The following is a 57359-nucleotide window of genomic DNA, read 5'->3' on the forward strand; positions in this document are numbered from 1 at the left end:
GAAACACGCTGTGTACCGCATTGCCCAGGAAGCCACCCACAACGCTGTAAAGCACGCCAGAGCCACCGAGATGTCGATGGTGCTGCGCCAGACCGACCTCGGCTGGGAGATGGACATTCAGGACAACGGCAAGGGCTTTGACCTCGCAGAAATCGCCGGAGGCACCCTCGGACTCAAGAGCATGCGTGAACGGGCTGAATTTCTGGCCGGATCGATCACGGTCTCCAGCCACCCCGGACAGGGCACCCGCATTCACCTCGAATTCCCCCACTGATCCTCAAGGAGCAACCCCATGAAACAGATTTCAGACCAGACCCCAATGCCACAAGGCCAGAAAACCCCTTCCCAGGGACCCGATCCCCGCGTGACCCGTGTGCTCCTCAGCCTGCTCCTGATTGTGGGCGGCCTGGCCCTCCTCAGAGGCACCCTGGGTGTGCCCGTGATCAGCAACGAGAAGGCAGAGGGCACCTATGTGGAACGCGACCTCGTTGAACCCCTCAACCGGGCGAGTGAAGCCACCCTGAGCTTCAGGACTGCGAGCACCGACATCATTCTGGAAGACAACACCACCCCCGAACTCGTGGAAGGCACCTACACCGGCCCGAAAGGGGCCAGCATGGAACGCTCAGGGTCCAACTCGGGACGGACCGCAGACCTGAACTTCCACGAGCAGTACCCCAGAGGGTACCGGGGCCCCCTGGTCCTCTTCGGAGGGACGGCCCCCAGGCTGCGCCTGAACATCAACAATGAAGTGCCTGTGCAACTGAATTTCTCCACCGCATCGGGTGAGATGAACCTGGACGCCTCCCACCTGCAACTGCTGGGCCTGAAAAGCACCTCCGCTTCAGGAGACCTGCGGGTGGTTCTCCCAGAAAAGGCCGAAATGAATGTCTCCCTGAGGACCGTCAGCGGCGAACTGCGGGTGCGCAGCGAGAACCAGGACTCAAAACAGGTGAACGACGATGCCCGATTTGAAGCCTCCACCGTCAGTGGAGACCAGGACATCGAACTTGACCAGACCCGTTTTGAGCGGGTTTCGGTGACCGGAAACTCTGGAGAACTTAGCCTGACCCTGCCGCCCGTGAATGACCTCACCGCAGAAACCCGCACTGTTTCAGGGGACCAGCGCATCCGCATCCCCGATGGTGCATCGGGCACCCTCACCATCCAGAGCACCAGTGGAGAGGTGATTGTGGAGCTTCCCAGCGACCTTGATGCACGCATCACCACCAGCAGTGTTTCCGGTGAAATCATCACGGACGGCTTCACACAGCGTGGCAACAACACCTACGAGAGTGGAAATGGCACTGCAGACCTCACCATCCAGGTGAAAACCGTCTCCGGAGACATTTTCCTGAACCGCAATGGAGGACTTTGAAGTGGTCAGGGTGCTGCTGGTCGATGACCATGATGTGGTCCGCATGGGCCTGAAGATGTATTTTTCCCTCGACAGTGAAATCGAGGTGGTCGCAGAGGCCAGCAATGGCATGGAAGCCCTGGAAAGGATTCCTGAGTGTCAGCCGGATGTGGTGATCATGGACCTGATGATGCCCGTGATGGACGGAGTGAAAGCCACACGTGAACTGCGCAAGCTGCACCCCGGAATCGAAGTCCTGGCCCTCACCAGTGCTCTGGAAGAACACCGCATCCACGCTGCGATTGAAGCCGGAGCCATTGGGTACATGCTCAAAGACGCCAGTGCCGAAACCCTGCTGGAAGCCATTCATGCAGCGGCCAGGGGAGAGGTGAGGTTGCACCCGGAAGCCGCAAAACGTCTGGTCCGTGAATTCCGCAGTCCCCAGATGCGTGAGAACCTCACCAACAAAGAAACCCTGATCCTGCAGATGATCGCACGGGGCCTCACCAACAAGAACATTGCAGAGGAGCTTCAGGTCAGTGAGACCACCATCAAGACGCACGTCTCAAGTTTGCTCAGCAAACTGAACCTCAACTCCCGCACCCAGGCGGCGCTCTATGCCCTCAAAAACAACATTGCCACGCTGGAATGAATCCACCAGATTTTTGAAGGACAGCTCCGGCTGTCCTTTTTTCATCCCAGCACGGTTTTCACCACTGCCCGCACCTTCTCTTCCGAGGTGACCCAGTGCTCTTCAGAAACCCCGAATTTCAGGCGTTCCTGCACGTGCACCGGATGGCTCGCAGCCCCGGATCTGGCACTGAAATGCACCTCACGGACCTGCGTGGCCTGCAAGAGCGGGATCACATTCTGTGGGTTCACCCCACTTCCAGCAAGCACCACCAGACGGTCTCTGGCCTGACGGACCAGAGCAGCGATCAGTTGCCTGCCCTCAAAAGCAGTGGGCTGCTGCCCGGAGGTGAGGAGGCGTTTGACCCCCAGTTCAATGAGCTGCTCCAGTGCCCGCACAGGCGTTCTGCACACATCAAAAGCCCGGTGGAACGTGACAGGCAGTCGTTTGGCTGCCTGCATGAGTTTCCCCATGGCCTGCAGGTCCACCTCGCCCTGGCTGTCCAGCACACCAAACACCAGACCATCCACCTCGGCAAAATGGCAGAACTCGATGTCCGAGAGCATCACCTCAAGTTCATGCGGGGTGTGCAGAAAATCGCCACTGCGTGGTCGAACCATCACATGCACCGGCAGGGGACAGTGCCTTTTCACTTCACGAATGAGTCCCGCACTCGGGGTCAGGCCCCCTTCAATCAGGCTGGAGCACAGCTCAAGGCGGGTGGCTCCTCCCCGGTACGCCGCCATTGCACCTTCCAGGCTTTCCACGCAGACTTCAAATTGCATGGAATCAACATAGCAGAAGGTGAGACACGCAGACGTTCAGGGCTCTGGTGGTTTGAGGTCACGCCAGAAAGTATGGGGTTGAGGACCACGGATTTCACCGAGAATCCCGATTCACAGCCCAATCACGCTTCAATCATGCTGCTCAAACTACAGTGATGTCCAAGAGGATACCCATGAACCATCTCAATGCCCGCATCATCCGAGCCGACCAGGGAAAAACCATCAATGGAGCCCTGGAAGACGTGCAACTCAAACTCACCGGGATCGACACCGACGGCAGCTACACCCTGGGTCTGGTGACCACCCAGGTCGGAGGCAGCATCCCCCCGCACCTTCACCACCGGGAGGATGAACTGCTGATCCTGCTGTATGGTGAACTTGAATGCCTGACCAGCGAAGGCTGGCAGACCGCTCACCCTGGAGATGTGGTGTTTTTCCCCTCAGGGGTCATGCATGCCTACCGAAACACCGGAACCGTGGCCGCCAAGCACTGGGTGATTGCCAACCCTGCCGGGGTAGAGGCGTTTTACCAGCAACTTGCCCCCCTGCTGAACCCGAGCCCCAGCCTGAACCACATTTCCACCCTCAGCCGCAATTACGGCATTGAGTTCATGGGCGTTCTGGAGGACAAATGAGCCGTCCAAAAGTCCTGTCTCGCCTGATGTTTCTGGTGCTCCTGGTTTCGTCCTGGTACACCGTGTACCAGCAAGTCCTGCGCTGAACGTCAAATCGCCCCGATCACGGCGCACTCCCTGAAGTGGGCCTCTCCGGGCACCACCTCAGTGTGAGAGAACCCAGCCTTCCGCATCAGGGCTGCCACCTCCTCTGCGGAGAACACATGACAGGTCGCCCCCTGGCCTTCATTGGGCCAGCGGTTTCTGGGCATGAAGGTGAGGATGAGCCGTCCCCGGGGTTTCAGGACCCGCAGGCATTCAGAGAGGACCTTTTCAGGGTCCGGCCAGAAGTACAGGGAGTGCACACTGACGATCTCATCAAAGTGCTGGTCTTTGAAGGGCAGGCTCATGGCGTTGCCCTGCAGCACGTTGACCCGCCTGCGTGAAACATGCCTCAGGTTTCTTGCCCATGCCATCTGCACCATGCTGTGGGACAGGTCCAGTCCGGTCACCTGTCCAGAAGTGAGTTTTTCTGCGATGCTCCCGAGCAGTGCGCCTGCCCCAGGGCCAATTTCCAGCACCTGACTGTCCGGTTTCAGTTGCATCAATGAAAGGGTCCAGAGGGTTTCTGGGCTGTGCTGCTTCATCATGTCTCCGCCAATGAAAAACCCAGTGAGGCCCCTGGGGAGTCGGTACTGCTCATGGGTCGGGACTTTCCCGAGGGTGAGGCGGTCCAGGGTTCCGGCGAGTTTGCGTGCAAAAGTGTGCATGGGGTCCTCTCTTTCAACTGTGCAGCTCCCATCAGGGCTGTCTGGTGTCCCATGATGGTAAACCCTGAACTTCCATAGAACAATCCAGAATCAACTGACCTTTACATAGAAAACATCTATGATTAACGCATGGACATGGACCAGCTCAGGGCTTTCGATGAGATCGTCAGGCAGGGCAGCTTCAGCAGGGCGGCAGAACGGCTGTCCATCACCCAGCCTTCCATCAGCGTGCGGATTCAGCGCCTTGAAGACCAGCTTGGCGGAGCCCTGTTCCAGCGCAGCAGCAGGAGAATGGAATTGACTGAACTCGGGCAGCGGTTTCTGCCTTATGCCAGACAGGCCCTTGAAGTCATGGCTTCAGGGCTGCAGATGGCAAAGCTGACCCGCAGTGGGGAACAGGGCAGGCTCACCCTGGGGGTGCTCCCCACCCTGACCACCGGACGCCTTCCGGTGGCCATACAGCGCCTGCAACGCCAGCATCCTGCCCTCAGCTTCACCGTGCACACCGGGCACAACCCACAGGTGCAGGAGATGCTCAGGGGAGGTTTTGTTCAGCTGGGACTGCTCAACCTTCCCGCAGATGGCCCTCACTTCAGGGTGCTGCAAAGGTTCGAGGACCCGCTGGTGTTGGTTGCTTCCAGAGGCCACCCTGCAGCCAGCCTGGCCCGTTTGACCCCTGAGGACCTGCAAGACCTCCTCACTCCTTTTTTGCGCATCGACTGGAGCTGGGATGTGCGGAACTGGCAATCGGCCCATGTGCCCGTGCAGCCCGGGGATCTGGAGGTCCCTCCCATGCTGGCCCTGGACCTGCTCAGGCAGACCTCCTGTGTGGCCCTGATGCCGGAACCCTGGGTGAGGTCTGACCTGAGGGCCGGGCATCTGGTACAACTGCACGTGCGGGACCTGATGCTGCCCACCTGGGTGTGGGGGGTCTGCGTTCTGCAACATCAGAACCTGACCCTCTGGCAGGAGCATTTTGTGGAGCTGATGCAAGACCTGTAAGGAAAAAGTACGCAGAATGGCCTAATGTGCACAAAACCGTGAACGCTTAAGGCCGCCGTCACCTCGCAGCAAGACGCTCTTTGCTAGCATGAAAACGATTCCCATGACTGCTCTCACCTGGCATTGCACACTCTTCGGCGTTCCGACCCTTCGCTCGAGCGAACACACCCAGATCCTGGAGCGCAAGACGGCAGCCCTGCTGGCCTACCTTGCTCAGGAGGGACCCACCTCCCGATCGCATCTGATCGGCCTGCTGTGGCCGGACACCCGGGAGGCCGCAGCCCGCAACAACCTCGTGCACCTGCTGCGCAAACTGAAAACGCTCACCGGCACCGAACTCGTCACCGGTCAGGAGGTGCTCTCCCTCGCTGCAGAACTGCGCACCGATGTGGAAGGGTGCAGGGAGATGTTCACCAAGGGGGACTTTGCCCGCTTCAACAACGCCATGGGGGAATTCCTCTCCAGTCTCGTCTACGACGACTGCCCCGACCTTGAAGACTGGATTGCCGCCGAACGGGAACAGTGGAACGAATGGCGCTCCCAGGCCCTCCTCGCAGATGCCAACCAGCTTGAGCAGTCCGGTGAGTACCTGGAGGCTGTGGCACGCATTCGGGAACTCCTCACCCTTGATCCCCTCAATGAAGAAGGCCACCGCAGACTGATGCGCCTGCAGTACCTGCTGGGGAACCGCCACCATGCCCTGGAAACCTTCCGCAAGCTCACCACACTGCTGCGAGAAGAACTGGACGTGGAACCCCTCCCCGAAACGCTGGAGCTCGCCCGCTGGATTGAACGGGCCACCCTGCCCATCCCGGCGCAGCCCAGAAACCGCCCCGGGCTTCCCCTCACCGTGCTGCGTCCACCTGCCCTGGTGGGCCGCGAACGTGAATGGGCCCTGATGGAAAAAGCCTGGGAAAAAGGCCAGATCATCTTCCTGCGTGGAGAGCCCGGTGTGGGCAAATCCCGTCTGGCCAGAGATTTCGCTGCATCCAGAGGAAGCTACCTTGTGCTGGAGGCGCGCCCTGGCGACATGCAGACCCCTTACGCTTCTTCTGCCCGAAATGTGCGGACGATTCTGGCCCAGAATCCCGACCTGCAGCTTGAACCCTGGATCAGGCAGGAACTCTCCCGCATTCTGCCTGAACTCTCCGGTCCCACCCCCCCACCTCCCCTGAACGGCCAGGAGGACGTGCTGCGCTTCAATGAAGCCGTGCGTCAGACGGTGATCGCAGGGGGGGCAAACCTCGCTTGCTGCGTTCTTGATGACTGGCAGTACTACGATGAACTCTCCAACCAGCAGGGCGGTTACATGATCTCGGCCTCCTTTCCCCTGGAGAAAAGCGGCTTTCCCCGCTTCATTGAGTGCTTCCGCAAAGACGAGCTGTCCCCGGAAGCCGAAGAGATGCTGATCAAGCACCTCGTGGAGCCCGGACTGGCCGTCCTGATCGACGTGAACCCCCTCCCTGCGGATGAAACCCTGAAACTCCTCGCGGACCTCGGGGTGACGGTGCATCCAGGCATGCGTGAAAGGCTCAGCCAGTACTCGGGCGGCAATCCCCTCTTTCTGCTGGAAACCGTGCGCCACCTGCTGGAATCCAACCAGCTCGCCGAGGACAGCGAACTGACCATGCCCGAAAAGGTCGGGCAGATCATCGAGAAGCGCCTGCAGCGCCTTTCCAACCCCGCCCTGCAGGCTGCACGCGCAGCCGCAGTCCTGCAAACGGATTTTGATCTGGAGCTTGTCGCCGAATTGCTCAATGCCCCCCTGCTGGATTTCATCGGCACCTGGGATGAACTTGAGGCCGCACAGGTGGTCAAAGATGGCAAATTCAGCCACGACCTGATTTTTGAGACGGTGGTCCGGGCGACGCCAAAAGCCATTCAGCAACTCCTGCACCGCAGTGCTGCCCGGGTCCTCACCCAGCGTGGAGCCCCTGTGGCCCGTGTCGCAAGGCACTACCAGCAAGGGGGAGACTTCAAGCAGGCCGCCCCCCTGTACCTGCAGGCCGCCAGGAATGCCCAGCAGAGCTTCGGGGTGAAGGAATCCACCCGCTACTACCTGCTGGCTGCAGAGTGCTTCCAGGAGGCCGGAAAACCCAGAGAGGCATTCCGTGCTCTGGTGGACCGGGCGGTGGCTTTCGGTCACCTGAATGAGCGTGCCCCCCGCGAAGAGGCCCTGAAGATGCTTTTCGATCATGCCCACACCCCCATGGAAAAAGCCCTGGCCCACTTCGAGCAGGCCGAGTACCACTCCACCTACCATGAGGGGCCAGAAACCGAAGCTGCTGCACGCAAGGCCATCGAGATCATCCAGCATGAACCCAAAATCACCATTGAGGAGCAGACCCTGTGGGCCAACCTGCACGCCTCGGTGGCGGTGGCCCTGTGGATTCAGCAGCAGATCCCTGAGGCCACAGAAGCCATGCGGCGTGCTGTGGACGCCCTGGAGCCCCTCGGGGAAAGCACCAGCCTGGCCGCCAACTACTCCAACCTCGCTGTGATGCTCGACCACAACGACCGTCACAACGAGGCCATCCAGTACCACATCCGGGCCTGCGCCATCCACGAGAAACTGGGTGACCTGCCCCCTCTGGCCACCACCCTGCACAACCTCGCCGTGTCCTACTCCGAGCAGGGCCGCATGCAAGAAAGCCTGGAGATGGTCCTGCGGGCCCGCCACCTCGAACAGCAGGCCGACGACGAGCACCGGGGCCTCGCCCTCGGATTTGCTGCAACCGGACAGGCCTACTACGAACTCGGCAACTTCGGCCTGTGCCTGGAGAACTACAATCGGGCCATCGAAAACGCCCTGGAGGACACCTGGCACCGGGGCATGTTTGACGGGCTCAAAGGGGAACTCTACATGCAGATCGGGGCGTACGATCTGGCCCACGACCACCTGAAGATCAGCGCAGAGTACCCCCGCATTCCCCCGCAGTACCGCAGCCGCACCCTGATCAACCTGGGCACCCTTCATCACCTGCAGGGACTCAACCCCAACCCTTTTTTCGAGGAGGCCAGTGAACTCCTCAGCTCCTCCCCGCGCATGATCTCAAGGGCCAGACTTTGGATCGCAAAAGCAGACACCGTGGTTCCAGAAGAGGCCCTGGAACTGGGCCAGAAGGTGCTGGCCCTTGCCCTGGAAAAAGACCTCGGAGGCACGGAGATCTCAGGTCGCACCCGTGTTGCGCAGGCCCACTTCCGCATGGGGAACCACGCTGAGGCGCTGGAGCAGATCGAAAAAGCCTGCAGCTGGCTCACCAACTTCGAGCCTGCCCGCCTTGCCCGTGGAGAGGTGCTCTACACCCGCTGGCGCATCCGTGAAGCGCTGGGGCACCCGGGCACCCGTGAAGCCTGGCAGGCCGTTTCCGACTGGTTGCAGATGGTCCTCAGGAACCTCCCCGAGCCCTTCCATGCCAACTTCAAAGCCCGCAATCCGGTGGCAAAAGGGTTCTACCAGCACGCAGAACATGTCTGATCTCATGCAAATGAAAGCACCCCCACGCAGGGGGTGCTTTTTCTTTCTGGCCGTCAGGAGCGGGCTTCGGTCTTCACAGGCCGGATGCTCTGGGCAAAGGTGAAGAAGTTCTCTGGATCGTACTTTGCCTTCACCTCCTGCAATTTGCGGTAATTCTGGCCGTAATACATGTCACCGAAGTCTTCCACGTCCACATCCGGGTAATTCACATAGGCCCCTTTTGTATACGGCAGCATGTCCTTGCGGAAAGCATTCACCCAGTCGAGGTGTTCCTTTTCTGCAGCGTCATCGTCCCAGTAGGCCTGGTACTGCAGGCTGAACTGCGCTGCCCGGTGCGGGAAGGCGGTGGCCTCCACAGGGAGCCTGGACACCGCCCCTCCCAGTGTTTCAAACTGCACCAGGTTGTCCGGGGCCGGAGATTTTTCAAGGTGCTTCACAATCGTTGCAATGGCCTCATCGGAAAGGAGTTCGTAGGCGAAGGCAGAGGTGTTCTTGAACTTGCGGTGTGAACCGTGCCAGTAGGCCATCCAGTCTGGTTCAGGGTCTCCGGTGAAGAACTTCAGGCCTTCAAGGTACGGAAGGCTGTTGACTTTCATCTCTTTGGGTTTCACCTGCAAGAGGGGTTCCAGCATCTGGTGCAGGTCCTCCTCGGAGCCCACAAAGAGCCCGGAGGCCACCGCTGAACCGGGCTCTTTCTTTTCCGGTCCGTGCAGCATGATGATCGAGGTGAGCCTGGGGTCCAGCGTCTGGCCCCAGTTCTGCCAGGTGCGGATCACTTCGGGCAATTTCTCCCAGTCCCAGGACGCCTGGAAAATCGACACCTGATCGATCTTGTGGATCTGGAATTTGAAGCGGGTGATCACCCCGAAATTGCCCCCTCCGCCCCCACGGCAGGCCCAGAAGAGGTCCGGGTTCTGCTCAGCATTGGCCACCACGATGTTTCCTCTGGCATCGACCATTTCCAACTCCAGCAGGCTGTCACACGTCATGCCCAGGTAACGGGTCAGCAGGCCAATTCCACCCCCCAGGGTCAGCCCGGAGATCCCCACGGTGGGGCAGATGCCTCCCGGAAAGCCGTACCCCTGCTGGGACACCTTGGTGTAGATTTCGATCAGCTGGGTGCCTGAGCCGATGTCCACGGTGTGGTTTTCATGGTCGATGTGCAGGGTGGTCATGTCACTGACGTCAATGATGATGCCATCATCAATCAGCGAGAAGCACTCGTAATTGTGGCGGCCACAGCGGATGGCCACAGGCAACTGGTGGGCCCGGGCGTATTTGACGGCATTCTGCACGTCCTCGCGGTTCTGGCAGAACACCACCATGCTGGGCTGGCGTTCGATGCGTTCATTGAAATTCTTGCGGGCTTCTTCGAAACCCGAATCCGTTTTTCTGATGATCCGGCCGGTGAGTTCCGTCATGCTTCCTCCTGTCCCTCGGGATCAATGTGGTCGGTTTGGTCTCAGAGCTGGGCCTCATGGTGTCCTGCCTCACAGGGGTCAGCAGAATTTCACCAGACAGACGCTCTCGCTCCAAAGGATGGGGGGATTTTCATGGGGGCACAGTGCGAATTCACACATGAAAAAGGCACACCAGCTTGTAAGATATACACTTGACTCAGGTGAATTACAGTCTGATTTGATGGTTTTCATTTGAATGCAGTTCACATTTAAAAAGCATTTACGCTCACAGACCACAGGTCAGATACAGCTCCCCATTAGAACTTTATCATTCTGCAACCATAAAATGTGAACACCAGCATGTGCTGGTTGTTTTATGGAAGTGTGACATTTCTTTATTTGTAAAGCGCTTCCATTTTGTAGGTTTGAACAACCTGACACTCTCATGAGAGCGTCAGAAATGTAAACCCACATGGTCTGAACGTCTGCATTTCCTTCATCCCTGCTGCATTTCAGCATCCACAGGAGACACCCATGCCTGAACCCACCCGAGTGAAGTACGTCATCATGGTGCATGGCGGGGCCAAACCCGTCCCAGAAGAAAAAGAGCAGGCCAACCTCGATGGTGTGGCCCGTGCCCTCGAAGCCGGACACCAGATCCTGCGTGACGGGGGAAGTGCGCTTGATGCTGCAGAAGCCGCACTGCGCGTTCTGGAACATGATCCTGCTTTCAATTGTGGATACGGTTCCAGCCTCAACGAGAAAGGTGAAGTGCAGATGGACTCCGCCATGATGAACGGCGAAGACCTGCAAATTGGAGCAGTGGGCTTCGTGCAAGGGGTGAAGCACCCGGTGTCCATTGCCCGCACCATCCTGAAAAAAGAATCCACCCTGATCACAGGACTTGGGGCCCACAAGTACGCTGAGGAACACGGGCTTGAACTCTGTGACAATGACATCCTGATCACCGAGGAACAGGTGAAAAAGCTGGAGAAAAAGCAGAAGGAAAAGAACACCGTGGGCTGCGTGGCCCTTGACCAGAAAGGAAACCTCGTTGCTGCCACCTCCACAGGTGGCCTCACCGGCACCCCTGAAGGTCGCGTTGGCGACTCTCCACTTTCCGGCTGTGGCTTTTATGCAGAAAACGGGACAGGTGCAGTGGCCATCTCCGGAGACGGGGAGGAAATCATGCGTTACCGTCTGGCGAGCCGCACCATGGAAAAACTGCCCACAGTGGGACCCGAAATTGCGGTCACCAGCCTGATCAAAGAAATGCATGAACGCATCGGAGGAGAGGCTGGAGGTCTGGTCCTCTCTCCCCAGGGGGATTACGGCTGGTTCCACAACAGCAGCCACTTCCCCTGCGCTTTCGTGACTTCTGAAATGTCAGAACCGAAAGTCTACCTCAAAAAAGACGAGGAACCCCAGAAGGTGGTGAAGGAAAATGCCCGACCATAAAAGACGCAAGGAAGACAGGGTTGGTACCCTGATCATCATTGGGGGCCATGAGGACAAGGAAGGGGACCGTGAGATTCTCCAGGAGGTCGCCCGAAGGGTTGGCAAAGGCAAACTGGTGGTCACCACTGTCGCCTCCCATGAACCCGAAGGCTACTTTGACACCTACCGGAAAGTCTTCAAGGACCTGGGCCTGAAAAATGTGATGGGTCTTGATGTCAACGAGCGTGCCGATGCCGTCACCGAAGAGACCGGGAAACTCCTTGAAGACGCCAGGGGCATTTTTTTCACCGGAGGGGACCAGCTCAGAATCACCAGCCAGATCGGGGACACCCAGATGGAAGCCCGCATCCGGGAGATCTTTGCATCCGGTGGGGTCATCTGCGGCACCAGTGCCGGGGCCTCGGTGATGTGCGAAACCATGATGATTGAAGGCAAAGGGGGCGAATCCCACCGCATCGGGGATTTGCGCATGGCCCCGGGCCTCGGCCTGATCCGCGACGCCATCATCGACCAGCACTTCGCCGAACGGGGCCGCATGGGCCGCCTGCTTGGCGCTGTTGCCCAGAACCCCCGGGTGCTCGGCATCGGCATCGATGAGGACACCACCATTGTGGTGGAAGAACTCAGGTACTTTACGGTGCTGGGCAGTGGAGCAGTCTACGTGGTGGACGGGAGTTGCGTCACCCACTCCAACATCGCCGAGGGGGGAGAAGACCAGATCCTCTCCATCTACGACGTGAAACTGCATGTGCTCAGCAAAGGGGACGCCTTTGACCTGCAAGAACGCAGGCCCCTGGATGCCTGCAAACTCGACCCCGGCTCAAAAGCCCAGGATTCCAGCCCCATTCCCGAAATCGAAAACCCCAGAGCCGCTTCTGCAGCCAGCGATTGAACTGCACCCATCCCACAGGAGGTGGTGACCCATGACCGGAACCGCTGAACGCACCCGCAAACCAGCGCCTTACTCCTCAGAGCAGGCCGTCCACCTCTACCACGACGGCACCGAGCACTTCCTGCAGATCGAAGAGGACATCGCCCACGTCTACCTCGAAGCCCCACCTGAAATGGAAGAGGGCCAGGTGATGAGTTTCCGGCATGGAGACGCCCAGTTCGATGACCTCACCAGAGAAGAAGATGGCCGCTGGAAAGCCACCATCCCCCTGCAGAAACACCAGAACACCCAGTACCGCTTCAAGGTGCAGGTCTCAGGACGCACCTACTGGCTCAGTCAGGCCGGAGTGAGTCCCGGACCGACCCCCTTCATGCAGGACTTCAAGATCTCCCGTTTCACCCCACCCCAGTGGGTGCACGACCGGGTGTTCTACCAGATCTTCCCGGACCGCTTCAAGAACGGAGACCCCTCCATCAACCTGAAAAGCGGCGAGTACAAATACGAGGACAGGGCGGTGGTGAGCCGCAAGTGGTACATGGACCCCAACACCAGCATGGGGGCCAACGAGTACTTCGGCGGCGACCTTGAAGGCATCCGCATCAGCATGGATTACTTCCATGACCTCGGGGTGAACGCCCTGTACCTGAATCCCATCTTCCAGAGCCCCTCGGTGCACGCCTACGACACCCAGGATTACTTCAGAATCGACGAGCACTTCGGCACCAACGAAGGCTTTGCGAAGCTGGTCGAGGAACTCCACCAGAACGACATCCGCATCCTGCTGGACGGGGTGTTCAACCACACCGGAAGCTGGCACAAATGGATGAACCGTGAACGCATCTACAGCGAACCCGGTGCCTTCCAGGGCGGTCCAACCCGCGAATATTACACCTACCTCAGCGATGAACCTGAGGCCTACATGGCCTGGTTTGGATTCCCCACCCTCCCCAAACTCAATTACGCCAACAAGGACGTGATGGAGCAGATGATCACGGGCAAGAACTCGGTGGTCCGCCACTGGCTGAAAGCACCGTACAACATCGATGGCTGGAGGCTCGATGCTGCTCCTGTGATTGGCAAGCATGGCACCGACGAAGGCAACCACGAGGTCATCCAGGCCATCTGGAAGAGTGCCCGCGAAGAAAACCCAGAAGCCTACATCATCGGAGAGCACTTCGGGGACGCACTGGCCTGGTTGCAGGGAGGCGAGGAAGATGGGGCCATGAACTACTACGGCTTCACCATCCCCACCTGGGCTTTCCTGGGTGGCGAAGACGAAAGTGGCAAACTCGTCTACATGGACGCCGCCGAGTACGCCCGCAACGTCATGCATTACCTGAGTTTCATCCCCTTCCAGAATCAACTGGCCCTCTTCAACAGCCTGTGCTCCCACGACACCAAGCGCTTTTCTTCCATCTGCCAGGACCTGGAGCACCGAAAACTCGGGGCCACCATGCTCTTTGCCCACATTGGTGTGCCCTGCATCTACTACGGAGATGAAATTGGCCTGGAAGGCGAAGGAGACCCCCTCTCCCGCCGCACCATGCCCTGGGACTGGAAGGAACTCTGGGAAACGGGACTGTACGACCACTACAAACAACTTGCCCGCATCCGCAAACAGGAAAAGGCCTTGCAGAAAGGCAGTTACGCCATCCTGGACGCTGAGGGTGACGCCCTGGTGATCCAGCGCCGCCATGGCAACGAATTTGTTCGTGTGGTGCTCACCCGTGGAGCCCCTTTCACCCACACGCTGGATGGCCGCTGGACCAACCTGCTGGACGGCAGTGAAGTGCAGGGAGAAGTGCACCTACATGGCACCGGAGCCCTGATCCTCAAGAAGCAATAAGCAGAAAGAGTAAGCCGGGCAGCAGTCCATTCCCATTGGTAGAACCCTTTACAGTGCCTGACCCACCTGCCGTGTCACAGTGGCAACGTGAAGTCAGGCACTCCCCCTGAATCTGCTGGAGGCCCAACATGACCGACCCTCAACTCTGGGACACCCTGATCATTGGCGGAGGACCCGCCGGACTCGCCGCCGCCCTGCACCTCGCCTTTCACCACAGGAGCGTGCTGGTGGTGGACCGGGGGTCAGGTCCCCTCCACCACATCCGCACGCCCATCTTCAATTTGCCGGGCTTCACTGGCAAGAGTGGCCAGGAGATCCTGCAGGGCCTCGAACAGGAAGCCCTGAAAGCCGGAGCCCGACTCACCCGGGACAGCATCGAGCAGATTGAAGGTTCAGCAGGACACTTCATCCTCAAAGGCAAGGAGCACACCTACCACGCCCGGACCCTGCTGATCGCCACAGGCATTACCAGGCACCACCCTCTGATCGATGGGGATTACCGCACCTGGCTTCCCTACGCAGGCAAAGGCAACACCTTCTACTGCCCCGATTGTGAAGCCCCGGCACTGCTCGGGAAGCATGTGGTGGTCATTGAGTCGGTCAAACTCAAAGCTGCCCTGTCCACCGCAAAGCGCATCATGGAATTTGCTGCCACCGTGCGGGTCCTGCTCACCGACGGAGCAGATGCCGCACACCCAGAAACCTACCTGGACGATTCCTGCGAGGTCATCCAGGGCAACATCACTGCTGTGGAAGGGGAGAACGGGGTTGTGGAAGCGCTGGTGCTGGAAAGTGGCACCCGCATCACCGCCGACGCCTATTACGTCTCCAACCGCAAACTGCCCCGCAACCAGCTGGTGCAAACCCTGGGAGGGGACCTGGATGAAAGGGGCCACCCCCGCACAGGCCCAAGAGGGCAACTGATCCGCCAGGATGGGGGAGAGGAGGATTACATTGAAGGCATCTGGGTGGCAGGCGACCTGCTCCCGCAGACCCAGCAGACCACCATCGCCATGGGATCAGGCAACAAATCTGCGGTGATGATCGACCAGTACCTGACCCAGCAGCACATCCGGCAACTGGGCAAAGCTCAGGATGCAGATAACGCTCTGAAAACCTGACAGAACACCTCACAAACCTGGGCTGAGGGTCAGAAAATGCTGGTCGTGGATCTTTGTTTGAAAAATGAGAAGAATAATAAATTCACAAATTAATTAACATACCAATTTTTGCACAATCCTTTCCAAACTCCAACACAAGACCAAACCAAACCCAGCCCAAAAGCCCTGTGGGCTCAGACAGGGGAGATGCCAGCCTTTAACTCCATCTCCTTCCTTGGTGTTTTGCTGTCGCTGGTCAGGAGATGCAAATGTAAGACGTCTTGTTCTGGGTCAAAAAGAAATCTGGGTCTTGCAAGTCGGTATAAATCTCAACGGTAGTCGTGGGATTCACCTGAACCGCTGGATGTGTGGGCCTGTCGGGGCGCACATCATAAATGATGTCTCCCACCCAGAGCATCCCCTCTGGAACGGTCAGGTTCACTGTGGCCAGGTGGGTGTATGTGCCCTGGAAGCACCCTGATCTGGACTTGTAGAAACGCAGGGTCTTCTGGGTCTCTTCGCCCAACTCAAGTGTCAGGGTGTGTTCACCACGGGTCATGATCCATGGGGTTCCGTCTGGCAACAGGACCACCTCTTTGAAGTCGTGGTCTCCGTGTTCTCTGGCTGCTGTGATCCAGAATCCATAGGCGTACTCGAAGGGCTCTGCCTGAATCTCAAACAGCATTGTTGGCTGGTCCATGCGTTCTCCTTGTTGTAGTTTGAGCTGCCCTGCTGGCCCCTGCAAGTCCTCTGGTGGTTTTTCTGTGGCGTTGGTGTATGTGATCGACTGCAGGCTTTAAACGTTTCAAACGTGTCTCTAAACTGATTTTATGCCTGATCCCCTGGAGGCATTCCGTGCTGGCATTCTGCTGGTCCAGTATCCTTTTCATGCCCGGGATTACTTTTCGCATGGGTGGCCCAGAGAAAGGTTTCATTTTGATGGGGTGGTGTGTGCCCGGTATGCTTTCGAAATCCAGGTGCTGCGGGAGGTTTACCCTGAGCTTTCCCACTGGCGGGACGATGAGCTGGTGGCGGTGTGGGAGGACTGGTCGCAGTTGTGTGGGTCTTCCTGGCTGGGGTCTTTCGCAGAGCGGGACGTGTTTTTTTTGAGCATGGTGTTCATGCGTTGTGAGCGGCGTGGGGTGTGGCCGCCGGAGTGGTCGAGTGTGCATCATTATGCCCAAGGTGGATGGCGGGAGGATGTGCGGATGCTGGAGCAGTTCGGGGTGGTGGACTGTGAGTATCGCAACCTGAGTCTGCCTGCGTCCTGAAGGTCACCCTGGTTACTTCGTGGCTGCTGGTCCTGTGGTGGAATGGCTCATGCCTGATTCGTCTTCTTTTGCCGGTCAGCGGGCTGCGACGCTGGGCCTGATCATTGGGGTTTTTCTGGCGGCCCTGGAGTCTTCGGTGGTGGCGACGGCCATGCCGACGGTGATCCGTGAGCTTGGGGGGCAGCAGCTTTATGCGCTTCCTTTTGCGGTGTATTTGCTGGTGAGCACGGTGTCGAATCCCCTGTGGGGTCGGGCTTCGGATTTGCGGAGCCGCAAGGGGCTGTATCTGGTGGGGATTCTGGTTTTTCTGCTGGGTTCGGTGTTGTGTGGTGCCTCGACATCGATGGTGTTTCTGATTGTCGCGCGTGCCGTGCAGGGGGTGGGTGCGGGGGCGGTCTTGCCGATCACCCTCACCATCATTGGGTCGATGTACTCCGGGCGGGACCGGGCGAGGGTGCAGGCGTTCATTTCGAGCGTGTGGGGGATCAGTGGTCTGCTGGGTCCGTTGCTCGGGGGCCTGATGGTGGATCACCTGTCCTGGCGGTGGGTGTTTTATTTGTGTGTGCCGTTTGGTGTGCTGGCGTTTTTTCTGGTGTGGCGGAACCTGCGGGAGGCGTCGGAGGTGCGTTCAGGTGAACTGGACTGGACGGGGGGGTTGCTGTTCATGCTGGGGAGTGGCCTGATGGTGTGGGGTCTGGAGTTTCATTTGTGGTGGATGGTGGGTCTGAGTGTGGGGGTGCTGTTTCTGGCCCTGATGGTGGAGCGGAACCATCCGAGTCCTCTTCTGCCCATGCGGAGCCTCAGGGAGCATGAACCCAGGGTGGGGGTCATCAGCAACCTGCTGGCAGGGGTGGCTTATTTTGGCCTGACCTCTTACATTCCGCTTTTTGCGCAGGCTTCGGGTGGACAGACTGCCACCGGGTCGGGGGCGCTTCTGACCCCCCTGATTGTGGGCTGGACGCTGGGGAGCCTGGTGGGTGGGCGTTTGATGCAGCGCATTTCCATGGCTTCCCTGACCCGTTTCGGTTTTGCCCTGCTGACCGTGGGCCTCGCGGGTTTTGCGTATCTGATTGAGTCGTCTCTGGTGGTGGTGGCCCTGATGGGAGGATTGATGGGCCTGGGGATGGGTTTTGCAATGTTCAGTTTGCTGCTCAGCATCCAGCAGAATGCAGAGAAGCAGGAGCTCGGGGCGATCACCAGTGCGATTCTGTTTGCGAGGAGCATGGGGGGTGCCATTGGGGTGGCGGTGATGGGCCTGATCATCGGGCAGCAGGCGATTGGACGGGGTGGGCACGATCTGGTGCTCGGATTGCAGAGGGCTTTTGGCTTTTCGCTGTTTCTGGTGGTGGTGGCTTTCGTCCTGAGTTTCACCCTGAAACGGGTGCGTCCAGCAGAAAGCCCTCCACATTGATGTGGAGGGCCTGAAGGTTTGCTGGGTTTATTCCTGGGGGAGTTTCACTTCAATGAAGAGCTCTTCGAGTTGCCTCTGGTCCACTTCACCGGGCGCGTCCACCATCAGGTCGACACCACGGTTGTTTTTGGGGAAGGCGATGACTTCACGGATGCTCTCGGTGCGGGCCATCAGCATCACAAGGCGGTCCAGACCCCAGGCAATGCCTCCGTGGGGTGGGGTACCGTACTCGAGGGCTTCCAGGAAGAAGCCGAATTTGCTCTGGGCTTCTTCGCGGCTGAGTCCAATCGCCTCGAACATCTTGCGCTGGGTTTCCGGGTCATGGATGCGGATGGAGCCCCCGCCCACCTCGAAGCCGTTGAGCACCAGATCGTAGGCCTGCGCGCGGATCTTGCCCTGGCCTTCGGTGCCGAACAGGTGCACGTCTGCGGGGTTCGGGCTGGTGAAGGGGTGGTGCATGTACGTCCAGGTGCCGCTCTCCTCGTCGAAGTCGAGCTGGGGGAAGTCGGTGACCCAGGCGAAGTTGAAGGTCTCGTTGCCCTTCACCCATCCGAACATGTCGCGCAGCGCAAGACGCACGGCCCCGAGGGCACTGACGGCGTGCTTGAAGGGTCCTGCGCCGAAAAGCAGGGTGCTGCCCTCGTACATGTATCCGGTGAGGATGTCGGATTGTTCGGCGGTGATGAACTTGCTGATCCCTCCGGTGAGGCGGCCCTGCTCGAGGCGCACCCAGGCGAGACCTTTCGCTCCGTTCTGTTTCGCCACCCGTTCGAGTTCCTCGATCTGCTTGCGGGTCAGTTCGGGGGCCACCAGGAATTTCACCACGCCCCCTTCGGCAAGGGCGGTGGAGAACGCTTTGAATTCAGTGTTCTGGAAGACGTGGCTGGCCTCAATGATCTCGCAGCCGAAACGCAGGTCCGGCTTGTCGGAGCCGTACTTGCTCATGGCTTCCTCGTAGGTGAGGCGCTCGAAGGGCACCGGGATGCTCATGCCCATCACCGTCTGGAAGATGTAATCCATCAGGCGCTCACAGAGGGTGAGGATGTCTTCCTGGTCCACGAAGCTCATCTCGATGTCGAGCTGCGTGAAGTCCGGCTGGCGGTCACTCCTCAGGGCCTCATCCCGGAAGCAGCGGGCGATCTGGAAGTAACGGTCGAGGTTGGACACCATCAGGAGCTGCTTGAAGAGCTGCGGGCTCTGGGGCAGGGCGTAGAAGGTGCCAGGGTTGAGGCGGCTGGGCACCAGGAAGTCCCGGGCCCCTTCCGGGGTGCTCTTGGTCAGGAAGGGGGTTTCGACGCTGATGAAGCCCTCGCTGTCCAGGAACTTGTAGATGGCGGTGGTGATCTTGTGGCGCAGCCTGAGGTTGTTCTGCATGTCGCTGCGCCGCAAATCGAGGTAACGGTACTTGAGGCGCAGGTCCTCTTTGACGTTGTCGTCAACGATGCCGTCCACCTGGAAGGGGAGGGTGCGGGCCTCGTTGAGGATGGTGACCTGATCGGCCCACAGTTCAAAGTCGGCGGTTCCCCCTTTGCGCTGGTTTTCGGGGCGGTACTTGAGGACCCCCTCCACCTGCACCACGTACTCACTTCTGAGTTTCTCGGCGGTCTCGAAGGCCTCACTGTCCGGTGGGACCTGCACCTGCAGCATCCCTTCGCGGTCCCGGAGGTCAAAGAAGATCAGGCCGCCGAGGGGACGGCTGCGGTTCACCCAGCCTTGCAGGGTGATGCGCTGTTCGACGTATGAAGCGTTGACTTTTCCAACGTAACAGGTTCTTTTCATGGGGTTCCTTGCAGGTTTGAAAGCAGTTCGGTCTGCTGAATGGTGCGCTGTTCACCGGACTGCAGGTTCTTGAGGGTCACGGTGCCCGCCTCGGCTTCACTGGACCCGATGAGGGCCACATACCGGGCGTTTTTCTTCAGGGCGTCCCCGATGTGCTTGCCGGGCGCTTTGGGCCGGTAGCTGAATTCGGCTTTGCCGTTCTGTCGGGCCTCAAAAGCCAGTTTTGCGGCCACACCGAGGGTGCTTTCATCCAGAGCGGCCACGTAGAGCAGCAGGCCTTCAGGCTCTGGCAAGGTCACCCCTTCAGCCTCCATGGCGATCAGCAGGCGTTCAATGCCGAAAGCCCAGCCGATGCCGGGGGTGTGCGGTCCTCCGAGGAGTTCCGCGAGACCGTCGTAGCGGCCTCCACCTCCAAGGGCACTTTTGGCCCCGACCCCTTCGTGGTGGATTTCCCACGCGGTGCGGCGGTAGTAATCCAGACCACGCACAATGGACGGATCAATGGTGTAGGGGATGCCCCAGGTGCTGAGGTGCTCACACACCTGCTTGAAGTGTGCGCTGGCCGCCTCACCGAGGTGATCCAGCATCATTCTGGGTTGCAGCTCTGCAATCAGGTCCTGATCGCTCTGGCTCTTTGAGTCCAGAATGCGCATGGGGTTCAGGACCAGACGGGCCTTGCTGTCCTCACTGAGGCGCTCTTCATGGGGGCTGAACAGGTCACGCAGGTACTGGTTGTACCCCTGGCGGTCCTCGGGGTCCCCAACCGAACCGAGTTTCAGTTCAATCTTCTTGACGCCCAGGCGGTCAATCACCTGCATCATCAGGGCGATGGCCTCGGCATCAATGAGGGGATCATCGCTGCCGAGCACCTCGTAATCGAGCTGGTGGAACTGCCGGTAACGGCCCTTCTGGGGGCGCTCTGCACGGAACATCGCTCCGTACGTCCAGAGTTTTGCAGGAGCGGGCAGTTGCTTGAGGCCGTTTTCAACGAACGCCCTGACAATTGGGGCGGTGCCTTCCGGGCGGAGGATGAACTCATCCCCCTGGGCACGGGCCGTAAACATCTCCTTGCGGACGATGTCGGTGCTGTCACCCACCCCGCGCTTGATGACCTCCACCATTTCGAACATGGGGGTTTGAATGTACTGGGCTCCGGCATTCTCCAGGACTTTCGCAGCAAGCTCCACGAGATGGCGGTGCCCGCGCGCAGAGAACTCTGCTTTGAGCTGTGGGCTGCCATCCGGGAGGAGATCCTGTGTGCCTTTGGGCCTTCTGATTCCTGACATTCCAGAATTATATCGTTTTGCCTCAGGACAGCAATCCCTGAAACGACTTAAAGGGCAGAAGGCAGAAGGCAGAAGGCAGAAGGCAGAAGGCAGAAGGCAGAAGGCAGAAGGCAGAAGTAGGGGTGGGCCGCTGGCTCACCCTCATAAAAAACAACCCCGGCACAGGGCCGGGGCTGGGTTGAACAGGTGGATTCAGCGGCTGAATGAGAAGGAGAAGGCCCAGGAACGCTTGCCCGCCACTTCCACAATGATGAAGCTTCCGCCGGGAGTGATGTTGGCGGGAACATTGAAGACGATTTTGTTTTCATCCCAGGAAACGATGTTCTCTTTGGGGACCACGGTTCCGCCTTCGCCCTGGTCGTTGGCTCCGATGCGGATCACGCCGCTGTCTTTCGAACCGAGGTAGCGTCCCTGCAGGGTGAATTGCTGTTGGTTGCTTTCGACGGGTGAGACCTGGTAGATCTGCGGGTAGATGGTGACCCCGGTTTCGGCAGCTTTCGGAGCGCAGGCACCAAGGATCAGGGTGAGCAGGCTCAGGGCAATAACTCGCTTCATCAATTCCTCCGTTATGGCCTAGTTTAAAAGAATTGGAACTGTAAAGCAAACCCTTACAAAACAGAGACATTTTCGGACCCGGTGCACTTTTTTGCTTTCCACGGGTGGAGGTCAGGGCCTGCCAGACTGGTGTTGCCTGCCTGCTGCATAATTCCTCTGCTGCAGGCATTTTTATGAAGACTTTCTGTCTCTCTTTGCACAGGGGGAGAAGTTTCGGTTAGCATGTAAAGAAACAGTTACATTCCAGATCCACAAGGAGCACAGCATGATCGGTAAACTCCGGGCCCTGCTGGGGTGGTTTTCGTTGTCGTCAAAACCCACCACACCCAACCTGATGGAACGCCTCAGGCAGAACACCCCCACCCTCCCCGAACAGCACCCGGAAGAACTTCCGGTGCCCCGCTGGGAAGGGCGCACCCTGAGGGGGCATGTGATCCTGGATCTTGTGCAGCAGGCTGCGGGAACCTCGGGCCGCAACACCCTTTTTGGGGCAGAGGTGATCACCTCCTCCGGAAAGCGGTACACCCTGGTCTTCATGCACACCCTGCCCGAAGTGCCCCTGGTGGTCGGCTGGAACATCCAGTTTCTGAACCCGGAAGGAAAGAAGCTCAAGGTGGGTCGTCTGACCCGCATCTTGCGTCTGGAGCCGGATGGCGGGGTGTACGTCAACCTGATGCGCCCCACCCCTGAATCGTACCTGGAGGCCGTGCAGACAGGTCCCTCTGCTGTTCACCCGTACATCCGTGCCCTGCACTGGGAACCCATCTAGATGACCCTCCGGTTTGCAGGGCGTCTGTAAGCCATTTGGCCGGATCTGGCCTTGCAGGCATCTGTTACGGTAAAGTCATGGTTTTACCGCACCCCCGTGACCTCCGTGACATCGCCCGCATCGCCGTTCCCGTCAGCCTGGAAGCCGTCAGCCAGTTGCTTCTGGGTTTCATCGACCAGATCATCGTCGGGGTGCTCGGGGCTCTTGCCATTGCTGCCGTGGGGCTTGCGAACAGCACCACCTTCATTTTCATCCTCACCCTCGCCGCACTCGGGAACAGTTGCGCCATCCTGATTGCCCGGGCTTTTGGAGCAAAAAATGCAGCCTCCCTGTCCCAGTCGCTCAGCGTCGGACTTGTTCTGGGCCTGGCGATGTCCATTGCCGTGGTGATCCCTCTGTGGCTGTGGGCGGAACCCCTGATGGCTTTTGCAGGAGGGAACCCGCAACTCGTGAAGCCCGCCAGTGACTTCCTGAAGATCGTGATTCTGGGCCTCCCCCTGATCGTGCTGGGTTCGGTCGCCACCGGAGCCCTCAGGTCCATGGGAGACGCCCAGACCCCCATGAAGGCCACCATGCTGAGCATGCTGCTCAACACCCTGCTCGCCTATGTGCTGGTCACGCACTTCAACATGGGGGTGGTGGGTGCAGCCTTCGGGACCCTGATCGCCAACCTCATCAAAACCCTCTGGCTCCTGCACACTGTCTACCGCCACCAGGACGTGCATTTTGTGACCCCGCACTGGAAGGCCATCCGGGAAACCACCCGTGAACTCCTCCCACTGAGTGCCCCCATGATGGTCACCGAACTCTTCTGGACTTCCAGTGTGTTCATCTACAACATCCTGTTCGGCAAGATCAGCACCGAGGCCCTCGCCGCCAACCAGATCGTGCACACCCTGGAAACCGTGTTTGTGGTGGCTTCCTTCGGGCTGGCTTCCGCTGCCACCACCCTGCTCGGGCAGGCCGTCGGGCAGGGCGACACCCAGCTTGCCCACGCCCGCAGCCGGGCCATCTTGCAGCTCGGTCTGATCACGGGGGTGGTCACAGGCCTCCTGTACCTCACCACCGCCTACCTGCTCCCGGTGGTCTTCCCGAAAGTGGAAGAAACGGTCCTGCAGATCGCCTTTCTGGGTGTGGTGCTGAACGCTCTGTTCCAGGCGGTGAAGGTGCACAACATGATCCAGGGCATCGGCATCCTCCCGAGCGGAGGAGACCCCAGAGGGGTGCTGATTGGAGATGTGGTCGCAGCTTTCGTGGTCGGGCTGCCCCTCGCTGTCCTTTTCGGGTTTGGTTTCGGATGGGGCGCAGTGGGGATCTTCAGTGCAAGACTGGTTGAGGAGGCTGTGAAACTGGTGATCTTTTACGGCAGGTACCGCAAAATCAACTGGCATGCCCTGAAGGGGCAGGTCGCCGCAGCCCACTGAACGTCTTGCTCACCAGAAAACGCCTCCAGCACCGGAGGCGTTCTTTTTTATGGCTTTTCCTTTTCAGGCCACGACCACTGCACCCTGGGCCGGACCGCAAAATCCCTGGCCCCGAACCTCCACAGCACAACCAGCACGCACACCCAGCTCAGCACAATCAGCACCGGATCATTGCGCTCCACACTGAAGATGTTCAGGCCGACATTCATGGAAGCGTGGACCAGCAAGGCCACCAGCATGTGCCCGCCAGAACTGTTGAAGAGAAAACCCATCAACAGAGCGTTTGCCAAAATCAGCAACATGTACGGTCCGAAAGCATCCCCATACGCAATCACCAGAGGCAGGTGCCACACCCCCCAGAGCACACCCAGGATCAGGTTTGCAACCAGGGCACCAAAACGCACCTGCAAATGGGGCAGGGCAAACCCCCTCCAGCCGAACTCCTCCATGAGTGGGCTTGAAAACACCTGCGACAGGAGCACCATCGGGAAGGTCAGCAGCACTCCAGTCCAGCCAATGTCTCTCAGCATGGGTTTCAAGGGTGCATCATCAGGCATCACGTAGGCAGGATCAAGCAAAGGATGCAGCATCACTGCCAGCAAAGCCAGCGCAGGCACCAGCAGACACCCAGCAAGCCACCACCCGGGACGCCCCTGGAATCCCCGATGCACAAACGCCCGCACTCCGGCTGGCCCTGAGCGGCTCCACACCACCACAAACGCCATCAGGCTCGGCCCCACAGCCCCGAGGGTCTGGAGCAAGATCATCCGGGGCATGCTCCAGACCGCCTGGCCCTGCAATTCCCCACGGAACAGCAAAGCTGCCGGAATCCAGAAGCACCAGCTGAAGGCAAAAGTCAGCAGCAGAAAAACCAGAAGGCTCTGGTTTTGAAAGGTCCTCAGCATGCATCCTCCTGCCTTCAACGTAAACCAGCACGGAGGGGAGCGGAAGTGAAAAACGTCATGGGAAACACATGACATGTATCCTGCCTGAATGTGCAGTGACGGACAGGGAAGACCTCTCACCCGGGGCCTATATCATGAAACCATGTTCAAACGCATCCTGCTTGCCCTCGCCCTCACCACCACACCCACACTGGCCCAGGTGTACCAGGGCAGCATCGGCACCTACTCCATCGTGATGCAACTCGAAAAGGACCTCAGCGGCAAGTACGCCTACCTGTCAAAAGGCCTCAGCCTGGAATTGAAAGGACAGCAGCACCAGGGCACCCTCACCCTCACTGAGCAGGTGTTCGATCGGGAGAAAGGTGGGGTCAAAACCACCGGGACCTTCCAGCTGAAAAGCACTGGACAGGGGTACACGGGAACCTGGAAAGCCCCTGGCAGCGCAAAAAGCCTGCAGGTCCAGCTGAAGCCAGTGCCAACCACAGCCAGTTACAAACTCCCTGTGTCCAGCGGCCTGAAGAAACTCCAGCAGGAAGACCCCTACAATTTCACCCTGCTCAACCATCCCTGGGTGAAATTGAAAGATGGAACTGTGCAGGAACCCTTCTCCAAAGTGGAGTATCCTCGCTTGACCGGCAGACCCCAGTTGAACCTCGCCTTGCAGGACCTGCAATTGCAGGAAGCGGCTTACGCACTGGATTGCCTGTCGATGGGAGAAGGTTTTGATGGGGCAGAATGGGACAGCCGCACCAGGGTCACCCTCCAGAACACTGTCCTGTACAGCATCCGCACCGACACCTACATGTACTGCGGTGGAGCCCATCCCGACACCATGAGCACCGGGCATGTCTTCGACCTGAAAACCGGGCGCAAATTGACGCTGAGTGCCTTCTGGGACAAACTCACCCCATCAAAACAACGCGCCCTCTACATGGAGCGCTACGTGCAGCAGGCCGACCCTGACTGCGTGAACGCCCTGCAAGGTGAAACCTCAGACACCTTCGAGTGGACCCTGACCCCAAAAGGCCTCGCGCTGTGGCCAAACTTTCTGCCCCATGTGATGGCCGCCTGTGGCGAGGAAGTGATCCTGCCTTACAGTGCCCTGAAAGCCTACGCCAGGTCCGGCAGCGTGTACCTCAAGACCCTGAGGTGAGCTCAGTCGGACGTCTCGCCAGAATCCAGGGGGATTTTCAGGAAGGCTTTCTGGCGGGACATCTGGTGTTCCACCTGATCGATGGAACGCAGCAGCACCAGCATCACGGACACCACGATCACAAGGAGAATGCACATCAGCCAGGTCATGTTTTCATGATGCGCAAAAACACTGACGGGATTCTGATGGGGTCTCACAGAAACCTGACTCTGGACGGCGTTCAAGGATTGAGGCAAGCTTCATGAATTCTACGATAATTTCACTTATCGTAGAGGAGTCTGGAATCCTTTCTGGGTGAAAACTTCAGGAAACCTCAAGCCCCCACAACAGCCCCCTCTCAGGGAAAACCCGCACAATGGGCCTCAAGACACACGAACTGGAGGTCCGCATGAACACCACCCGCCACATCCTCGCCACCCTGATGGTCGCACTGGGACTTCATGCCGCAGCCCAGAACGAAGTGCAAAGCCAGCCCCTGAAAGCCTCGGCCTACGGCATCATCCAGGTGCCCGCAGCCATCAGCGAGCGCAGCAACCTGCCCGTGAGGTTCACGGTGGTCAATGAGGGCCGGGGCATCCTGAATGCCACGTACTCCGGGTGCTTCGTGACTTACGAGGTGCGCAGTGCCTCAGGGAAACTGGTTGCGAAATCTTCGGCCACAGCCTGCCTGAAAGCTTCTGGTGGCTTCAGTGTGCTGAATCAGGCCGACTACCCGTTCCTGGAGGGGTTCGTGGTGAACACCCAGAACCTGCGCAAAGGTGAGTACCTGGTGTCGGTGTCCCTGAAGGTGGACGGTCAGATCGGGACCCGGCCTGTGAAAAGCATCCAGACCACCCCGGTGAAGTTCGCAGTCAGGTAAAAGCCGTCTGGAACGGCACCAAAAACTTGATTGCTTAAAATGCTTTTGAAATGCCCTCTGGCGCATTCCAGATGCCACAGGTATAGGCAAACGCTGGAGGGGCCTTAAAAGCGATTTTAGAGCGTGGCCCAAAAAGTCCTTTCTGAGACGGTGATTTTCAGATGGGTGTCATCTGGAGCCCTGGCTTCAGGTGTATGTGAGACAGTGAGCTGATCTTCCCCACTGGCCTTCCAGAATTGGACCCCTGAAATCCACTCAGATTGGACCTGAACGTCCAACCACCTGAATGCTACATTGACTCCATGTACATTCCGCATGCCTTCCAGCAAAACGACCCCAATGAACTCCAGCGGTTCATGGAAGCCCACAGTTTCGCCACCCTTATCAGCACCAATCCCTTCATGGCCAGCCACCTCCCACTGACCATTGAGAACGGACGCATCACGGGACATCTGGCAAAAGCCAACCCCCAGAGCACCCTGGATGGCCAGGAGGTGCTGGTCGTCTTCCAGGGACCCCACGCCTACATCACCCCCGAGTGGTACCAGAAAACAGGGCAAGTCCCCACCTGGAATTACACCGCAGTGCACGCCTACGGCACCTTGCAGGCCATCCGGGAACCTGAGCGAATCTCGATGCACCTGCACCAGCTGGTGCGCCAGCATGAGCACCCCAGAGACACCCCCTGGCAATTGGACCTCACAGAGGAAGGCCTGCAGAAAATGGCCCGGGCCATTGTGGTCTTCGAAATTCCCATTCAGAAACTGGAAGGCAAATACAAACTCAGCCAGAACCGCAAACCCGACGAACAACACCGGGTCGTCGAGGGCCTCGAAGCCTCAGGTTCAGGTGACGTTGCGGGTCTGATGAAGAAATGGGTGCTGTGACCCTCAGGAGTACTCCACGGTTTCCTTCACCACCCGGGCGGTCACACGGCCTTCCTGCCACAATTCCGACACCAGCCGGCGGTCCCCTTCCACATCTCGCCACTCCCCGGACAGCTGGTATTTTGTGATGGCCCGCTTGGCAGCCTTCGGGGCCTGCGCGAAGTGAGCACGGATCGGGCCGGAGTCACGGAGGATTTCAAGGATGAACACAACTTGAAGCATCTTTTCAGGATAAGGGGATTTTATGGTCAGGAATGTGGTTTGGGGTTGTGATTTATGGTGTATTTTAATATTTTGTGAAATCAATATCTTTACATAGTAACTCCTGTAGGGACGACAGCAATTGGTGGAAGTGTTCCACACCAGAGCTCTGTTAAGCTGACCCATGACCCCATTCACCTGCGCAATTCTGGATGACTTTCAAAATGTGGCCCTGGCAATGGCAGACTGGAATTCTCTGGCTCCTGCAGTCACTGCTGTGTCCTTCCAGCAGCATTTCAGCGATGAAACAGCCCTTATTGAAGCCCTGCAGGGCTTCGAGATCATCGTGATCATGCGGGAACGGACCCCCTTCACAGCCTCAGTCTTTGCGGGCCTCCCCTCCCTCAAACTCCTGATCACCACGGGGATGCGCAACGCATCCATCGACCTGGAAGCCGCAAGAGCCCATGGGGTCACCGTGTGCGGAACAGCAAGTTCCTCTGAACCGCCCATCGAACTGACCTGGGCGCTCATTCTGGGCCTCTCCCGCCACCTGTACACCGAACACCACCATTTCAGAACCTCAGGACCCTGGCAGAGCACCCTGGGCACAGGACTTCACGGAAAACAACTCGGGCTGCTGGGTCTCGGCAAGATCGGGAGCCGGGTGGCCCAGATGGGTCAGGCCTTTGGCATGAATGTGGTGGCGTGGAGCCAGAACCTCACAGAGGAACGCGCATCGCAAATCGGGGTGACCCTCGCATCCAGCAAAGAAGCGTTGCTGGAAACCTCGGACGTGGTGTCCATTCACCTCGTCCTTGGAGAACGCACAAGAGGCCTGCTGGGCGAAAAAGAACTCAGGTGCATGAAGCCCTCTGGCCTGCTGATCAACACCTCCAGAGCTCCCATCATTCAGGAATCAGCCCTGGTTCGTGCTTTGCAGGAAGGCTGGATTGCTGGAGCAGGGCTTGATGTGTTTGAGCAGGAACCAGTGCCCCGGGACCACCCCCTGAGAACCCTGCCGAACGTGCTGGCCACCCCGCACCTCGGGTACGTCACAAAGGAGAACTACCAGGTGTATTACCAGCAGGCCGTGGAAGACATTCAGGCCTTTCTGCAAGGGAAACCCATCCGCATGCTGACTTGACTTCAGGTTCCAGCAAGGCGTCCGGCCAGCATCCGCCCGAGCTGCACCGCCAAAAACCCCAGAACCAGATTCCCCAGCACGTACAGGGCCGCAGGAAGCAGCCTGCCACTGCGAATCAACTGGTCGGTGTCCCACTCAAACGTCGAAAAGGTTGTGAACGCACCCACAAAACCCGTCCCGATGGCCTGCCGGACCGTGTCCGACACCAGACCCTGCAAACTGAGGGTGGTCACCACCGCCAGCAGAAAAGACCCCAGCACATTGATCACCAGAATCCCCAGCGGGAAAGTTCCCCCAACCCAGGGCTGGCTCTGGATGGCCGAATTGAGCAGGTACCGCAGAAGCGCCCCCAGCGCACCTCCAAACATGATTCCCAGGTAAACCATCCTGTCAGGATACTGCAAGGCACAGCAAATGTGGGATTTCCACCCCCGCGGAAAGCGAAACCCCCGGTACCCTGACAGGATGGACGCCCTGCCCCAGCCCATCAAGTCACTGCTGAACCAGACCGATCACAGGCCCTACCCCCTGCCAGAGCGTCCCTGGCTGTACCACATGGTCTGGGAGCACCTGATGTTCCTGCATTACCGGGTGGATGCCTCCTTCCTCAGGCCCTGTGTTCCAGCATGCCTCGAACTCGACCTTCATGATGGACAGGCCTGGGTCAGTGTGGTGGGCCTGCAGGTGAAAGATGTCATCCTGCACGTCTTTCCTTACACCCGGCCCTGGCTGAGGTTCCTGAACCTCGACTTCCGGACTTACGTGAAACGTCAGGGACACCCTGGAATCTGGTTTTTCAGCCTGGACGCTTCCACGCCATTGATGGCAACTGGAGGCAGAGGTGGCTTCCTGCTGCCCTACCACAAAGGAAACCTCAGGCTGGAGATGCAGGCATTCATCTGGAGTGCCATGGCAGCCCAGCAGAATTCTATTCTGAGAGCAATGCAGGTGCCAAACTCTGAGGCCTCAACAGGGCAATTCCTGAATGATGGGTAGGCTCTTCCCTGTTTTAGGAGTACAGAAGCGTGGTTGAAAGGCTGTTTGTGATTAAAGATGGTATATATATTATTTGTGAAATTATTATTTTTTATTGAATGGGATGTTAAGTTGGACTGAGTAAAGTGTCATAAAGCTTTTACAAACCTGAGCTCGTCAATCATGGTCCAATCATGGGGCAGATGGTTTCATACAGGGGAAAGAAGGCCTTCTTTCAATGCCATATCCCGACAGCCGTTGATCTTGCTGTCCAAGACGGTTTCCCTTCTCGCCCTCTTCTGTTTACATGATCCATCAGCGAGGTTTTCATGCATCAACGTTACTGGACCCTGACTGCTGCATTTGCAGTGCTCCTCAGTGCCTGCGGGACCCAGACCCCGAAATCCCAGGCCGTCACCAAGAACCTGACCAACACCGCACCGAAAATCACTTCCTTCACCGCCACCAAAACCAGTGGTGCTGCTCCTCTCACCACCACCTTCAGCTTCCAGGCCAGCGATTCAGACGGGGACAGCTTCTCCTGCGTTCTGGACATCAACGGTGATGGCTATGGCGACCTGAATTACGGCAGTTGCGCCACCACCAAAACCCAGGAGTACACCTTCAAGAATGAGGGTGTGATCAATGTGGCCCTGCTGGTCGATGATGGTAAGGGTGGAAAGGCGAAGCAGGTCCTGCCCATCACGGTGGGCGCAGGCAACCCCTCCCCCACTCCGGACCCCAATCCCAACCCAACGCCCATTCCCACCCCTGGCAACTTTGATGTTTCCTACAAGATCGACAACGACTGGAAGAGCGGATTTGTTGCCACCGTGACCATCAAGAACAACGGTCCGGCCCTTTCGAGCTGGACGCTGGGCTGGAACTTCTCCGGAAACCAGAAGGTCTCCAGCCTGTGGAACGGGGTGTTCACCCAGACCGGCAACAAAGTGGAAGTGAAAAACGCCGCTTACAACGCAAGTCTGCCCACCGGGGGAACGGTGACCCTGGGCTTCGTGGGCACCTACAGTGGTACCAATGCCATTCCCACGGCTTTCACCCTGAACGGCACCCCGGTGGGGCAGCCTGATCCAGGTCCTGACCCTGATCCCGATCCGGACCCCGATCCTGATCCCATTCCTGACCCCACGGGCCAGTGGGTGATGGGGTATTACGTGGGTTACCTGCGGGACAAGTACCCTCTGAATGACGTGAAGTGGGACGCCATGACCCACATTGTGGTGGGTCGTGCAACCCCCAATTCGAACGGTACCCTCAACACCCACTTTGACATCGACATCTACAACGGCCCCATCTGGGCGAAGTCTGTGGTGCAGAAAGCCCACGCCAACGGCAAGAAAGCCATCCTGATGCTGGGAGGCGCAGGAGAGTACTGGGGTTTCGTGGGGGCTGCCTCCAACGCGAACCGTGCGACTTTCGTGAACAACCTGCTGAAACTGGTGGAGGAGTACGGATTTGACGGCATTGACATTGACTGGGAGCCCATCAAGACCACCGATGAACCCCAGCTCAAGGCCCTGGCTGAAGAACTCAAGGCCAGAAAGCCCGGTCTGATCCTCACCCTTCCTGTGGGCTGGGCGAACGCCAACTTCCCTGCAGATGAGGCCCGTCCTTTCTATGGTCAGGTCGCCCACCTGTTTGACCGCATCAACATCATGAGTTACAGCATGGCTGGTGTGTGGGGCAGCTGGAAATCCTGGCACTCCTCCGCGCTGAGCGGGCACACCCCCAACACCCCTTCGAGCATTGACGTGAGTGTCACCGCTTACCGCAACGCCGGGGTGCCTGCCGCCAAACTCGGTCTGGGCATCGGCTTCTACGGCACCTGCTGGCAGGGCGTGACAGGTCCTTTGCAATACAACAGTGCCATGAAAGTGGTTGCGGACGACAACGTGATGAGCTTCACCAACATCATGAACGAGTACTACACTGCCGCCGCCTACCAGTGGGACGACACCGCCAAAGTGCCTTACCTGAGCTCTGCGACAGGGCTGGGCAGCCAGAAGTGCAACTTCATCTCTTACGAAGATGCCCGTTCCATTGGCCTGAAAGGGCAGTATGCGAAGCAGAAAGGTCTGGGGGGAGCCATCATCTGGAACATCCAGGAGGGCTTCCTGCCCACCGCCCCCAGTGGGTCGAAAGATCCCCTGATGGACGCCGTGAAACAGGCTTTCTTGCAGTAGTTCTGCAGCAAGTTTCTAAGACTTCACGTTCAACCAGACCTTCCGGGGTCTGGTTTTTGCTGGTGTCATGGCATGCACAGGCGAGAGGATAGGCAGGGTCCCTGCACAGGGGTGTGGCGTTTGATGACCTGTACCAAAAGCAGCCAGCCCTCTGCAGTCAGCCCTCTTTTGCTGACGGCTGATGGCTGAAGGCTGATCGCTCCACACCATCTGCATGGTCAGGATTAAATTTCCCTGATGTGCAGGCCCTGAGGGCAGGCAATTCTGGGCTCTGCGTTTATACTCTAATGTATGTTGCGTTTATCCCCCCCGGAGCACTGGCCTGAAAGGGTCCGGCTGTCCTCTGAAGCCTTGACCTTTCGCAAGGGAGAGATGCTCTTCCAGGAGGGTGACGTGTCCACGCACCTGTATTACCTGTGTTCGGGGCATGTGCGCCTGTTTCGCCTGGGGGCCATGGACCGCGAGGTGACCCTGTGTGTGGCTGCCGCCGGGCAGTGGCTGTCCGAGGGAAGCCTGCGGGGGGAAGTGCAGCGTTTTTATGCAGAAACCCTGGATGCAGTGGTCGCCCTGAAGGTGTCCACCCAGAAGGTGGTGGAGCTCGCCCGGTCCGACATGGAGATGGCCCGCTTTCTGGGAGAGGTGGTGACCTCGCAGATTGGTCTGCTGCAAAAGCAGCACCAGCAACTGGTGTTTCAGGATGTGGCGCAGCGGCTCGCGACAGCGCTTCTGTCGCTGGGACACACCTCGCACACCATCAGTGGGAAGCTGTCCCACCAGGACCTGGCCTTCATGGTGGGGTCCACCCGGGAGACCATCACCAAACTGCTGGGGGAATTTCGTGACCTGGGTTTGCTTGAGCTGGGCTATCGCAAGATAGTCTTATTGAATGAGGAGGGTCTGCGCCGCCTCGCGACGCAGCGAAACACGTGACCTTGAAAAACATTGCCAGCCACCACCATTCTTCTGAACTGAGGCATTTTTACAGGCTCAAAGCCGGGGACCTCTCTGGCGCTGTGGCCTCCCCCCCGTCAAGCGTGGACCGCAGCCGTCTGGTGCAGGGCCTGAGAGCCTACCATGAGCGGCTGGGCACCCTGACCCCCACACTGGAAGCACAACTGACAAAACTGCAGCACCCGAACAGCCGGGTGGTCGTTGCAGGCCAGCAGGCAGGACTGCTGCTCGGTCCAGCATTCACGGTGCACAAGGCTGTGGATGCCATTCTGCTGGCCAGACAACTGGACACCGAAGAGCAGCCTGTGCTGCCAATCTTCTGGGTGGCCAGCCAGGACCATGACGCCCTGGAAGTGGCCTCCACCATGCTGCTGGACTTCCGGGAGCACCTGGTGAACCTGAGCCTGCCCTTGCCGCAGGGCATCCCGGTGTACCGCATCCCTTTGCACCAGGAGTGGGTGGACCATGTTTCAAGGGCCATTTCGGACATGGATGCCCCGTTCAAAGACCGGGCACTGAAGCTGGTTCAGGACAGCGCAAAAGGCAATTACGCCGACTGGTTTGCTGGAATGGCACAGAGGTTGCTGGGAGAAGAGGGCCTGATCACCTTTGACCCGATGTTCCCGGAGCTGGCTGCCCTTTTTGTGCCTGCCCTGGAACGGGAACTTGAGCGACCCCTGGCGAGTCCACACCGGATTGAGGATGCTGCAGGGGAACTGATTGCCCTGGGTTTTGAGCCGCAACTGCGCCGGCAGGCCGGAGCCACCAACCTCTTTCTGGAGGGGAACGATGGGCACCGCCGCCTGCTGAGGTACGATGGCAGCAACTTCCATGCGGAACGCATGTACACCCTGAAAGAACTGCAGGAGATCCTGAGGCTTGATCCCAGTCGCATCACACCAGCAGCGGGCCTCAGGCCGATTGTGCAGGACACCGTGCTGCCAACGATCATCAATGTGCTTGGTCCTGGAGAACTGGCGTATGCCACGCAACTCGGGAAGGTGTACGACCTGCACGGCGTGGCCCAGCCCCTCTTGTGGAAACGCCTGAGCGTCACGTACATCGAGCCTCCGGTGCGGCGCATCCTGAGCAGGTATGGCATCACCGCACAGGAATTTCAGCGGAGCCCCTCTGAGATCACAGAGCGGCTGCTTTTGCAGGAAAGTGGGGTCCAGCAGGCCTTCCGGGAGAAACTGGGAGAGCTGGAACTGCTGTTTGAGCAGCTCGCTGAAACCTCTGTGAAGCTGGATGTGAACCTGGAAGGCAGTGTGCACCGCTCCCGACAGAGGGTGGTGGGACATGTGCAGCGGCTGGAACGCAAGCTGGCCCGACATCTGATGCAGGTGGAAAATGCCCGGGAAGGTCAGTTTGGGCGGCTGTACACCCACCTGCTTCCGGGAGGAGTGCCGCAGGAACGGGCCATCTCATACCTCACCTATCTGGCCAAATATGGGGACCATCCCCTGAAACAGCTGCTCTCCCTGCCCGCAGGAGCCCAGACTCCATTAGACTTATAACAGACTGATGCGCGCACCGTTACCCTTTCGTTTTCGCAACCGCCTGGAGACCAGCCGCATGGTGCTGTACAGCGCCCTGGCTGGAGTTCTGGTGGGGGTGGCCAGTGCACTTTTGCTGAGTGCACTGGATCATGCCCAGGATTACCTGATGGGCCTTGCCGGTTACCACCCCCCATCCCTGCCGTCGAGGGGTGGGGTGCTGATGGCCTTTGAGGGGAACATCCGCTGGTGGGCCTTGCTGGTGATCCCGGCCTGCGCTGTGCTGGCGGTGTGGCTGTACAAACCTGTCCACATTGATCCCCTGGCAGAAACCATCGAGCATTACCACAGTGGGGAGTCACGGCCCGTGCAGTGGAGGTTGCAACTGCAGCGCATCCTGGCAGGGTTCATCTCGATTGGGGCAGGGGTGCCCCTCGGACGGGAAGGAATGCTGCTCAGTGTGGCGCAGGCCACCGCCCACCTGACCTCCAGGTTCGGGTCCCTGTCCAAGAGTGAGGCCCGGACCATCCTGATGGCGAGTTGCGCGGCGGTGCTTGGGGTGGTGTTCCATGCCCCTCTGGCCTGCGCAGTGATCATTGCAGAGATTCTGTACAGGCGCAATGAATTCGAATTCGAAGTTCTGATGCCTGCCGTGCTGTCCAGCGTGGCCGCCTACGCCATTTACGGCACCCTGATGGGGTTCTCTCCCCTGCTGGACATTCCTCCCGTTGAAACCCCCTCGTACTGGTCGATGCCGCTGTACCTGCTGCTCGGGGCCATCATTGCAGGCCTCGCCAACGTGTATCTGCAGGCGATCCGCACCTTGCGAAGAAACCTGCGCAAACTGCGCCTGAACCTGCTGTTCGTCACGCTCACAGGGGGAGTGGCCGTGGCCCTGTGCAGTGTGTTCTTTGATGGGACCCTCGGTGATGGACTGGGCTGGACGCAACTGAACTTCATGGGCATGCTCGATGACCTCAGTGTGTACCAGCACTTCATGGTGCGCTTCATGGTCACCCTGATCGTTTCCGGGGCTTTCATGATCGGAGGCTACTTCACCCCACAACTGGTGATCGGGGCTTTCGCAGGGGCCAGTCTGGGGGCAGCGATCAATGCGGTCTTCCCTGCCGATCCTGTAAACGTCCTGGTGTTCGGCCTGGTGGGCGCAGCGGCCTTTCTGAGCAGCACCACCAACATCCCTCTGGGTGCAACCCTGCTGCTGGCCACCTGGAGTGGTGAGGAAATCCTGATTCCACTGGTGCTCTCGACCTTCACGGCTTACGCAGTGGGCGGGGTGTACAGCCTGTACGTCGAGCAGAAGAACGTGCGGGCAGAATCCGGCGCGCACATCAGCAACATTGTCACCGAGGCCCTCAGCCAGCCTGCTCCCCAGGACCTGATGGAACTCCTGCGCAACCAGCCTGTCACGGTGCTGCAGGGAGACACCGAGCAGATCAGCGGCATTGAGGTGCCAGAAGCGTGGTACGGCAAGACCAAAGGAGAGGTGGACATCCCGGACACCATTCTGGTGTTCGCCATCGCCAGAGAAGGCAAAATTCACGTTCCCAACAACAAAACACCATTCATTGCTGGGGATCAGGTGATGCTGATTGGTGAGCCCCAGGAGGTGTCCGCCTTCCGGGAGACCCTTGCTGCCCAGCAGGCCCAGCAACAGCAACCCGGCGACGCTGGAGACACCGAGGTGGTCGCATGAACCTCAGGCCCATCCAGCCCCTGCCGGATGTCCCAAACGGTTACATGCAGCTCGAAAACTACAGCAGTGTGAAACGCCTGTGGACCTACCTGCAGGGGGCATCCCAGCAAGGACTGCTGGTGCGTCCCCTCAGGACAGACAGCGAAGAGGTGTGCAGGCGGCTGATTTCCGGGTACCAGCTGCCTGCAGCCGGGGTGCTCATCGATCAGGCCAAAACCCTCAAATACCTCGATGAGCACGTCTACACGCCCCACCCGACCCTGATGGCTGCACTGGAAGGAAATTTCGAGCCGTTGAAGCTGCTGCTCAGTGAATCATACGTGCTCAAGATTGACTTCACGCTGGCTTTCACCCGCAGCAGACAGCTGGTCATGAAGACCTCTGCCCAGTTCGTTCCACTGCCAGAGGCCACCGAAAAACTGGACCTCAAACTCGAAGCCCGCCGCTTCACACGGGATGAATGGCGGGTGCTCCTCGACAGGGCCTGCGGCCTGATGCGGTAACCTGCGGCCCAGACGGCCTTCTGCCCTGCCTACAGGTCCTCTATGGGCGTCTGTCCGTTCATCCAGTTGAGTTCGCTGTCCTGCAGGAAGTAATTTGTCCAGAACGTGGATGGGGTGCCCCAGTCGCGGTATTCCAGCACGAGGTCGCAGAGGTCTCGGGTGCCTTCCACGCTGGGGTTCCGCATCAATTGGTCCACTTTGCTGAGGTAGTCTGTCGGGATGTCCTGGGCCAGTTCCAGCATCCTCAGCATCCATTTGTGGTAGGGGAAAAACAGGCGGTTGTGGGCCAGCAGCATGCGTGCAGTGAACAGCACAGCGCGGTTGGCAGACCAGGAGAGCAGGTAGGGGTTGTTGTGTTTTTCCCCTTCTCCGACGTACCACTGCATGGCCTGCACCTGGGCCATGAAGCGGTGGATGCGTTCCTGCACCCCCTCCTCTGGGTAGGTGGTGATGCGGTTCAGCAGGGTTTGCAGTTCAGTGGGGTCATTTCTGGACCAGGCGATGAAGGATTTCCAGAAGGCGGCCCGTGCCGGTTCACTGCCCATCTCTGCGACCTTTTCGAGGAAGCTGATGCCGATGTGTTTGCCGTCAACGTAACCTCCTTCGTAGTCGGTGAAGTCTGTGGAGTAGTACGAGAGGTCTCCGGTGGCCTGGCGTTTCTGGTAGCTTTCCTCGTCAATGACGATGAGGACATCCAGGTCACTTCCTGGCTTGCCGAAGCCTTTGACCAGGGACCCTCCGACAATGATGGCCTGCACTTCGTCTTTCTGGGAGTAGGCGGTCACAAAGCGGTCCAGAGCGGCCTGATGGTGGGGATGGAGCATGGTTCACCTCGGATGAGAATTTTGAAAACGATTTCAAATTTCAGTATAGCGGTAAATCTGCACTTCGGCATCATAAGCAATATGGCAGAGTGAATTTCCCTGATGGGCATCAAAAGCATTTTGCAAGCGCATTCAGATGCGGTGCATCTGGGAGGTTGAGATCATGTTGGTTTTTCCTGTCAGACATATCACGTTTTAAATTTTTGCTGGGGGCTGACAGCTGATGCCTGACTGCTTTTCAGACAGCCCTTCTGCCTGAAGGTCACCTGAGGTTAGAATGGGAACCATCACGAACTGGTACAGGAGGCCTATGCGCGGTTTGTCCCCGGAAGCCATGGTGCTGGAAGAAATCCGGCAAATGAAACTCATCACCCCCGAAGAGTACCTGCTGATCCGCACGTACATCCAGACCCGCACCGATCACACCAGTGCCTCGCAGATCAAAGAGATCCATCAGGCCTTGCAGGACAGACAGATTTCACAGGCCACTTTTGAGGACACCAAAGCCAAGCTGATCACCCGGATTCGCAAAGAGGTCAAAACCCGCGAGATTGTTCCCCTGGCTGCAGAGGCCGAGGAGGAAAAACCCCGCAGGAATCCTTTGCTGCTGGTGCTGATGCTCGGAATGCTGGTGGTGGGCGTGGGGCTGACAGTCTCCGGGATCTTCGGGGTGAAAGAGACGGAAACTTCCAGGTTCCTGAAAGCCATAACTGTGCATCCAAGCAGCAACCTGCCCATGGAGCGCTTCAGACAGCCCGATGGAACGTATGCTTTTGATTATCCGGGCACAAAACTGGGAGAGAGCAGCCATCTGGTGTGGTTTTCCCCGGAAAAGTGGTGGATTCGCATTGAGAGACCCCTGGTGCAGCCATCAGATTTTGGGCGGGCCAGAGAAATTGCAAGTGGACTCTGGCAGCTCAACACCTCCCTGGGCACCCTGTATGCCGAGGTGGGCACCACCGGACTGCACCTGAGATCTGAGGCCTTCCAGAAGTCTTTTTCAGGGAAGTGACCGCACCGATGCCCGTTCGATGATCCGCACCGGAAGCACCCGGTTTCGGCTGCCCTCTGTTGGGTTCAGCAGCAATTGCACGGCTTCACGGCCCATGTCCTCAAAGGGTTGGGCCACCGTGGTGAGGGCTGGAACGGTGGTCTCGGTGAGGAGCAGGTTGTCAAAGCCCATGATGCTGAGTTGGTCCGGGACCTTCACACCTCTGGTCTGCGCGGCCAGCAGGGCACCTGCGGCCAGTTCATCGCTGCAGGCAAAAAGGGCGCTCACTGCAGTTTCCCTTTGCAAGAGGAAATGAAATCCCTCCTGCCCATCCTCAAATGAAAAGCCTCTGGAGTACACGATGTGGTGCTCTTTGATGGGGAGCCCAAGCTGCATGTGGGCATCCACGTAACCCTCCACCCGTGCCGTGCTGCTGAAAGGATCGGACCTTGCACCTGCCAGGATGGCAATGTCCCGGTGGCCCAGATTCAGCAGGTGCAGGGTGGCTTCACACGCCGCACGGCGGTCATCGCAGCGCACGTACGGCACATCAAACTGGTAGGACATTGAGGACAGCAGCACCACAGGGATGCCGGCTTGCAAGAGCAACTCGTGGTACTCGCGTTGCAGGATTTCACTGGCAAATATCACCCCCCTGACCTGATGCTGCACCAGAAGTTGCAGGTGGTCCAGGGTGGATCGGAGGGTGCCATCGGTGTGACAGACCACCACCAGATGGCCTCTCTTCTGGGCTTCTTGCTGCACTCCGCTGAGCACCCGGCCAATGAGCATGCTGGACACTTTTGGAAAAACCAGACCGATGGCAGGCCTGATGGGCTCAAAGGTGGAAGGTGGAGGCCGCAGGGGAAGGTACCCGAGCGTTTCGATGGCCTCCATGACCCGCAGTCGGGTCTCTGGGCTGTAACCGTCGGTGGAATTGAGGATGCGGGACACCGTGGCCGTCGAAACCCCAGCCATTCTTGCCACGTCTTTGAGGGTGGGTTTCAAAGGTTCTGTCCCACCGTGTACGTTTCCCCGAACCGGTTGATCACCACCTGCCGCCCTCTGCTTTCCAGCTCCTGCTGGAAGGCTTCCATCACCTGCAGGTCTCCGTGCACCAGATGCACCCGGGCGTGCTCTGTCGGTTCCAGGAAAGCCAGCAGGTCATCCTGATCGGCGTGGGCAGAGAACCCACCAATGGTGTGCACACTGGCCCGCACGACCACCTCCTCACCATGGATGCGCACCCGGTCTGCTCCGGCAATCAGGCGGCCTCCCAGAGAGTTGGGACTCTGGTACCCGACGATCACCAGACTGGTGCTGTCCTTCCACAGGTGGTGCTTGAGGTGGTGCACGATGCGACCCCCGGAAAGCATGCCCGATCCTGCCAGGATGATCGCTGCTCCTTTCATGTCGTTGAGCCTGCGGGATTCCCCGCTGCTGGAAGTCACAAAAAGGTTCTCCGGGGCAAATGGCCTGTCTCCCTGCTCCAGGTCCTGCTGCACATCCGGATTGAAATCTCCCCCCAGGTTCTCGTACAGGCGGGTGATTCTGGAACCCATCGGGGAATCCAGATAGATCGGGGTGAGGGGGATGCGCCCCTCGTCCTGCAACTGCCTGAGCACGTACAGGATGTTCTGGGTGCGTTCCAGTGCAAAAGACGGAATCAGGATCTTGCCGTCCTTCTTGATGCTCTGCTGCAGCACCTGGGCGAATTCATCCACCGTGTCCTGCTGGCTGCGGTGGGCCCTGTTGCCATAGGTGGATTCGATGACCACTGCATCACAGGGGCCGGGGAGGTGAAAATCTGCTTCAACTGGACTTTCCCGGTTGCCCAGGTCTCCCGAGATGACCACAGTCTTGCCTTCTGCGAAAACCTCAATCCAGGCGCTGCCCAGCACGTGGCCTGCCGGGTAAAACCGGATTTCAATGCCATGAAAATGCAGGGTGTTCTCCCAGCCCATGTCGGGAGTGATGCGCTGCATGAGCAGGTCAATGTCTTTTTCTGTGTAGAGGGGCTCAGGGACTTCATGCTCGCGGCCCTGGCGTCTGGCCTTTCTGAGGTCACGATCAAAGTCTTCTTCAGCGATGTGGGCGGCGTCCCTGAGGATCAGTTCGGTCACGGCACGGGTGGCCGGGGTGCAATGGAATTTGCCCCGGTAGCCTCCCTTGATCAGCAGGGGCAGGCGACCCACGTGGTCCAGGTGGCCGTGGGTGATCAGCACCAGGTCCAGGGTGCTGGCATCAAAAGGGAGGGGCGGCTGGTTTTTCTCTTCGAGTTCACGGTTCCCCTGGTACAATCCACAATCAATCAGGATGCGCTGTCCATTCGCTTCCAGCAGGTGACAGCTTCCGGTGACCGTTTCGGCGGCGCCATAACTGGTGATTTGCATGGTCTCATGGTACGGGTTTTGTGGGCATCAGGGAGAGGCCCGGGTGGCTCGATTCTCACCCCTCCAGCGAGTATGCTTGTACAGTATGTTGTTTGCAGTGCACACCAGAGTCGAATTCATGCATGCCACAAAGTGTGTGGCAGACATCAAAATGAAGCGCAGGGCAGGACAGAAATCGCCGAGAGAATGTGTGGGGAGGCAGAGCTGAAGTGGAATGGGTGCTTGCTTCCCAGAGCCCCCGACGCAGGGAACTTCTTTCCCGGGTCGGGGTGAAATTTCGAATTCAGGTGGCCCACACCGATGAGGTGTCCCTGGAAACTGCCCCTGAAGAGATCGCAAAGGACCTCTCCCGCCAGAAGGCCCTCGCCGTGCGTGAAATGGAACCGGACGCCTGCATCATCGCTGCAGACACCATTGTGGTGCTGGATGGGGAAGTGCTGAACAAGCCTGTGGACCGGGATGAAAACAGGGTGTTCATCTCCAGGCTGGCCGGAAGAACCCATCAGGTGATGACCGGGGTCACCATCAGCACCCCTGAGGTGACCCATTCGGATGTGGAAATCACCCAGGTGAAATTTCGCAGCCTGACCGAAAGAGAAATCGAGTGGTACGTGCAGTCCGGGGAAGGTCTTGACAAGGCCGGAGGGTACGGCATTCAGGAACTCGGTGCCCTGCTCGTGGAGGGGGTTGAGGGGGACTACTTCAATGTGGTCGGCCTGCCCCTGGTCCGTCTGCTGATGGTGTCCCGCCAGGTGGGACAGGACCTCCTGGGGGCGCATGTTTAAACAGCTCACCCTGATCTTCATCGCCCTGATGATCGTCGGTCTGGTCATGACCCGCTTTATGCCCACCCCTCCGATGGCGGTGACCAGTGGGATCATTCCGGTCACCCGTCTGACCCAGCAATTCGCCATGAACATCAAAAATGCAGTGACCAGCGTGCTTGAACAGCGGGACTTGCGGGACCGCTACAACGAAAACCATGCGGAGTTGCAGAGCCTGAGAAACGAGGTGCGGCAATTGAGGCTGGAGGTGGCCCGCCTGCAACGGGCCGAGGCAGTCCGCAAGACCGTGAGCCCGGGGATTTTCACCACCGCAGAGATCACCGCCATTGACCCCTCTCCCCTGCTGTCCCGCCTGAGGATCAACATGGGGGGCGACCAGGGGGTGCAGCGCAACATGCCCGTGACGGTCCCCACCGGACTGGTCGGTCAGGTGATGGAGGTGAGCCGCACCGAGGCCTGGGTGATCACCCTGGTGGACCCGGAATCCAACGTGGGCATTGCCATTCAGGGCAAAGCCGGGCGTGGGATTGCCGTGGGTGCTCCACCAGACCGCCTGAGGGCGGAATTCCCCCGCAATGTGGATGTGAAAGTCGGAGACCAGATCGTGACCGCCAGCCTGGGAGGGGTGTACCCGGCCAACGTGCGGGTGGGCATCGTGGATTCGGTGCTGCCCCTCGGGGCCAACGCCACCAAGCGTGTGGCCTTCATCAAACCCGATGTGGATGTCAGCAACCTTGAAGAAGTCATCCTGCTGAGGGCTTTATGATCCGGCCCCTGCTTTTCGTGCTTTTTGCGGTGATTCTGCAGGGGGTGTTCCCGATCATCCTGCCCAGAGCCTGGGGGTTTGACGGACCGGACCTGTTCCTGCTGCTCGCCCTGATCTTCGCTGCACGGCTTCCCCTGAACTGGGGCATCCTGGTGGCCTTCGTGATTGGCCTGTTTCAGGATGCCCTCGGGGCAGGACTCATGGGCCTGCATGCCTCCGCACTCGCAGGTGCCGTCTACCTGTTCTACGGGGCCAGGGTGTGGCTCAGCCAGCAGACGCCCGGACGGGAGACCTTCTGCCTGATTCTGGCTTTGATCGGCCAGTGGACGGTGTTTTTGTTCCTGACCTACTGGCTGCGCAGCAACCTTGTCACCGTGCACACCCTCTACACCGTGCTCCCCTCACAGGTGATCTTCACCCTGATCTTCACCCCCATCATGTACCGACTGGCCGACTGGTCGCTGGGCCGGGTGGCCACCGATGACCGGAGATTATGAACCGACTGAGAGGCATCGCCCTGTTCTTCACCCTGGTGCTGTCGGCCTACGGGTACCGCCTGTACGACTGGCAGATCCAGAAATTTGACCAGTTCCAGTCCAGAAGCCAGAGCAACACCCTGCGCAGCGAACCCATCCGGGCCTGGAGGGGTGAGATCCGCACACGGGATGGGGTCTTGCTCGCCACCAACCGCCTGAGTGTGGATTTGATCTACAAGTGGAAAAGCTCCAAAGACAACCGCCCCGTGGTGTCCTGGGAGAAAATCCGCTACCTTGCCGGAATCAAAGATCCAGTGCTCCCTGAGCTTCCTGTGGGCAGTGAACTCACACTGGCCAGAAACATTCCCCAGCAGAACCTTCCGGCCCTCTATGAGTACGTGGTGTTCCAGCCGAATCTGGAACTCCGGGAGCGCATTGAACGGGTGTACCCACAGGGGAAACTGGCCTCCAACCTGCTGGGCTACGTCGGGGAAACCACCGCAGACGACGTGAATTCTGGCAAATACCAGCTCGGAGACATCATCGGCAAGACGGGCCTCGAAGCCAGCATGGAAGACCAGCTTCGTGGGGTGAACGGCCTGAAACTCACCGAGGTGGATTTCAAGGGACGCCGCATCAACGAGCGCATCGAACAGGAGGGGGAAGCCGGGAAGAACCTCACCCTCACCATCGACAGCACCCTGCAACGCGCCGCCGAGAAAGCACTGGAAGAGGGGATGCAGGACATCAAGCGGCAGTATTCTGCCCGCAAGGACATCAAAGAGGCCCACGGAGCAGTGGTCGCCATCGATCCCAGAAACGGACAGGTGCTGGCCCTGGCAAGCCGTCCCACCTTCGATCCGAACTGGTTTGCCACGTCACCCGCGCCACCCGAACGGGCAGCAGCCCTCCTCAGTGATGACTCCCCCACCATCAACCGGGCCGTCTACCCGTACACCCCCGGAAGTGTGTTCAAACCCTCCACCACCAACGCTGTGCTGGAAGCATTTGGGCGCAACCCGGTGTACAACTGCCCATCAAGCATCTTTTACGGAGGTCGGGCCTGGAAAAACTGGGATCGTCGCAACAGCGGCCCGATGGATGGACGCAAAGCCATTGCCCACTCCTGCAATCCCTGGTACTTCCAGTCTTCCATCCAGGGAGACCCGGTGCCCTTTTCCAACGTGCTGGGCAAACGCACGCGCGAACTCGGCTTCGGCGAACCCACCGGAATCGAACTGATCGGAGAAAAAACCGGGCTGATTCCCAGCCAGGACACGTACAAGAAACTGGGCATCGAGTGGTATCCGGGTTTCACCCTGAACATGTCCATCGGGCAAGGAGATGTGCTGGTGACCCCCCTGCAGCTTGCCAAGGTGATGGCCACCCTGATCAATGAAGGGCGCAAGCAACCTGTCACGGTCATCAAGGCGGTGGGTGGAAAAGAACAGCCCCCCAAACCCACAACGCAGGTGCCCGGCAAACCATGGGTGTGGAACACCATCAAAGAAGGCATGGTGATGACCGCCCAGTCCGGAACCTCCAAACACATGCTCGGACCAGACCGCTTCCCCATCCGCACCGGAGGGAAAACCGGGACTGCCCAGACCAACGCCCGCATCAATGGCAAAACCCAGTACTTCGAGCACTCCTGGTACGAGGGCTACGGCCCGATCCAGAACCCCAACCTGGTGGTCGTCGCCTTCTTCGAATTCGGAGGCGAAGGTTCGGGGGTGGCCCTGCCTGCCGTCAAGAAGGTCATGGCAGCACACTGGAAGATCAAGCTGGATGAGCGCCTGCAGGTGGTGGAATCGGAAGATTTGCCTGGAGATTGAAAAAGTGATTTTGTGACAGCTCATGCTCCGGGCCCCCTTGCAGGGGTTATTTCTGGATGGGATGGAAGCTGGGATGATCTGTGTTTTTTGTTGTTTTGGATTTGCTTGTGAAATTTTTATTTGTTAATTTGACAAGCAGGAGGGTTGTTGACCCTTGCAAACAGAGCTGTACGTGATCCAGATGTTCTGGCCCATTGATCTGCGCAAAAACGAGTGTGGTGCCCTGAGGTTCCCTGACCGTTCCATTTGCGTTGCTCAGTAAAAAGACCTGTAGGTTCTGTTGGCGAACATCAATCATGTCCTGACCACCCACAGTTCTGCCAGAGCAGATCAATGGGCTGGAATCCATTGGCCTCGGGGCAAAATGTCGCGGGTTGACTTCTGGAGTGGCCCCACAACACCGACCAGAAAAGGGCTCTGGATCTGCAGACGACTTGCGTTGTCCAGGGCCACAGTTGGGATGGAGCTCATTTCATGCAAATACGGGAAATACCCTATTGAACAGAGAGTTAAATGTCCCTAGAATCCTGTAAAAGTAATTGTGGTGGACAATCAATACAACGAAAGGGGAACAATCTCTATACATTTGGCAATGACATGAATCAAAGTATTGGCATTTGATGCACACCTGAAATACAAAGTTGTTCTTCCAGTAATGTCATTCTCCTGATCACGACTTAGAGGATGACCCACTGCTTTGTGTTGTGTTGTCAATACGAAAATCGATTCATTTCACCAGATCACAGATGAGATTTCATCAATCATGTCTCTTGGTCAAAATAAAACATGTGTGGTGGGAATGGGCATGATGCTTCCTGAAGTGGAGTCTCTGTCAGATTTTGTGCTCCACCTTGAACAACTAAAAGTGATGCTTCCCGATTTTCGCCCCTTTCCTGACCGCTCGTGCGGGACCGAGGCATGGGTTCAGTTCTATGAAACCCACATGCGATTGCCGGGCCTTTTCAGGTTTGACCGGGAGTATTTTGGCATCACGCCGGTGGATGCCATGCTGGCCGATCCGCAACAACGTCTGTTGCTGCACTGCACCGTTCAGGCTTTTGCCGATGCAGGTCTCCATGAAAAGCACGTGTCTGCCCACCATCCGGTGGGTTGCTATGTGACGGCTGGAAAAAGCACTTATTTTGAAGCATTTCATCAACAGGCTGCACGCAAATTCTCGGAAGAAACCCGGCGCTACATTGGCAATGACCTTTCTGCTTTGTCGGCCCGCCTCTCCTACCTCCTGGATTTCAGGGGTCCCAGTGTCTCACTGGCATCAGCTTGCTCATCAGGCCTCTCTGCACTGCAACATGCCCAATGGGCCATCCAGGATGGCCAGTGCCCAATTGCAGTGGTGGGAGGCGTGAATGTCGATTTTCTTCAAGTCTTCTTTGCACCTGAGCCAGGAGGCATCCTGAGTGCAGACCGCTTGTGTCGTCCACTGGCAGCACAGGCCACAGGAACCGTTTTCTCCAATGGCGCGGTGGTGGTTTTGCTGGCGGATCAGGAGTTTGCCCAGCAGCAGGGCCTGCAGATCTACTGCACGGTAGAAGGTGTGGGGGCCTCGAATGATGGGAGACAAAAATTGTCTTTCACCGCTCCCACCATAGAGGGACAGGTCAAAGCATTGCGCAAAGCCTGGACAGCTGCAGAATTGAACGCTGTCCCACATGGTATTGAAATGCACGCCACTGGAACCCGCCTGGGAGATCCCATTGAATTGCAAGCACTGGTGAAAGCCAGACAGCTGCAATTTTCCTCGCAGGATGCCATCAAGGTGGGAGCGGTGAAAGCAAACTTTGGCCACCTGAACCACGCTTCTGGGCTGCTGGCACTGGCCAAATGCGCCATGCAATTCTGGAAGCAGAGGGTGTTTGCCACACCCAACCTGCTTCCCCTCAACCCTCACTTTGATTTTGAGTCCCAGAATGTCCATCCCCAGACCACCCACCAGGACACCCCGGTTGCAGTGCAGGGTTTGACCTCACTTGGTATTGGAGGAAGCAATGTGCATGTGGTGTTGCGTGAGAGAACACAGCACCCCCCTGCGCATGCCTTGCGTGCTGGGGGATCTCAGCTGGTGCTGGTGGGAAGCCACAAAGCCAGTTTGCTGGACGCACAGAAAAAGAGCACCTTAAGGCAGGTCCAGAACTGTGCTGCCTCGTCTGTCGAAGTGCTGCTCACAACACTTTCACTGTTTGCAACCTCACCCCATCGGCAATTGATTCACCATGATCCCAAGCAGAACGTCATCTTGCACCACTGGGACCTGCCCCCAGACCTGGTGCTTTCACCTCCTGCCGGTCCTGCAGACCTGGTGCAGGCTGCAATGCAACTGCGACGCTGGATGGACGACCTGCCTGTTGAGCCGCTGGCGCATCGAGTGTTTCAACACCTCGATCACCTGGACCTCAGCACTTCACCGTTTCTTCTTAAAGGGTTTGCTCGCATCTTGGATGCTGGTAAAAAATTCAGTCTCGAGAAAGAATCCCATGAAAAAGACCCCATTGTCCAAAACCACTGACATCAAACGCTGGATGTTTGAACCCACCTGGAAAATCGAACCCCTCCCTGAAAACCCTGCTGCTCCTGTGGAGGGTCTGACCGTGGTTGTGTACACCAATCCACAGCCCGGAGCACTGGAACAGGCCGTCATTCAACGGCTGCAGGAAAAGAACAGGGTGCTGCTGCTGGACATCAAAGCCCGACAGCAGCACGACAGTGATCTTGAGAAACTGGTCCAGCAGCAGCCTGTCGATGTGATCATCAACTGCGCAGGTCTGGATGAACACCGCAGCCTGGATGTGCCGCTGCAGCAGCAACTGGCCGATCTGGACCATGCCAAAGAGCATTATTTTTACTCCCAGTTGACCATCTTCAAGACGCTGGCAGCATGCAACGTTTCTCTTCCCACCCGTTACCACTTCCTGATGCAAGACGCCCTGGGGGTGCGCCCCACTGACACCATTGATCCTTACAAACAGCTGGGGCTGGGCGTGGTGCGGGTGGTGCCACAAGAATTCCCTTACTTTTTTTGCAAAGCGATTGAAGTGACTGCGGGTGAGGTGGAATACACCTCCCGGAGGATCATGGACGAGCTGGCAGATGTGACAGAGGGAGGAACCATTGCCTTGCGGGGAGCAGACCGCCATGTGTTTGGCTTTGATGCCATAGAGCCTGCCCCCCCCACCATGCATCTGAAAAAAGCAGGAACCTACCTGATCACTGGTGGACGTGGTCGCATTGGGTACACCCTGGCCCGTCACATCGCTGAGCACCACCAATCCAATCTGGTGCTCACCGGAATCTCTGAATTGCCTCCCCGCGAGTTGTGGGACCATCTTGAAAACTTTGATGAACACATTCAGGGGGAAATCCAGAAGGTGCTGGAACTTGAGGCACTGGGGTCCCGGGTGTTGCTGGTCCAATGCGATGCAGCAAACCTTGAAGAGTCCAGAAACCTGTTCGAGCGCATCAGGTCAGAATTTGGTGCGCTTGATGGGGTGGTGCACGCGGCTGGAATCTTTGAGGCACAGCGTGCATTCCGGGGGATCATTGACACCAGCATTGAAGACTGTGAGCGCCGCTTCCTGCCCAAAATCAATGGCTCTCTGGTGCTTCAGGAGTTGCTCCATGAATTCCAGTGGACGCCAGATTTTTGTTTCATGCAATCTTCCCTGTCTTCCGTGCTCGGTGGTTTTGGCTTTGCCGCCTACTCAGCAGGAAACATTTTCATGGATGCTTTCGCTGAAGTGCGCCGAGGAAGCACTTGCTGGATGAGCATCAACTGGGACGGCTGGGTGTTCCGGGATGTGGATGAAGAAGTGGAGAACATGTCGGTGATTTCTCCCCAATTTGCCTCTCCGTCCTTTGGAGTGGTGGCGGAAATCGCCATCCGTCCCCAGGAAGGAGCGGCGGCTTACCAGTGGATGCTGGACGCTGGCAGGCGCTCACAAACCCTGGTTTCCACAGCCGATCTGCACCTGCGTTACCACGACTGGGTGCGTCATGCATCACATTATCAACAGTTGCAACGACAGCCCAGCACGGCTTCACTTGATGTGCTGGGAGGGGTCATGCAGGCTTTCCGGGAAGTGATTGGGGATGTACCCGTTCAGCCAGACTCCAACTATTTTGCTCTTGGAGGAGACTCCCTGATGGCCATTGAATTGATTTCATTGCTATCCCAGCGCTTTCACTGTGCCGTGGACATCATCGCCATTCTGGAACACCCCACACCCCAACAAATCGCCCAGCACATCATGGAGCAGCAAGCCCAGACTGTTGCACTGCTCACCCACTGAAACCACTTGTGGGAATACAGGGGCAACACCAGGTCACCAGGTGGTTGCCCCTGTCCGAGGATTCCATGTCTGTTCAGTCCAACCCATCCACCATTGACATCCAACAGTCGGCTTTTTACATCCAGCACCACCTGACAATTGCAGGTTTTCGCAGGCAGTTGCAGGGTCTGCCCGCAGGAGCCCTGGTGCAGGTGCAGGCACACAAAAGCCATCAACTGGTCTGCTTGCTGCTGGCTTTGTATGACTGCAGGTTGCCTTTTGTGCTCAGTGACCCTGAAGCTTTTTCTGTTCCCAGCGTGGTTCATTCGGTGATCCGCTTGCAGGATGAACACATCGGCATCGAACACAATCCACAACACAATGGCTTCCTTGAAGCAGACCTGATGTACCTTGTGAGAACCTCGGGTTCCACGGGCCAACCCAAGCATGTGCTGGTCAGCAGGACAGCGTACACTTCCCTGCTCAACAAGCTGCAGAGGTTTCTGGTTCAGCAGGGCATTCAAATTGAACAACAGGTCAGTTGTGTGAATGTGGCCTTTGGTTACTTCATGTTCGACCTGGCCCTGCAGATCCTCTGTGCTCCCAGAACGCTCTTTCTGGACACCCCTGCCGCATTGCCTGAAGCCTGGGACCACCTGAAGTCAGGCAACTGGCACCTGTCCATCACGCCATCCACTTTGCTGGATCATCCTTTTCACCAGTTGGAAGGATGCCGTCTGTGGCTGAGCGGAGAACCCATCGGTCCGGCTGTGGCCCATTGCATTGAAACCCGGCAGTTGTTGCGGCACCACCGCATGTGGGTGAGTTTTGCCACCACCGAAACTGGAGGCCAGATCAGCCTGGGGGAACTTCAAGCTGGACAGGAGTTGGTGGGTGCATGTGGTACGTTGCTGCCGGGGGTCACTCTGGAGCTGCATGAGGACCACACCATGGTCCGCACAGACAGCCTTTTCAGCGGTTACCTGCTGCCAGATGGGCAGGTTCAAGTTCCCGCTGGTGGATTCATTTGCCCAGATGTGCTGACCTTTCAGCAAAATCAGCTGTACTTTCTGGGTCGCAACGATGGAACACAAAAACGCCATGGGTTGTTCACCAACCACGACCAAAGGGAACAGGGGTTGTTGAGGGGCCTGGAACAGTATCCAATGTTTGCCCATCGCAGAACCATTGCAGATGCCACATACCTGGTGGCTGTGGCCCTGGTGCCTGCCGAAGAACAGGCCGGGGTGTACCGTTGGATTCAGCAGCAACCGCACCTTCAACCCGATGCCCTGTTTCTGGTGGAAGGGCTGTTCAGAAACAACAACCACAAGGCTGTGGACCCCATATCACACTTTCAAAATCAGGCACCCTTGAGCTTGCAGGCTTTTCTCCAAGTGGCCTGCGCCTGCTTGTTGGTGCCTGATATGGACCCCTCTCAGGGACTGCTGGATGTTGGTGCCGATTCCCTGAGGGTGTTGATTCTGGCTCGACTGCTCTCAGATGTTTATGGAAAGCCCATTGACTTTTTGACCCTCGTTGAGCATCCCACTTTCAAAGATCTGCACCACCACCTCTCTCATTCTTCTTTTTGAAAGGACTGAACCCGTGCTGACTTGCATCAAAGAATACAAGGACATTCCCTTTGCACACCGTCAATACCGCCACGAAGGCCATTGTGCTTTCATCCACGGTCACAATTGGAACATCAAAATCACTTTCAAAGCCGCAACCCTGGACCAGAGTGGCTTTGTCATGGACTTTGGAAAGTTGAAACCCATCCGCAACTGGATCGATCATCACCTGGACCATGCCTGCCTGCTGTCCAGCAATGATCCATTGCTGGACACCCTGCTTGCGTTCAACCAGCAGCACCATGTTTTCAAGCTGCTGGTGCTGGAAGATGTGAGTTGCGAAGGCCTGGCCCAGCACCTGTGGCAAGTGTTTTCCAGTATTTTGCAGCAAGAAACAGGTGGCCGGGTGGCCATTCATTCCATTGAAGTTTTTGAGAACAAAAGCAACGCGGTGGTCTTCACTCCCCAGGGGGTCCAGGGATGACAGCCACACACACAGTGACTTTTGAAGAAGCCTGCAAAGCCATAGAAGTTCTGCTGCGGCATCTGGGAGAAAATCCATCTCGTGAAGGCCTGCTGGACACCCCTCACCGGGTGGTCAAAGCCTGGCAGGAACTGGTCGGTGGATACCACCTGGATCCCCACGAGATCCTGTCCACCACTTTTGATCTGGGCGATGTGGAAGAAGGTGGTGCTCTGCGCCACGTCAACTTCGTGATCAGCAAGAACCTGCCTTTCGTTTCCTACTGTGAACACCACATGTTGCCTTTTGAAGGGGAAGCCCACCTGGCCTATGTTCCCCAGCCTGGGGGACGGGTGGTTGGCCTCAGCAAACTGGCCCGCCTGCTTGATGCTTATGCCCGGCGTTTTCAGGTGCAAGAACGCCTCACTGAACAGCTGGCCGGGACCCTGGACAGGGCCCTTCAGCCGATGGGGGTGGCCATCATGGTGGAAGCCTCTCACAGTTGCCAGTGTGCCCGTGGCATCCGCAAAAAAGGACGAATGGTCACCACTGCCTACACGGGCATCTTTCAGATGGATGCAGCCAGCCGCCAGGAATTCCTACAACTGGTGAAACCATGAGCACAGCTGAAAATCTCATCCACAATGGAACAAACGCCCCAGTGCCTGAACAGTGGATTTTGCCCATCTCCACCCAGGCTCCCATCAAGGGATTTCATTTTTATGCCTTTCCCATGGCCATTTTGTGGGACCACCCTGAGACACACGATTGGTTGTTCAGCAATTTTTTGCATCTGGCTTTTCGCAAGAATTATGGTTCTGTCCCGGTTCCTTTTGCGTTTTACTTTGATGACTATGCCAGCTCTCCCCACCTGACCACTTCAAAACTGTCCCGGGAAGTGCTGCGGTTGACCCGGATTGATGGGGTGCAGTTTGTGCAAAATGCCCTGCTGCAAGGCCATCATGTGTACCTCAACCTCAATGAGTATTTTGTGCCTCACAAAGCAGCCCATCAGGTGCGCAACAACTCCCATGACAGTCTGGTCTATGGATACCAGGATGGCCATTTTCTGCTGCTGGGCTATGACAAGACAGGACGGTTTCGCTCCACTGAGATTGCTTTTGCAGATTTTGCCCAGGCGTATGACACCCTGGATCAGATGCCAAATCCCTGTGAGCAAGTGATCCTGTACAAATACAACCCGCATGGAACCTATGAACTGGACTTGCATTTCCTGGTGGACACGCTGGAGGATTACCTGGACTCCGTGAACATTTCGCATAAATTCACCATGCTGCACAACGCCTGGGATCGTTCGTACGGCTTTGGGTCGCATGCCACCCTGCTGGAATTCATTGAAAAATGTCTGCGGGGAGAGACCTACTGGGATTACCGGATGGTACACACCCTGTATGAGCACAAGAACTTCATGCACTTGCGCCTGGTCCATTTGCACAAGAAACTGGGTTTTGCAGAATTTGCCACTGCTGCAGAACCTTATCAAGAAATGACCAGGTGGGCCGAGATGGTGCGTTACATTTTCCTCCACTGGACGAAAACAGAAGACCGCAGCAATGTGCACAAGATGGCCGAATTGATCAATAAAATTGCAGATCTGGAATGGAAAGTCCTGCACCAGCTTTTGCAGGCACTCAGGGTCAGGTCTCTGAAACCTGTGGAGGTGATGTAAATCAAGATTTATGGTGAAATCCCTGGGCAGGAGTACATTCGGGGTCTGGGCAAAACCTATTTGCAGGGCCTGTCCACCATCATTGATTATTACGACCAGTCGCGTCACCACCAGGGGGCACTGGTGTACCACAACCTTCACACCCTCAATGTCTGGTCTGTCACCAGCCATGTGCTGGCTCACTCAAGCAAGTTGCGTCCTCTGGTTGCCGTGCAACCCCATGCTGCGCCACCTGTGACTGTGGCACAACAGGTGTGGTCTCTCGCAGAGTTGCATGGGAGGGCTGTGGATCTGAACCTGGTGACTGGCTCAAATCCACAGGATTTTCAGATCCTGGGGGAACACCTGGAGCATGGTGACTTGTATGTCCGCCTGGCGGAACATGGACATGCATTGCAGAGTTTGCTGGATGACAGGGTTTCCCCCCCTGTCAGGCCAGCCCTGTATCCCTATGCCTTTGAGAAGTTGAAGTATACCCTTCCAGCAAGCCTGAGACCCAATTTTTATGTTGCAGGGATCTCCAGTGATGCCCAGAAGCTCGGCATCCAGCTCAGGGCAGTGAATTTCACCAACCCTGAGCCTCTTGCAGGGTGGTCCCTTTTTCTGAGCACCCTGCAAGAACGCCTGCCCACATTCCGACATGCCCTGCGAGTGGGGCTGGTGGTTCGACCCACCGAAAGTGAGGCCTGGCAGGTGGCCCGAGCCCGGTTCCCCACCAGCAACAAAGGAAAAGTGGATGCTTTTTTTCGTTCCCGTTCAACCTCAGAGTGGCTGAAACGCTCGGCCATTCTGGCCTTGCAGAATGTCCAGGATGGCCCCTTCTGGATGGGTGCCTTCCTGTCCGGTCAGGCACATTGTCCTTACCTGGTGGGTACTCCTCATCAGGTCGCCGAACTGTTGAGGCAATACCAGAAACTGGGTTGCGAAGCCCTGCTGATTGATACCCCTTTTGAACCACAGGATTTTGAGCATGTTGAGGCAATGCTGGACCTGTTGTTTACAAAAACACCTCAAGTTGCTGTTGCAAACATGAACCACCAGAACCTGGAGGTTCCGTGAACATTCTGCACCTCACCACCGAATACCCCCCTCACATCTGGGGGGGCATGGGACGAAGCGTACCCCGACTTTGTGCTGCCCAGGCCCGAGCAGGCCATCAGGTGACTGTCTTGGTTTATGAATACCTGCAAAACCGTCAACAGGTGGAAATTGAATTCCGCCAGCACTGCCGGATTGTTCGGGTTCCAAGCCTGGACCTGAGCTTGTTACAGGCTCACCTGGACTTCTCAGGTTTTGACATCATCAACTGCCACATTTTCTTCTTCGCCCCATTGCTGCAACAGCTTGGGCTTCCTTTTGTGTACACTGTGCGTTCCATTGAGGCACTGGATCTGAAAAAACGTGGGGTCACGCCCAGCGCGGATCACCTGAAAAACATGGACATGCAAAAGCAACTTGTTGAAATGGCTGCACACCTTGTGGTGTGCAGTGAAGCTGAAAGACAGCATGTGCAGGCATATTTCCCAGATTCTGCACCCATCTCTGTGGTTCCAAACGGGTACGAGGTGGAGGCAGGCAGGAAAATGAACCAGAGGTCTTTTGCACGACCTTTAAAGAAATTGCTTTTTGTGGGGCGGTTCACCGAGAGAAAAGGCATCGACATTCTGCTTGGTGCCTACGCATTGCTGCTGAAAGAAAGGCCCGAAGTGCAACTGACCATTGTGGGAGGCAATTCGGGCATGAATGACAGGCTCTTTCTGAGCAAATTGATTGAAGGGGTGGATGCCAGTCTGCTGGGGCGGGTTCAGTACACCGGCTGGCTGGACGATGAGCAACGACTCGATGAGATCTATCGAGACCATGATGTGCTGGTGGTGCCCAGCACCTATGAACCTTTCGGAAACATTGTCCTGGAGGGCTTTGCAACTGGTATTCCGGTGGTGGCAAGCAACATCGGTGGCCCAGCCGAGATCATCAGCCATCAGTGGACTGGGTGGCTGTTCCAAAATGCCGATGTCCAGGACTTGAAAAACAGTTTGATGGAAGTGCTCGATTGTCCCCCCAGGCAGCTTGAAGCCATCACACGCAATGCACAGCAGGCACTGTTGCAACATTATGATTGGAAATCTGTGGCAACCCAGACGTTGCAGGTCTACAGTGTTCTGTTGAGAACCCCAGTGCTGCCTTCCTGAAGTGTTTTACATTTCGTATTCCATCGATCCAAGGAGTCAACATGCAGTATTCCCTGAACAATACGAATTTCTCCAGTCTGATCAAGCAAATCCTGCGGCGCAACCCGGGCTTTGTGGTGGCGTTGTTGTTGTGGTCTGTTTTCTGGTCTGGTTTGATGTCGACCACTCCCCTGATCTTGCGAGAAATCATCAATGCCATTTCTTCCGGGCCAGGCATCGATCTTTCAAAAATCAGCTGGCTGTTCGTTGCCTATGTGGCTGCCCAGGAATTGCTCAATGTGGCCTGGCGGGTGTGGGATTATGTCAAACTGAAATACACCCTCACCATCACCCGTGACCTCAACAACAGTGTTTTCTCCACCATTTTCGGTTACTCACGGCAGTATTTTCTGCAGCACTCCAGTGGCTCCCTGACCCGCAAGGTGGGTGCTCTCTCAGACAACATACAATCTCTTTTTGGCCTCAGTGAGAACATCACTCCACGTGTGGTGGGTGTGGTTGTGACTGCAACAATTCTTTCGTTCACCAACCCTTATTATGGTCTGTTTTTTGTGCTGTGGTCCGGGTTCTTCATCTGGCTGTCGATTTATGCCAGCAAAAGGTCCATGCCTTATTCTGAAGCCGTTGCTGAAGCATCTGCCCAGAAAGACAGCAACCTGGTTGATGCCCTGTCCAACGCAGTGACGGTGAAATTGTTTGGCGGAGAACAGCTGGAAGCAGGACGGTTTGGGAAGGTGATGGATGGTTTCTTGAAAGCGGAACGAGACCTGCAGATGTTCTTTCTGAAAATCCGATATCTGCAAGGCCTGTCTGTGGCTTTGATGATTGCTGCCTTGTTTGCCACCTACCACCACAACCTGAAATCCGGTCAGGCCACTCCTGGAGATGTGGCTTTTATTCTGGCAATTTCTCTCAACATGGTGTGGGAAGTGTGGCTGATTGGCAGCCAACTCAGTGGAGCCAGCAAAGTGGTGGGGGCATGTGTCAATGCCCTGCATGCCGTCACACAGGATGCGATTGAAGAACCCAGGGGGAACAGTCTGGCTGAGGTCTCACAAGGACGCATCACCCTTTCACAGGTGCACTTCAATTACCCAGAAAGTCCAGATGTGCTGAAAAACATTCACCTTGATGTTCTTCCCTGTGAACACATCGGCATTGTCGGAGAAAGTGGCTCAGGCAAAACCACCCTGATCCATTTGCTCTCAGGCCTCTACAACAACTACCGGGGTTCCATCAAAATTGATGGTCAGGAAATCCGTGAGATGGATCGGCAGGCATTGTTGAAGCACATTTCCATCATTCCCCAGGATGTTTCGCTGTTCAACCGCACCGTTCGTGAGAACATCCTCTATGGCAAGGTCAGCGCCACCGAGGAAGAACTGCATGCAGTTCTTGATATGGCAAATGCCAGGTTTGTGCTGGATTTGCCTCAGGGACTCGACACCGTGGTTGGCGAACGGGGCAACCTGCTTTCAGGAGGTCAAAAGCAACGCATTGCGATTGCACGTGCCATCATCAAGAAATCCAAGATCATCATTCTGGATGAAGCCACGTCTGCCCTGGATTCCCACTCTGAAAGTAAAATTGTTGACATTGTCAACCATGCCTTTGTTGACCGGACTGTGCTGGTCGTGGCCCACCGTCTGTCCACCATTCAGAAAATGGACCGGATCATTGTGATGCAGCAAGGTCAGGTGGTGTCTGTTGGAACCCACACAGAACTCCGTCAGAGTTCAGCACTCTATGATGAACTGGTTGAGAAGCAAAAGATCCTGTGAGATCCATCGAAACACCACCCCCCACTGTCACGCCAGCGGTCTGCACCCTTAAAGTGGTGTTGACCCTGTGCAGTGCAGATGTTGCACCTCGCACTGTGGTGCAACGTGTGATTCACCAGCATTGTTCTCCTCAGGCCTGGGACCTGGAGCATGACCGTCAGGGACGTCCCTGGCTGATGCTGCCAGAAAGGAAGCCCATCAGCATCAGCCACACCTCCAGCATGGTTGCAGTGGTTTTTTCTGATGGTTTGCATGTTGGCGTGGATGTCGAAAAAATCCGATGCCTTCCCACCCGACTGGTCAGTGGATTTCTAACCAGCAGTGGTTTTTTTGATCCACTGGACCTCAATAGGCTGCATCATCTCCATGGTACACATGCAGAACTCGCCACCTGGACCCTTTTTGAAGCCATTGTCAAAGCGGATGGAAGAGGGATTCATCAGGCAGAGGGGAACATCACCCTGCACCCCCAGCCCACCGGGG

General features: G+C 57.5%; 53 protein-coding genes (2 of these 53 cut by a window edge). 39 read left to right on the forward strand and 14 right to left on the reverse strand.

Annotated features, from left to right (window positions below; genetic code table 11):
* The 3 genes in view from DC3_RS08470 to DC3_RS08480 are tightly spaced (at most 18 nt apart) and all read left to right on the forward strand, a layout consistent with a single transcriptional unit that may run on beyond the window.
* On the forward strand, positions 1–274 hold the 3' portion of the coding sequence (locus DC3_RS08470; RefSeq protein WP_146883915.1) for a sensor domain-containing protein. It extends 1490 nt beyond the left edge of the window; 274 of the gene's 1764 nt are visible here — the last part of the coding sequence; its start codon lies beyond the left edge, outside the window; the stop codon is at positions 272–274.
* Between the two features lie 18 nt (positions 275–292).
* A complete protein-coding gene (locus DC3_RS08475) occupies positions 293–1378 on the forward strand; it encodes a DUF4097 family beta strand repeat-containing protein (protein ID WP_146883916.1) in 1086 nt (361 codons plus the stop codon).
* Positions 1365–2009 carry a response regulator gene (locus DC3_RS08480; RefSeq protein WP_146883917.1) on the forward strand — a complete coding sequence of 215 codons (645 nt, stop codon included), beginning with the start codon at positions 1365–1367 and terminating at the stop codon, positions 2007–2009. Before DC3_RS08475 ends, DC3_RS08480 begins: the two co-directional genes overlap by 14 nt.
* A gap of 41 nt (positions 2010–2050) precedes the next feature.
* Here the strand turns inward: DC3_RS08480 and DC3_RS08485 are convergent, their stop codons facing one another.
* Entirely contained in the window at positions 2051–2773 is a 723-nt protein-coding gene (locus tag DC3_RS08485) for a copper homeostasis protein CutC (RefSeq protein ID WP_146883918.1), read from the reverse strand.
* Positions 2774–2946: 173 nt separating this feature from the next.
* Between DC3_RS08485 and DC3_RS08490 the strand changes: the two genes are divergently transcribed.
* On the forward strand, positions 2947–3408 hold the full coding sequence (locus tag DC3_RS08490; protein ID WP_186815917.1) for a cupin domain-containing protein: 462 nt from the start codon (positions 2947–2949) through the stop codon (positions 3406–3408).
* A gap of 89 nt (positions 3409–3497) precedes the next feature.
* On the opposite strand, the gene DC3_RS08495 is transcribed toward DC3_RS08490, so the two are convergent.
* Positions 3498–4157, reverse strand: coding sequence for a class I SAM-dependent methyltransferase (locus DC3_RS08495; protein WP_146883920.1), 660 nt, complete (start codon positions 4155–4157; stop codon positions 3498–3500).
* Between the two features lie 129 nt (positions 4158–4286).
* Between DC3_RS08495 and DC3_RS08500 the strand changes: the two genes are divergently transcribed.
* A complete protein-coding gene (locus tag DC3_RS08500; protein ID WP_146883921.1) occupies positions 4287–5159 on the forward strand; it encodes a LysR family transcriptional regulator in 873 nt (290 codons plus the stop codon).
* A gap of 103 nt (positions 5160–5262) precedes the next feature.
* Positions 5263–8637, forward strand: a complete 3375-nt coding sequence (locus tag DC3_RS08505) for an ATP-binding protein (protein ID WP_186815918.1) — start codon at positions 5263–5265, stop codon at positions 8635–8637.
* A gap of 53 nt (positions 8638–8690) precedes the next feature.
* Here the strand turns inward: DC3_RS08505 and DC3_RS08510 are convergent, their stop codons facing one another.
* Positions 8691–10058, reverse strand: coding sequence for an FAD-binding oxidoreductase (locus DC3_RS08510; protein WP_146883923.1), 1368 nt, complete (start codon positions 10056–10058; stop codon positions 8691–8693).
* Positions 10059–10571: 513 nt separating this feature from the next.
* Between DC3_RS08510 and DC3_RS08515 the strand changes: the two genes are divergently transcribed.
* The 4 genes from DC3_RS08515 (at position 10572) to DC3_RS08530 (ending at position 15354) form a co-directional block, all read left to right on the forward strand.
* Positions 10572–11495, forward strand: coding sequence for an isoaspartyl peptidase/L-asparaginase family protein (locus DC3_RS08515; protein WP_146883924.1), 924 nt, complete (start codon positions 10572–10574; stop codon positions 11493–11495).
* Positions 11482–12387, forward strand: coding sequence for a cyanophycinase (locus DC3_RS08520; protein ID WP_146883925.1), 906 nt, complete (start codon positions 11482–11484; stop codon positions 12385–12387). Before DC3_RS08515 ends, DC3_RS08520 begins: the two co-directional genes overlap by 14 nt.
* A 31-nt stretch (positions 12388–12418) precedes the next feature.
* Positions 12419–14233 (forward strand): maltodextrin glucosidase, encoded by a 1815-nt coding sequence (gene malZ / locus DC3_RS08525; protein WP_146883926.1) that lies wholly within the window; start codon positions 12419–12421, stop codon positions 14231–14233.
* A gap of 128 nt (positions 14234–14361) precedes the next feature.
* Complete coding sequence (locus DC3_RS08530) at positions 14362–15354, forward strand: NAD(P)/FAD-dependent oxidoreductase (protein ID WP_146883927.1); 993 nt, start codon at positions 14362–14364, stop codon at positions 15352–15354.
* Between the two features lie 235 nt (positions 15355–15589).
* Here DC3_RS08530 and DC3_RS08535 read toward each other — a convergent pair whose 3' ends face one another.
* On the reverse strand, positions 15590–16033 hold the full coding sequence (locus tag DC3_RS08535) for a hypothetical protein (RefSeq protein ID WP_146883928.1): 444 nt from the start codon (positions 16031–16033) through the stop codon (positions 15590–15592).
* Positions 16034–16163: 130 nt separating this feature from the next.
* Here DC3_RS08535 and DC3_RS08540 point away from each other — a divergent pair, with 130 nt between their 5' ends.
* Together DC3_RS08540 and DC3_RS08545 are read left to right on the forward strand one after the other, a co-directional pair.
* Positions 16164–16604: a hypothetical protein gene (locus DC3_RS08540; protein ID WP_146883929.1), complete on the forward strand. Its 441-nt coding sequence runs from the start codon at positions 16164–16166 to the stop codon at positions 16602–16604.
* A gap of 49 nt (positions 16605–16653) precedes the next feature.
* Complete coding sequence (locus DC3_RS08545) at positions 16654–18015, forward strand: MFS transporter (RefSeq protein WP_146883930.1); 1362 nt, start codon at positions 16654–16656, stop codon at positions 18013–18015.
* A 27-nt stretch (positions 18016–18042) separates the two neighbouring features.
* Here the strand turns inward: DC3_RS08545 and aspS are convergent, their stop codons facing one another.
* The 3 genes from aspS to DC3_RS08560 all read right to left on the reverse strand — a co-directional run bounded on the left by aspS (position 18043) and on the right by DC3_RS08560 (position 21635).
* Entirely contained in the window at positions 18043–19794 is a 1752-nt protein-coding gene (gene aspS / locus DC3_RS08550; RefSeq protein WP_146883931.1) for an aspartate--tRNA ligase, read from the reverse strand.
* Entirely contained in the window at positions 19791–21080 is a 1290-nt protein-coding gene (gene hisS / locus DC3_RS08555; RefSeq protein ID WP_146883932.1) for a histidine--tRNA ligase, read from the reverse strand. The genes aspS and hisS overlap by 4 nt, the downstream gene beginning before the upstream one ends.
* A 192-nt stretch (positions 21081–21272) precedes the next feature.
* Positions 21273–21635, reverse strand: a complete 363-nt coding sequence (locus DC3_RS08560; RefSeq protein WP_146883933.1) for an IPT/TIG domain-containing protein — start codon at positions 21633–21635, stop codon at positions 21273–21275.
* A gap of 265 nt (positions 21636–21900) precedes the next feature.
* On the opposite strand from DC3_RS08560, the gene DC3_RS08565 reads away from it, so the two are divergent.
* Positions 21901–22404 carry a hypothetical protein gene (locus DC3_RS08565; RefSeq protein ID WP_146883934.1) on the forward strand — a complete coding sequence of 168 codons (504 nt, stop codon included), beginning with the start codon at positions 21901–21903 and terminating at the stop codon, positions 22402–22404.
* Positions 22405–22481: 77 nt separating this feature from the next.
* Positions 22482–23828: an MATE family efflux transporter gene (locus tag DC3_RS08570; protein ID WP_146883935.1), complete on the forward strand. Its 1347-nt coding sequence runs from the start codon at positions 22482–22484 to the stop codon at positions 23826–23828.
* 47 nt (positions 23829–23875) lie between these two features.
* Here DC3_RS08570 and DC3_RS08575 read toward each other — a convergent pair whose 3' ends face one another.
* Positions 23876–24733 (reverse strand): CPBP family intramembrane glutamic endopeptidase, encoded by an 858-nt coding sequence (locus tag DC3_RS08575; protein WP_186815919.1) that lies wholly within the window; start codon positions 24731–24733, stop codon positions 23876–23878.
* Between the two features lie 142 nt (positions 24734–24875).
* Here DC3_RS08575 and DC3_RS08580 point away from each other — a divergent pair, with 142 nt between their 5' ends.
* On the forward strand, positions 24876–25886 hold the full coding sequence (locus DC3_RS08580) for a polysaccharide deacetylase family protein (RefSeq protein ID WP_146883937.1): 1011 nt from the start codon (positions 24876–24878) through the stop codon (positions 25884–25886).
* Between the two features lie 2 nt (positions 25887–25888).
* Here the strand turns inward: DC3_RS08580 and DC3_RS29070 are convergent, their stop codons facing one another.
* Complete coding sequence (locus DC3_RS29070; RefSeq protein ID WP_186815920.1) at positions 25889–26035, reverse strand: hypothetical protein; 147 nt, start codon at positions 26033–26035, stop codon at positions 25889–25891.
* 239 nt (positions 26036–26274) lie between these two features.
* On the opposite strand from DC3_RS29070, the gene DC3_RS08585 reads away from it, so the two are divergent.
* Together DC3_RS08585 and DC3_RS08590 are read left to right on the forward strand one after the other, a co-directional pair.
* Positions 26275–26745, forward strand: a complete 471-nt coding sequence (locus tag DC3_RS08585) for a hypothetical protein (RefSeq protein ID WP_146883938.1) — start codon at positions 26275–26277, stop codon at positions 26743–26745.
* 302 nt (positions 26746–27047) lie between these two features.
* A complete protein-coding gene (locus tag DC3_RS08590; protein WP_146883939.1) occupies positions 27048–27632 on the forward strand; it encodes an FMN-binding negative transcriptional regulator in 585 nt (194 codons plus the stop codon).
* A gap of 3 nt (positions 27633–27635) precedes the next feature.
* Here DC3_RS08590 and DC3_RS08595 read toward each other — a convergent pair whose 3' ends face one another.
* Positions 27636–27854 (reverse strand): hypothetical protein, encoded by a 219-nt coding sequence (locus DC3_RS08595; protein WP_146883940.1) that lies wholly within the window; start codon positions 27852–27854, stop codon positions 27636–27638.
* Between the two features lie 163 nt (positions 27855–28017).
* Between DC3_RS08595 and DC3_RS08600 the strand changes: the two genes are divergently transcribed.
* The gene (locus tag DC3_RS08600) at positions 28018–28980 is read left to right on the forward strand and encodes a D-2-hydroxyacid dehydrogenase family protein (protein ID WP_146883941.1); all 963 of its coding nucleotides are present in this window, start codon (positions 28018–28020) and stop codon (positions 28978–28980) included.
* 2 nt (positions 28981–28982) lie between these two features.
* Here DC3_RS08600 and crcB read toward each other — a convergent pair whose 3' ends face one another.
* Positions 28983–29366: a fluoride efflux transporter CrcB gene (gene crcB, locus DC3_RS08605; protein WP_146883942.1), complete on the reverse strand. Its 384-nt coding sequence runs from the start codon at positions 29364–29366 to the stop codon at positions 28983–28985.
* A 79-nt stretch (positions 29367–29445) separates the two neighbouring features.
* Between crcB and DC3_RS08610 the strand changes: the two genes are divergently transcribed.
* The 6 genes from DC3_RS08610 (at position 29446) to DC3_RS08635 (ending at position 36823) form a co-directional block, all read left to right on the forward strand.
* The gene (locus tag DC3_RS08610) at positions 29446–29976 is read left to right on the forward strand and encodes a DUF2071 domain-containing protein (protein ID WP_186815921.1); all 531 of its coding nucleotides are present in this window, start codon (positions 29446–29448) and stop codon (positions 29974–29976) included.
* Positions 29977–30284: 308 nt separating this feature from the next.
* Complete coding sequence (locus tag DC3_RS08615) at positions 30285–32159, forward strand: glycosyl hydrolase family 18 protein (protein ID WP_146883944.1); 1875 nt, start codon at positions 30285–30287, stop codon at positions 32157–32159.
* Between the two features lie 291 nt (positions 32160–32450).
* Entirely contained in the window at positions 32451–33089 is a 639-nt protein-coding gene (locus DC3_RS08620) for a Crp/Fnr family transcriptional regulator (RefSeq protein WP_146883945.1), read from the forward strand.
* Positions 33086–34627, forward strand: coding sequence for a bacillithiol biosynthesis cysteine-adding enzyme BshC (gene bshC, locus DC3_RS08625; protein WP_246130609.1), 1542 nt, complete (start codon positions 33086–33088; stop codon positions 34625–34627). Before DC3_RS08620 ends, bshC begins: the two co-directional genes overlap by 4 nt.
* Positions 34628–34634: 7 nt before the next feature.
* On the forward strand, positions 34635–36320 hold the full coding sequence (locus DC3_RS08630) for a chloride channel protein (protein ID WP_146883946.1): 1686 nt from the start codon (positions 34635–34637) through the stop codon (positions 36318–36320).
* Positions 36317–36823, forward strand: a complete 507-nt coding sequence (locus tag DC3_RS08635; protein WP_146883947.1) for a hypothetical protein — start codon at positions 36317–36319, stop codon at positions 36821–36823. The genes DC3_RS08630 and DC3_RS08635 overlap by 4 nt, the downstream gene beginning before the upstream one ends.
* Before the next feature lie 29 nt (positions 36824–36852).
* Here the strand turns inward: DC3_RS08635 and DC3_RS08640 are convergent, their stop codons facing one another.
* A complete protein-coding gene (locus DC3_RS08640) occupies positions 36853–37647 on the reverse strand; it encodes a nucleotidyltransferase domain-containing protein (protein WP_146883948.1) in 795 nt (264 codons plus the stop codon).
* A 310-nt stretch (positions 37648–37957) separates the two neighbouring features.
* Here DC3_RS08640 and DC3_RS08645 point away from each other — a divergent pair, with 310 nt between their 5' ends.
* Positions 37958–38659, forward strand: coding sequence for a hypothetical protein (locus DC3_RS08645; RefSeq protein ID WP_146883949.1), 702 nt, complete (start codon positions 37958–37960; stop codon positions 38657–38659).
* On the opposite strand, the gene DC3_RS08650 is transcribed toward DC3_RS08645, so the two are convergent.
* Positions 38648–39625, reverse strand: coding sequence for a LacI family DNA-binding transcriptional regulator (locus tag DC3_RS08650; RefSeq protein WP_146883950.1), 978 nt, complete (start codon positions 39623–39625; stop codon positions 38648–38650). The genes DC3_RS08645 and DC3_RS08650 overlap by 12 nt on opposite strands.
* A gap of 17 nt (positions 39626–39642) precedes the next feature.
* Positions 39643–41031 carry an MBL fold metallo-hydrolase RNA specificity domain-containing protein gene (locus DC3_RS08655; protein WP_146883951.1) on the reverse strand — a complete coding sequence of 463 codons (1389 nt, stop codon included), beginning with the start codon at positions 41029–41031 and terminating at the stop codon, positions 39643–39645.
* Positions 41032–41240: 209 nt separating this feature from the next.
* Here DC3_RS08655 and DC3_RS08660 point away from each other — a divergent pair, with 209 nt between their 5' ends.
* The 14 genes from DC3_RS08660 to DC3_RS08725 form a co-directional block, all read left to right on the forward strand.
* Entirely contained in the window at positions 41241–41816 is a 576-nt protein-coding gene (locus DC3_RS08660; RefSeq protein ID WP_146883952.1) for a Maf family protein, read from the forward strand.
* Positions 41809–42582, forward strand: coding sequence for a rod shape-determining protein MreC (mreC, locus tag DC3_RS08665; protein WP_146883953.1), 774 nt, complete (start codon positions 41809–41811; stop codon positions 42580–42582). Before DC3_RS08660 ends, mreC begins: the two co-directional genes overlap by 8 nt.
* A complete protein-coding gene (mreD, locus tag DC3_RS08670; protein ID WP_146883954.1) occupies positions 42579–43079 on the forward strand; it encodes a rod shape-determining protein MreD in 501 nt (166 codons plus the stop codon). The genes mreC and mreD overlap by 4 nt, the downstream gene beginning before the upstream one ends.
* On the forward strand, positions 43076–44893 hold the full coding sequence (locus tag DC3_RS08675; protein ID WP_146883955.1) for a penicillin-binding transpeptidase domain-containing protein: 1818 nt from the start codon (positions 43076–43078) through the stop codon (positions 44891–44893). The genes mreD and DC3_RS08675 overlap by 4 nt, the downstream gene beginning before the upstream one ends.
* 799 nt (positions 44894–45692) lie before the next feature.
* Positions 45693–47417, forward strand: a complete 1725-nt coding sequence (locus DC3_RS08680; RefSeq protein WP_281292492.1) for a polyketide synthase — start codon at positions 45693–45695, stop codon at positions 47415–47417.
* Positions 47386–49197 (forward strand): beta-ketoacyl reductase, encoded by a 1812-nt coding sequence (locus DC3_RS08685; protein ID WP_186815923.1) that lies wholly within the window; start codon positions 47386–47388, stop codon positions 49195–49197. The genes DC3_RS08680 and DC3_RS08685 overlap by 32 nt, the downstream gene beginning before the upstream one ends.
* 65 nt (positions 49198–49262) lie before the next feature.
* Complete coding sequence (locus DC3_RS08690) at positions 49263–50771, forward strand: non-ribosomal peptide synthetase (protein ID WP_146883958.1); 1509 nt, start codon at positions 49263–49265, stop codon at positions 50769–50771.
* A 13-nt stretch (positions 50772–50784) separates the two neighbouring features.
* Positions 50785–51234: a 6-pyruvoyl trahydropterin synthase family protein gene (locus tag DC3_RS08695; protein WP_146883959.1), complete on the forward strand. Its 450-nt coding sequence runs from the start codon at positions 50785–50787 to the stop codon at positions 51232–51234.
* A complete protein-coding gene (folE, locus tag DC3_RS08700; RefSeq protein ID WP_146883960.1) occupies positions 51231–51833 on the forward strand; it encodes a GTP cyclohydrolase I FolE in 603 nt (200 codons plus the stop codon). Before DC3_RS08695 ends, folE begins: the two co-directional genes overlap by 4 nt.
* Positions 51830–52903 carry a hypothetical protein gene (locus DC3_RS08705; protein ID WP_146883961.1) on the forward strand — a complete coding sequence of 358 codons (1074 nt, stop codon included), beginning with the start codon at positions 51830–51832 and terminating at the stop codon, positions 52901–52903. The genes folE and DC3_RS08705 overlap by 4 nt, the downstream gene beginning before the upstream one ends.
* Positions 52904–52963: 60 nt before the next feature.
* Entirely contained in the window at positions 52964–53962 is a 999-nt protein-coding gene (locus tag DC3_RS08710; protein ID WP_222594725.1) for an LLM class flavin-dependent oxidoreductase, read from the forward strand.
* A complete protein-coding gene (locus DC3_RS08715; RefSeq protein ID WP_146883963.1) occupies positions 53959–55095 on the forward strand; it encodes a glycosyltransferase family 4 protein in 1137 nt (378 codons plus the stop codon). The genes DC3_RS08710 and DC3_RS08715 overlap by 4 nt, the downstream gene beginning before the upstream one ends.
* A 41-nt stretch (positions 55096–55136) precedes the next feature.
* Positions 55137–56876 carry an ABC transporter ATP-binding protein gene (locus DC3_RS08720; protein ID WP_146883964.1) on the forward strand — a complete coding sequence of 580 codons (1740 nt, stop codon included), beginning with the start codon at positions 55137–55139 and terminating at the stop codon, positions 56874–56876.
* Positions 56873–57359, forward strand: partial view of a 4'-phosphopantetheinyl transferase family protein gene (locus DC3_RS08725; protein ID WP_146883965.1) — the 5' portion only. The gene runs 218 nt beyond the window's last position; only the first 487 of its 705 coding nucleotides appear in the window; its start codon is at positions 56873–56875; its stop codon lies off the right edge, out of view. Before DC3_RS08720 ends, DC3_RS08725 begins: the two co-directional genes overlap by 4 nt.

Origin of the sequence: Deinococcus cellulosilyticus NBRC 106333 = KACC 11606 (assembly GCF_007990775.1) — a bacterium.
Taxonomy (GTDB): domain Bacteria; phylum Deinococcota; class Deinococci; order Deinococcales; family Deinococcaceae; genus Deinococcus_C; species Deinococcus_C cellulosilyticus.

Coding starts and splice junctions, on each gene's coding strand:
- DC3_RS08655 (WP_146883951.1), bottom strand. CDS start 41,031: ATGCAAATCACCAGTTATGGCGCCGCCGAAACGGTCACCGGAAGCTGT.
- DC3_RS08645 (WP_146883949.1), top strand. CDS start 37,958: ATGCGCGGTTTGTCCCCGGAAGCCATGGTGCTGGAAGAAATCCGGCAA.
- DC3_RS08480 (WP_146883917.1), top strand. CDS start 1,365: ATGGAGGACTTTGAAGTGGTCAGGGTGCTGCTGGTCGATGACCATGAT.
- DC3_RS08685 (WP_186815923.1), top strand. CDS start 47,386: ATGAAAAAGACCCCATTGTCCAAAACCACTGACATCAAACGCTGGATG.
- mreD (WP_146883954.1), top strand. CDS start 42,579: ATGATCCGGCCCCTGCTTTTCGTGCTTTTTGCGGTGATTCTGCAGGGG.
- DC3_RS08590 (WP_146883939.1), top strand. CDS start 27,048: ATGTACATTCCGCATGCCTTCCAGCAAAACGACCCCAATGAACTCCAG.
- DC3_RS08705 (WP_146883961.1), top strand. CDS start 51,830: ATGAGCACAGCTGAAAATCTCATCCACAATGGAACAAACGCCCCAGTG.
- DC3_RS08495 (WP_146883920.1), bottom strand. CDS start 4,157: ATGCACACTTTTGCACGCAAACTCGCCGGAACCCTGGACCGCCTCACC.
- DC3_RS08545 (WP_146883930.1), top strand. CDS start 16,654: ATGCCTGATTCGTCTTCTTTTGCCGGTCAGCGGGCTGCGACGCTGGGC.
- DC3_RS08520 (WP_146883925.1), top strand. CDS start 11,482: ATGCCCGACCATAAAAGACGCAAGGAAGACAGGGTTGGTACCCTGATC.
- DC3_RS08485 (WP_146883918.1), bottom strand. CDS start 2,773: ATGCAATTTGAAGTCTGCGTGGAAAGCCTGGAAGGTGCAATGGCGGCG.
- DC3_RS08690 (WP_146883958.1), top strand. CDS start 49,263: ATGTCTGTTCAGTCCAACCCATCCACCATTGACATCCAACAGTCGGCT.
- DC3_RS08575 (WP_186815919.1), bottom strand. CDS start 24,733: ATGCTGAGGACCTTTCAAAACCAGAGCCTTCTGGTTTTTCTGCTGCTG.
- DC3_RS29070 (WP_186815920.1), bottom strand. CDS start 26,035: ATGACCTGGCTGATGTGCATTCTCCTTGTGATCGTGGTGTCCGTGATG.
- DC3_RS08565 (WP_146883934.1), top strand. CDS start 21,901: ATGATCGGTAAACTCCGGGCCCTGCTGGGGTGGTTTTCGTTGTCGTCA.
- DC3_RS08510 (WP_146883923.1), bottom strand. CDS start 10,058: ATGACGGAACTCACCGGCCGGATCATCAGAAAAACGGATTCGGGTTTC.
- DC3_RS08500 (WP_146883921.1), top strand. CDS start 4,287: ATGGACATGGACCAGCTCAGGGCTTTCGATGAGATCGTCAGGCAGGGC.
- DC3_RS08595 (WP_146883940.1), bottom strand. CDS start 27,854: ATGCTTCAAGTTGTGTTCATCCTTGAAATCCTCCGTGACTCCGGCCCG.
- folE (WP_146883960.1), top strand. CDS start 51,231: ATGACAGCCACACACACAGTGACTTTTGAAGAAGCCTGCAAAGCCATA.
- DC3_RS08675 (WP_146883955.1), top strand. CDS start 43,076: ATGAACCGACTGAGAGGCATCGCCCTGTTCTTCACCCTGGTGCTGTCG.
- crcB (WP_146883942.1), bottom strand. CDS start 29,366: ATGGTTTACCTGGGAATCATGTTTGGAGGTGCGCTGGGGGCGCTTCTG.
- DC3_RS08490 (WP_186815917.1), top strand. CDS start 2,947: ATGAACCATCTCAATGCCCGCATCATCCGAGCCGACCAGGGAAAAACC.
- DC3_RS08610 (WP_186815921.1), top strand. CDS start 29,446: ATGGACGCCCTGCCCCAGCCCATCAAGTCACTGCTGAACCAGACCGAT.
- DC3_RS08615 (WP_146883944.1), top strand. CDS start 30,285: ATGCATCAACGTTACTGGACCCTGACTGCTGCATTTGCAGTGCTCCTC.
- DC3_RS08600 (WP_146883941.1), top strand. CDS start 28,018: ATGACCCCATTCACCTGCGCAATTCTGGATGACTTTCAAAATGTGGCC.
- DC3_RS08560 (WP_146883933.1), bottom strand. CDS start 21,635: ATGAAGCGAGTTATTGCCCTGAGCCTGCTCACCCTGATCCTTGGTGCC.
- DC3_RS08475 (WP_146883916.1), top strand. CDS start 293: ATGAAACAGATTTCAGACCAGACCCCAATGCCACAAGGCCAGAAAACC.
- DC3_RS08720 (WP_146883964.1), top strand. CDS start 55,137: ATGCAGTATTCCCTGAACAATACGAATTTCTCCAGTCTGATCAAGCAA.
- DC3_RS08515 (WP_146883924.1), top strand. CDS start 10,572: ATGCCTGAACCCACCCGAGTGAAGTACGTCATCATGGTGCATGGCGGG.
- DC3_RS08570 (WP_146883935.1), top strand. CDS start 22,482: ATGGTTTTACCGCACCCCCGTGACCTCCGTGACATCGCCCGCATCGCC.
- aspS (WP_146883931.1), bottom strand. CDS start 19,794: ATGAAAAGAACCTGTTACGTTGGAAAAGTCAACGCTTCATACGTCGAA.
- DC3_RS08580 (WP_146883937.1), top strand. CDS start 24,876: ATGTTCAAACGCATCCTGCTTGCCCTCGCCCTCACCACCACACCCACA.
- DC3_RS08505 (WP_186815918.1), top strand. CDS start 5,263: ATGACTGCTCTCACCTGGCATTGCACACTCTTCGGCGTTCCGACCCTT.
- DC3_RS08585 (WP_146883938.1), top strand. CDS start 26,275: ATGAACACCACCCGCCACATCCTCGCCACCCTGATGGTCGCACTGGGA.
- DC3_RS08680 (WP_281292492.1), top strand. CDS start 45,693: ATGGGCATGATGCTTCCTGAAGTGGAGTCTCTGTCAGATTTTGTGCTC.
- DC3_RS08640 (WP_146883948.1), bottom strand. CDS start 37,647: ATGCTCCATCCCCACCATCAGGCCGCTCTGGACCGCTTTGTGACCGCC.
- hisS (WP_146883932.1), bottom strand. CDS start 21,080: ATGTCAGGAATCAGAAGGCCCAAAGGCACACAGGATCTCCTCCCGGAT.
- DC3_RS08535 (WP_146883928.1), bottom strand. CDS start 16,033: ATGGACCAGCCAACAATGCTGTTTGAGATTCAGGCAGAGCCCTTCGAG.
- malZ (WP_146883926.1), top strand. CDS start 12,419: ATGACCGGAACCGCTGAACGCACCCGCAAACCAGCGCCTTACTCCTCA.
- DC3_RS08620 (WP_146883945.1), top strand. CDS start 32,451: ATGTTGCGTTTATCCCCCCCGGAGCACTGGCCTGAAAGGGTCCGGCTG.
- DC3_RS08530 (WP_146883927.1), top strand. CDS start 14,362: ATGACCGACCCTCAACTCTGGGACACCCTGATCATTGGCGGAGGACCC.
- mreC (WP_146883953.1), top strand. CDS start 41,809: ATGTTTAAACAGCTCACCCTGATCTTCATCGCCCTGATGATCGTCGGT.
- DC3_RS08630 (WP_146883946.1), top strand. CDS start 34,635: ATGCGCGCACCGTTACCCTTTCGTTTTCGCAACCGCCTGGAGACCAGC.
- DC3_RS08540 (WP_146883929.1), top strand. CDS start 16,164: ATGCCTGATCCCCTGGAGGCATTCCGTGCTGGCATTCTGCTGGTCCAG.
- DC3_RS08635 (WP_146883947.1), top strand. CDS start 36,317: ATGAACCTCAGGCCCATCCAGCCCCTGCCGGATGTCCCAAACGGTTAC.